The sequence below is a fragment of the Heyndrickxia coagulans DSM 1 = ATCC 7050 genome (genome assembly GCF_000290615.1).
GTDB lineage: Bacteria > Bacillota > Bacilli > Bacillales > Bacillaceae_C > Weizmannia > Weizmannia coagulans.
Window position 1 is genome coordinate 1 of record NZ_ALAS01000098.1, and the last position, 49887, is coordinate 49887.

The 49887-nt window shown below is 47.9% G+C and carries 63 protein-coding genes and 1 other annotated feature; of the genes, 60 read left to right on the forward strand and 3 right to left on the reverse strand.

What is annotated here, in order from left to right; genetic code table 11:
- Positions 1–329 precede the first annotated feature (329 nt).
- From sigH to salA, 58 genes are all read left to right on the forward strand, one after another.
- The gene (sigH, locus tag IC21_RS04275; RefSeq protein WP_050996493.1) at positions 330–935 is read left to right on the forward strand and encodes an RNA polymerase sporulation sigma factor SigH; all 606 of its coding nucleotides are present in this window, start codon (positions 330–332) and stop codon (positions 933–935) included.
- A gap of 312 nt (positions 936–1247) precedes the next feature.
- On the forward strand, positions 1248–1394 hold the full coding sequence (gene rpmG / locus IC21_RS04280; protein WP_017551231.1) for a 50S ribosomal protein L33: 147 nt from the start codon (positions 1248–1250) through the stop codon (positions 1392–1394).
- Positions 1395–1429: 35 nt separating this feature from the next.
- Complete coding sequence (secE, locus tag IC21_RS04285; protein WP_017551230.1) at positions 1430–1615, forward strand: preprotein translocase subunit SecE; 186 nt, start codon at positions 1430–1432, stop codon at positions 1613–1615.
- Positions 1616–1764: 149 nt separating this feature from the next.
- Complete coding sequence (gene nusG, locus IC21_RS04290; RefSeq protein ID WP_017551229.1) at positions 1765–2298, forward strand: transcription termination/antitermination protein NusG; 534 nt, start codon at positions 1765–1767, stop codon at positions 2296–2298.
- Between the two features lie 360 nt (positions 2299–2658).
- Positions 2659–3084, forward strand: coding sequence for a 50S ribosomal protein L11 (rplK, locus tag IC21_RS04295; RefSeq protein WP_014096513.1), 426 nt, complete (start codon positions 2659–2661; stop codon positions 3082–3084).
- 107 nt (positions 3085–3191) lie between these two features.
- On the forward strand, positions 3192–3893 hold the full coding sequence (gene rplA, locus IC21_RS04300) for a 50S ribosomal protein L1 (RefSeq protein WP_017551228.1): 702 nt from the start codon (positions 3192–3194) through the stop codon (positions 3891–3893).
- Positions 3894–3939: 46 nt separating this feature from the next.
- Positions 3940–4086 (forward strand) — a sequence feature (ribosomal protein L10 leader region).
- Positions 4087–4121: 35 nt separating this feature from the next.
- Entirely contained in the window at positions 4122–4622 is a 501-nt protein-coding gene (gene rplJ / locus IC21_RS04305; RefSeq protein WP_013858067.1) for a 50S ribosomal protein L10, read from the forward strand.
- A gap of 47 nt (positions 4623–4669) precedes the next feature.
- Positions 4670–5035: a 50S ribosomal protein L7/L12 gene (gene rplL / locus IC21_RS04310; protein WP_017551227.1), complete on the forward strand. Its 366-nt coding sequence runs from the start codon at positions 4670–4672 to the stop codon at positions 5033–5035.
- A gap of 88 nt (positions 5036–5123) precedes the next feature.
- Positions 5124–5726 (forward strand): class I SAM-dependent methyltransferase, encoded by a 603-nt coding sequence (locus IC21_RS04315; RefSeq protein ID WP_013858069.1) that lies wholly within the window; start codon positions 5124–5126, stop codon positions 5724–5726.
- A 236-nt stretch (positions 5727–5962) separates the two neighbouring features.
- Complete coding sequence (gene rpoB, locus IC21_RS04320; protein ID WP_019722056.1) at positions 5963–9523, forward strand: DNA-directed RNA polymerase subunit beta; 3561 nt, start codon at positions 5963–5965, stop codon at positions 9521–9523.
- Positions 9524–9655: 132 nt separating this feature from the next.
- Positions 9656–13249, forward strand: a complete 3594-nt coding sequence (gene rpoC / locus IC21_RS04325) for a DNA-directed RNA polymerase subunit beta' (RefSeq protein ID WP_017551224.1) — start codon at positions 9656–9658, stop codon at positions 13247–13249.
- Between the two features lie 161 nt (positions 13250–13410).
- On the forward strand, positions 13411–13659 hold the full coding sequence (locus IC21_RS04330) for a 50S ribosomal protein L7ae-like protein (protein WP_013858072.1): 249 nt from the start codon (positions 13411–13413) through the stop codon (positions 13657–13659).
- 96 nt (positions 13660–13755) lie between these two features.
- On the forward strand, positions 13756–14175 hold the full coding sequence (rpsL, locus tag IC21_RS04335; protein WP_014096504.1) for a 30S ribosomal protein S12: 420 nt from the start codon (positions 13756–13758) through the stop codon (positions 14173–14175).
- A gap of 36 nt (positions 14176–14211) precedes the next feature.
- Entirely contained in the window at positions 14212–14682 is a 471-nt protein-coding gene (rpsG, locus tag IC21_RS04340) for a 30S ribosomal protein S7 (protein WP_013858074.1), read from the forward strand.
- Positions 14683–14731: 49 nt separating this feature from the next.
- Positions 14732–16810 carry an elongation factor G gene (gene fusA / locus IC21_RS04345; RefSeq protein WP_017554004.1) on the forward strand — a complete coding sequence of 693 codons (2079 nt, stop codon included), beginning with the start codon at positions 14732–14734 and terminating at the stop codon, positions 16808–16810.
- A 124-nt stretch (positions 16811–16934) separates the two neighbouring features.
- Complete coding sequence (gene tuf, locus IC21_RS04350; RefSeq protein ID WP_029141997.1) at positions 16935–18122, forward strand: elongation factor Tu; 1188 nt, start codon at positions 16935–16937, stop codon at positions 18120–18122.
- Between the two features lie 320 nt (positions 18123–18442).
- Positions 18443–18751: a 30S ribosomal protein S10 gene (rpsJ, locus tag IC21_RS04355; RefSeq protein ID WP_013858078.1), complete on the forward strand. Its 309-nt coding sequence runs from the start codon at positions 18443–18445 to the stop codon at positions 18749–18751.
- A 40-nt stretch (positions 18752–18791) separates the two neighbouring features.
- The gene (rplC, locus tag IC21_RS04360) at positions 18792–19421 is read left to right on the forward strand and encodes a 50S ribosomal protein L3 (protein ID WP_013858079.1); all 630 of its coding nucleotides are present in this window, start codon (positions 18792–18794) and stop codon (positions 19419–19421) included.
- A 24-nt stretch (positions 19422–19445) separates the two neighbouring features.
- The gene (gene rplD / locus IC21_RS04365; RefSeq protein WP_013858080.1) at positions 19446–20069 is read left to right on the forward strand and encodes a 50S ribosomal protein L4; all 624 of its coding nucleotides are present in this window, start codon (positions 19446–19448) and stop codon (positions 20067–20069) included.
- Positions 20069–20353, forward strand: coding sequence for a 50S ribosomal protein L23 (gene rplW, locus IC21_RS04370; protein ID WP_017554006.1), 285 nt, complete (start codon positions 20069–20071; stop codon positions 20351–20353). The genes rplD and rplW overlap by 1 nt, the downstream gene beginning before the upstream one ends.
- A 35-nt stretch (positions 20354–20388) precedes the next feature.
- A complete protein-coding gene (gene rplB / locus IC21_RS04375) occupies positions 20389–21219 on the forward strand; it encodes a 50S ribosomal protein L2 (protein ID WP_013858082.1) in 831 nt (276 codons plus the stop codon).
- A 60-nt stretch (positions 21220–21279) separates the two neighbouring features.
- Positions 21280–21558, forward strand: a complete 279-nt coding sequence (gene rpsS, locus IC21_RS04380; protein ID WP_013858083.1) for a 30S ribosomal protein S19 — start codon at positions 21280–21282, stop codon at positions 21556–21558.
- Between the two features lie 17 nt (positions 21559–21575).
- Positions 21576–21917, forward strand: coding sequence for a 50S ribosomal protein L22 (rplV, locus tag IC21_RS04385; protein WP_013858084.1), 342 nt, complete (start codon positions 21576–21578; stop codon positions 21915–21917).
- 3 nt (positions 21918–21920) lie between these two features.
- The gene (gene rpsC / locus IC21_RS04390) at positions 21921–22577 is read left to right on the forward strand and encodes a 30S ribosomal protein S3 (RefSeq protein WP_026104594.1); all 657 of its coding nucleotides are present in this window, start codon (positions 21921–21923) and stop codon (positions 22575–22577) included.
- Between the two features lie 2 nt (positions 22578–22579).
- Entirely contained in the window at positions 22580–23014 is a 435-nt protein-coding gene (gene rplP / locus IC21_RS04395) for a 50S ribosomal protein L16 (RefSeq protein ID WP_013858086.1), read from the forward strand.
- Entirely contained in the window at positions 23004–23207 is a 204-nt protein-coding gene (rpmC, locus tag IC21_RS04400; RefSeq protein WP_013858087.1) for a 50S ribosomal protein L29, read from the forward strand. The genes rplP and rpmC overlap by 11 nt, the downstream gene beginning before the upstream one ends.
- Before the next feature lie 20 nt (positions 23208–23227).
- Entirely contained in the window at positions 23228–23491 is a 264-nt protein-coding gene (gene rpsQ / locus IC21_RS04405) for a 30S ribosomal protein S17 (RefSeq protein WP_017554009.1), read from the forward strand.
- Positions 23492–23538: 47 nt separating this feature from the next.
- Positions 23539–23907 carry a 50S ribosomal protein L14 gene (gene rplN / locus IC21_RS04410; RefSeq protein WP_013858089.1) on the forward strand — a complete coding sequence of 123 codons (369 nt, stop codon included), beginning with the start codon at positions 23539–23541 and terminating at the stop codon, positions 23905–23907.
- Between the two features lie 38 nt (positions 23908–23945).
- Positions 23946–24257: a 50S ribosomal protein L24 gene (gene rplX / locus IC21_RS04415; protein ID WP_013858090.1), complete on the forward strand. Its 312-nt coding sequence runs from the start codon at positions 23946–23948 to the stop codon at positions 24255–24257.
- Positions 24258–24282: 25 nt separating this feature from the next.
- Positions 24283–24822 (forward strand): 50S ribosomal protein L5, encoded by a 540-nt coding sequence (rplE, locus tag IC21_RS04420; RefSeq protein ID WP_013858091.1) that lies wholly within the window; start codon positions 24283–24285, stop codon positions 24820–24822.
- Positions 24823–24850: 28 nt separating this feature from the next.
- A complete protein-coding gene (locus tag IC21_RS04425) occupies positions 24851–25036 on the forward strand; it encodes a type Z 30S ribosomal protein S14 (protein ID WP_014096494.1) in 186 nt (61 codons plus the stop codon).
- A 29-nt stretch (positions 25037–25065) separates the two neighbouring features.
- Positions 25066–25464, forward strand: coding sequence for a 30S ribosomal protein S8 (gene rpsH / locus IC21_RS04430; RefSeq protein WP_013858092.1), 399 nt, complete (start codon positions 25066–25068; stop codon positions 25462–25464).
- A 29-nt stretch (positions 25465–25493) separates the two neighbouring features.
- Positions 25494–26030 (forward strand): 50S ribosomal protein L6, encoded by a 537-nt coding sequence (gene rplF, locus IC21_RS04435; protein WP_029141996.1) that lies wholly within the window; start codon positions 25494–25496, stop codon positions 26028–26030.
- 31 nt (positions 26031–26061) lie between these two features.
- Positions 26062–26424 carry a 50S ribosomal protein L18 gene (gene rplR / locus IC21_RS04440; RefSeq protein ID WP_029141995.1) on the forward strand — a complete coding sequence of 121 codons (363 nt, stop codon included), beginning with the start codon at positions 26062–26064 and terminating at the stop codon, positions 26422–26424.
- A 23-nt stretch (positions 26425–26447) separates the two neighbouring features.
- A complete protein-coding gene (rpsE, locus tag IC21_RS04445) occupies positions 26448–26948 on the forward strand; it encodes a 30S ribosomal protein S5 (RefSeq protein ID WP_013858095.1) in 501 nt (166 codons plus the stop codon).
- A gap of 13 nt (positions 26949–26961) precedes the next feature.
- Positions 26962–27141, forward strand: a complete 180-nt coding sequence (gene rpmD, locus IC21_RS04450) for a 50S ribosomal protein L30 (protein ID WP_013858096.1) — start codon at positions 26962–26964, stop codon at positions 27139–27141.
- A gap of 30 nt (positions 27142–27171) precedes the next feature.
- Positions 27172–27612, forward strand: coding sequence for a 50S ribosomal protein L15 (gene rplO, locus IC21_RS04455; protein WP_013858097.1), 441 nt, complete (start codon positions 27172–27174; stop codon positions 27610–27612).
- On the forward strand, positions 27612–28904 hold the full coding sequence (gene secY, locus IC21_RS04460) for a preprotein translocase subunit SecY (RefSeq protein WP_013858098.1): 1293 nt from the start codon (positions 27612–27614) through the stop codon (positions 28902–28904). The genes rplO and secY overlap by 1 nt, the downstream gene beginning before the upstream one ends.
- 47 nt (positions 28905–28951) lie before the next feature.
- On the forward strand, positions 28952–29602 hold the full coding sequence (locus tag IC21_RS04465) for an adenylate kinase (protein ID WP_013858099.1): 651 nt from the start codon (positions 28952–28954) through the stop codon (positions 29600–29602).
- A gap of 567 nt (positions 29603–30169) precedes the next feature.
- Positions 30170–30388 (forward strand): translation initiation factor IF-1, encoded by a 219-nt coding sequence (gene infA / locus IC21_RS04470; protein WP_013858101.1) that lies wholly within the window; start codon positions 30170–30172, stop codon positions 30386–30388.
- 102 nt (positions 30389–30490) lie between these two features.
- A complete protein-coding gene (gene rpmJ, locus IC21_RS04475) occupies positions 30491–30604 on the forward strand; it encodes a 50S ribosomal protein L36 (RefSeq protein WP_003156543.1) in 114 nt (37 codons plus the stop codon).
- 21 nt (positions 30605–30625) lie between these two features.
- Positions 30626–30991 carry a 30S ribosomal protein S13 gene (gene rpsM / locus IC21_RS04480; RefSeq protein ID WP_013858102.1) on the forward strand — a complete coding sequence of 122 codons (366 nt, stop codon included), beginning with the start codon at positions 30626–30628 and terminating at the stop codon, positions 30989–30991.
- A 21-nt stretch (positions 30992–31012) separates the two neighbouring features.
- On the forward strand, positions 31013–31402 hold the full coding sequence (rpsK, locus tag IC21_RS04485; RefSeq protein ID WP_017554013.1) for a 30S ribosomal protein S11: 390 nt from the start codon (positions 31013–31015) through the stop codon (positions 31400–31402).
- Between the two features lie 181 nt (positions 31403–31583).
- Entirely contained in the window at positions 31584–32528 is a 945-nt protein-coding gene (locus tag IC21_RS04490; protein ID WP_017554014.1) for a DNA-directed RNA polymerase subunit alpha, read from the forward strand.
- Positions 32529–32576: 48 nt separating this feature from the next.
- Positions 32577–32987, forward strand: coding sequence for a 50S ribosomal protein L17 (gene rplQ / locus IC21_RS04495; RefSeq protein WP_029141994.1), 411 nt, complete (start codon positions 32577–32579; stop codon positions 32985–32987).
- A 526-nt stretch (positions 32988–33513) separates the two neighbouring features.
- Positions 33514–34362: an energy-coupling factor ABC transporter ATP-binding protein gene (locus IC21_RS04500; RefSeq protein ID WP_029141993.1), complete on the forward strand. Its 849-nt coding sequence runs from the start codon at positions 33514–33516 to the stop codon at positions 34360–34362.
- Positions 34338–35207, forward strand: coding sequence for an energy-coupling factor ABC transporter ATP-binding protein (locus tag IC21_RS04505; protein WP_013858107.1), 870 nt, complete (start codon positions 34338–34340; stop codon positions 35205–35207). The genes IC21_RS04500 and IC21_RS04505 overlap by 25 nt, the downstream gene beginning before the upstream one ends.
- Positions 35204–36013: an energy-coupling factor transporter transmembrane component T family protein gene (locus IC21_RS04510; RefSeq protein ID WP_013858108.1), complete on the forward strand. Its 810-nt coding sequence runs from the start codon at positions 35204–35206 to the stop codon at positions 36011–36013. Before IC21_RS04505 ends, IC21_RS04510 begins: the two co-directional genes overlap by 4 nt.
- A complete protein-coding gene (gene truA, locus IC21_RS04515; RefSeq protein WP_029141992.1) occupies positions 36010–36747 on the forward strand; it encodes a tRNA pseudouridine(38-40) synthase TruA in 738 nt (245 codons plus the stop codon). The genes IC21_RS04510 and truA overlap by 4 nt, the downstream gene beginning before the upstream one ends.
- Before the next feature lie 200 nt (positions 36748–36947).
- Positions 36948–37385, forward strand: coding sequence for a 50S ribosomal protein L13 (gene rplM, locus IC21_RS04520; RefSeq protein ID WP_013858110.1), 438 nt, complete (start codon positions 36948–36950; stop codon positions 37383–37385).
- 21 nt (positions 37386–37406) lie between these two features.
- On the forward strand, positions 37407–37799 hold the full coding sequence (gene rpsI / locus IC21_RS04525; RefSeq protein ID WP_013858111.1) for a 30S ribosomal protein S9: 393 nt from the start codon (positions 37407–37409) through the stop codon (positions 37797–37799).
- Positions 37800–37881: 82 nt separating this feature from the next.
- Positions 37882–38130 carry a hypothetical protein gene (locus IC21_RS04530; protein WP_029141991.1) on the forward strand — a complete coding sequence of 83 codons (249 nt, stop codon included), beginning with the start codon at positions 37882–37884 and terminating at the stop codon, positions 38128–38130.
- 120 nt (positions 38131–38250) lie between these two features.
- Positions 38251–39405: a sulfate adenylyltransferase gene (sat, locus tag IC21_RS04535; RefSeq protein WP_029141990.1), complete on the forward strand. Its 1155-nt coding sequence runs from the start codon at positions 38251–38253 to the stop codon at positions 39403–39405.
- A gap of 33 nt (positions 39406–39438) precedes the next feature.
- Positions 39439–40056, forward strand: a complete 618-nt coding sequence (gene cysC / locus IC21_RS04540) for an adenylyl-sulfate kinase (RefSeq protein ID WP_029141989.1) — start codon at positions 39439–39441, stop codon at positions 40054–40056.
- Between the two features lie 187 nt (positions 40057–40243).
- Positions 40244–41725, forward strand: a complete 1482-nt coding sequence (locus tag IC21_RS04545) for an amino acid permease (protein WP_029141988.1) — start codon at positions 40244–40246, stop codon at positions 41723–41725.
- A 118-nt stretch (positions 41726–41843) separates the two neighbouring features.
- Positions 41844–42287, forward strand: a complete 444-nt coding sequence (locus IC21_RS04550) for a YbaK family protein (RefSeq protein ID WP_019722042.1) — start codon at positions 41844–41846, stop codon at positions 42285–42287.
- Positions 42288–42378: 91 nt separating this feature from the next.
- Positions 42379–43092: an N-acetylmuramoyl-L-alanine amidase CwlD gene (gene cwlD / locus IC21_RS04555; protein ID WP_017554024.1), complete on the forward strand. Its 714-nt coding sequence runs from the start codon at positions 42379–42381 to the stop codon at positions 43090–43092.
- Between the two features lie 95 nt (positions 43093–43187).
- Positions 43188–44240: an iron-sulfur carrier protein/transcriptional regulator SalA gene (gene salA, locus IC21_RS04560; protein ID WP_013858116.1), complete on the forward strand. Its 1053-nt coding sequence runs from the start codon at positions 43188–43190 to the stop codon at positions 44238–44240.
- Between the two features lie 879 nt (positions 44241–45119).
- Here salA and gerD read toward each other — a convergent pair.
- Entirely contained in the window at positions 45120–45674 is a 555-nt protein-coding gene (gerD, locus tag IC21_RS04570; RefSeq protein ID WP_013858117.1) for a spore germination lipoprotein GerD, read from the reverse strand.
- Between the two features lie 239 nt (positions 45675–45913).
- On the opposite strand from gerD, the gene IC21_RS04575 reads away from it, so the two are divergent.
- Positions 45914–46552 (forward strand): KinB-signaling pathway activation protein, encoded by a 639-nt coding sequence (locus IC21_RS04575; RefSeq protein WP_029143052.1) that lies wholly within the window; start codon positions 45914–45916, stop codon positions 46550–46552.
- Between the two features lie 260 nt (positions 46553–46812).
- On the opposite strand, the gene IC21_RS04585 is transcribed toward IC21_RS04575, so the two are convergent.
- Positions 46813–47877 (reverse strand): C45 family autoproteolytic acyltransferase/hydrolase, encoded by a 1065-nt coding sequence (locus IC21_RS04585; protein WP_029141382.1) that lies wholly within the window; start codon positions 47875–47877, stop codon positions 46813–46815.
- A 112-nt stretch (positions 47878–47989) separates the two neighbouring features.
- Positions 47990–48904: a helix-turn-helix domain-containing protein gene (locus IC21_RS04590; protein WP_019722038.1), complete on the reverse strand. Its 915-nt coding sequence runs from the start codon at positions 48902–48904 to the stop codon at positions 47990–47992.
- A 230-nt stretch (positions 48905–49134) separates the two neighbouring features.
- Here IC21_RS04590 and IC21_RS04595 point away from each other — a divergent pair, with 230 nt between their 5' ends.
- On the forward strand, positions 49135–49662 hold the full coding sequence (locus tag IC21_RS04595) for a cupin domain-containing protein (protein WP_230090533.1): 528 nt from the start codon (positions 49135–49137) through the stop codon (positions 49660–49662).
- Positions 49663–49887: the final 225 nt, after the last annotated feature.

Sequence of the window (49887 nt, forward strand, 5' to 3'; positions counted from 1 at the left end):
CAAGTGAAGCACGGTAGCCGAAAGTGTACAAAAAGAGTGTCTTGGAATACCCGATATTTAAACCTTGTCGAGAAAAACTTGACACATACGTGGAAGTGATTGAACAAAAGATTAAAAGAAATGTAAAATCAATTCAAGAGGAAAAGCCGGCAACAAGAATACCGTTAAGCCAGGAGGTCATGGAAATTTTCGAAAAATTACGCAGGGGGAAAAGATGAGCGGTTGACGATTGAAAATTCTGTACTGTATAATAGCTTTTATCGAATGCTCTTGGGGGGATACAGGTGAACCTGAACATTGAGGCAGCATATGAAGAAAGATATGGCACGATGCAGGACGAAGAGTTGGTTGAACGGATACACAACGGCGAAAGCGAAGCGCTGGATTACTTGATCCAAAAATACAGAAACTTTGTCAGGGCAAAAGCGCGTTCTTACTTTATCATCGGGGCCGACCGCGAGGATATTATCCAGGAAGGCATGATCGGTCTGTATAAGGCCATACGCGACTACAGAGAGGACAAGCTCACGTCTTTCAGGGCTTTTGCTGAATTATGCATCAACCGGCAAATGATTACCGCAATTAAGACTGCCACCCGCCAAAAGCACATACCGCTTAATTCTTACATTTCCCTGGACAAGCCAATTTATGATGAAGAATCCGACCGTACGTTGATGGATGTCATCACCGGCGCGAAAATTTCCAATCCTGAAGAATTGATTTTAATCCGCGAAAAATATGTCCGTATAGAAGTAAAAATATCCGAGCTGTTAAGCGATCTGGAAAGAAAAGTGCTCGCCCTTTACCTGGACGGGCAGTCCTACCAGGAAATTTCAGAAGAATTGAACCGCCATGTAAAATCAATTGATAACGCTTTACAACGCGTCAAAAAGAAGCTGGAGCGCCTGTTGGAAAGGAGGGAGCTGACATACTGAAAAGGTGTTGTAAGCCGTATTTCCGCCAGGCCGTTTTTCCCGGATGCAAGTGCGGCATTAAGGCGTACAAAAAGCTATCTTTCAATGCCTGGTATTCAATGCTTTCGGGAAAAACCCGGCACATCCCTTCTTCTGCTACTGATTGACACAAGCTTTCTGCCGTGTTATGTTGATTTGTAGGATTTTATGTTTTGATACGATACCGGTACGGAACCGGCGGCGCCCAAAAGACTCTCCCGGTTTTCCGGGAGAGGTTCTTTACAGCGGCAGGTTCCGTTAACGCCGTAAGACCATAAGACAGCTGGTGATGAGATGCAGAAAAAAATGGTACTTGCCTGTTCGGTTTGCGGTTCGCGCAATTACACGACCACAACGGGCAACGGAAAGGCTGAAAGAATGGAATTAAAGAAGTTTTGCAAGCACTGCAACGAACACACCATCCACCGCGGCACAAAATAACAACGAACATGAGCTTACTTGGAGGTCTTAAATACATGTCCATCACAAAATTTTTTCGTAATGTAGCTTCCGAAATGCGAAAAGTCAGCTGGCCGGGGCGCAAAGAGCTGGTCAAATACACGATTACAGTCCTTGTAACGGTTGCTTTCCTGACATTGTTCTTTATTGTCATCGATCTCGGCATTTCCGCAGTGATCCGGTGGGCTGAAAACTCATTGTAAAATGATCATTTTACACTTGAATATCCAATGATAAAACATGGTATAATGGGAGTATCATAAGCAACGACTCAAACCCGATTAGCGGGTTTTTTCATTTGCCCAAAAAATCAAAAGACCAACAGGGAGGGACGGACATCAAGTCCTATTAGATGGAAAAAAACTGGTATGTTGTCCATACGTATTCAGGCTATGAAAATAAAGTCAAAACCAATTTGGAAAAGCGCGTAGAATCGATGGGGATGCAGGATAAAATTTTCCGGGTAGTAGTGCCGGAAGAAGAAGAACTTGAAATGAAGAATGAGAAGAAAAAAGTGGTGAAACGAAAAGTTTTCCCGGGCTATGTCCTGGTGGAGATGGTGATGACGGATGATTCCTGGTATGTCGTCCGGAACACGCCGGGCGTCACCGGTTTTGTCGGGTCGTCGGGAGGCGGTTCCAAGCCGACGCCGCTTTTGCCTAAAGAAATTAATACCATCTTGAAACGGATGGGCATGGAAGAAAAACGGGCCGATGTTGACTTTGAAATCGGCGAGACGGTTACGGTAAAAGAAGGGCCGTTTGCAAACTTTGCGGGCAAGATTGTGGAAATGGACCGCGACAAAGGTAGGGCAAAAGTCATGGTCAATATGTTCGGGCGGGATACACCGGTAGAACTCGTTTTTGAACAAATTGATAAAATATAACGGGATAAAACTTGAAATCCATGTGCTGAGATGTTAATATGTTATAAGTCAGTATGTTCTTTGCGGATGGCCCGCCTAACCGGGCACCCGCATGAACAGACACAATGCAATCACATGATTCTTATGATACACTCGTGACACGGTCATGAGATGAATTGGCTTCGGATATGGCTTGCCTTTTTGTCTTGCCAATTGTCCGGCTAACCGCAGGAACTTGCGGGGATAGCCTGCGAAGACAACGAAGCATGTTTCGGTGTCTGCAGGAAGCTCGCGGCTTCAGCCGTGGGGGGTTCAATCAAATAGATGAGTGGGAGGGCTCAGCCCCTGTTACCACATCACGGACTTAAGGAGGTGTGTCTCGTGGCTAAAAAAGTAGTAAAAATTGTTAAATTGCAGATTCCTGCCGGTAAAGCAAATCCTGCACCGCCTGTTGGTCCTGCACTGGGCCAGGCCGGCGTCAATATTATGGGATTTTGTAAAGAATTCAACGCTCGTACTGCAGATCAGGCAGGCTTGATTATACCTGTTGAAATCACGGTATTTGAAGACCGTTCATTTACATTCATCACAAAAACCCCGCCAGCTGCAGTTCTGCTGAAAAAAGCAGCCGGCATTGAATCCGGTTCCGGCGAGCCGAACCGTACAAAAGTGGCAACTGTGAAGCGTGACAAAGTGCGTGAAATCGCAGAAACAAAAATGCCTGACTTAAATGCGGCAAGTGTTGAAGCGGCAATGCGCATGGTGGAAGGCACGGCGCGCAGCATGGGGATTACGATCGAAGACTGATCCATGCAGTACTGGTTATGTCCAACGGGGTTGCGATGCGATACTGGCTCGCAACCTTTTTCGTGGGAGGTTATTCCGTTAAAACCACATTCGAGGAGGAAATACAAATGGCGAAAAAAGGAAAAAAATATGTTGACGCTTTGAAACTCGTTGACCGTTCCAAAGCTTACCCGGTTCAGGAAGCCATTGAACTGGTGAAAAAAACAAGTTTTACAAAATTTGATGCAACAGTTGAAGCTGCATTCCGCCTCGGCGTTGACCCGAAAAAAGCGGACCAGCAAATCCGCGGTGCTGTCGTGCTTCCAAACGGAACAGGGAAAACCCAGCGCGTGCTTGTTTTTGCAAAAGGCGAAAAAGCAAAAGAAGCGGAAGCAGCCGGTGCGGATTATGTCGGCGATACTGACTACGTCAACAAAATCCAGCAGGGCTGGTTTGATTTTGATGTCATCGTGGCAACGCCGGATATGATGGGCGAAGTTGGTAAACTCGGGCGCATCCTTGGGCCTAGAGGATTAATGCCGAACCCGAAAACCGGCACGGTAACATTTGATGTGACAAAAGCGGTCCAGGACATTAAAGCCGGTAAAGTCGAATATCGTGTTGACAAAGCGGGCAATGTCCATGCCCCGATCGGGAAAGTCTCTTTTGAATCGGAAAAGTTGGTTGAAAACCTGTCAACCTTGTTTGACACATTGATGAAAGCAAAACCGTCAGCTGCAAAAGGCACTTACATGAAGAATGTTTCTGTCACATCGACCATGGGGCCTGGCATCAAAGTAGACCCGTCTTCTTTTGTGGCAGCAAAATAATGATTTGACATGCTGCCTGCGGGCTGCTATAATTAAGAACGGTTTTAAAAAGTAAACATTTGTACCGTAGACAGCAGGTGCCGGAGGGCTTAATTTCCTGCCGAGGTAATGCGTATAAATCCGGGGGCGCCTTAAGGCCTCCGCATGCATGAAACCTCCATGTCTCGGGATATGGAGGTTTTGTTTTGGTATAAATGTTCATCAAGAATATCTGTAGGAGGTGTCAAGATGGGCAGTGCAATTGAACAAAAGAAACAACTGGTGGATGAAATCACCGATAAATTCAAATCAAGTACAGCCGTTGTGGTTGTCGATTACCGCGGTTTAAACGTGGCTGAAGTAACTGAGCTGCGTAAACAGCTGCGCGAAGCGGGCGTTGAATTTAAAGTGTATAAAAACACGATGACGCGCCGTGCTGTAGAAGCAGCTGGGATGGACGGATTGAACAGCGCGCTGACCGGCCCGAATGCGATCGCATTCAGTACGGAAGACGTGGTTGCGCCTGCGAGAATCCTTAATGATTTCGCAAAAGACCACGAAGCTTTGGAAATCAAAGCAGGTGTCATTGAAGGCAATGTTGCAACCGTTGATGAAATCAAAGCACTCGCAACGCTTCCTTCACGGGAAGGCCTGCTTTCCATGCTTCTCAGCGTACTGCAGGCGCCAATCCGCAACTTTGCTCTTGCTGCAAAAGCAGTCGCAGATCAAAAAGAAGAACAAAGCGCATAAGTTTTACGGAATATACTTTAAAAAATATCTTGTAGGAGGATATGAAAATGACGAAAGAAGAAATCATCTCTGCTGTCAAAGAAATGACAGTGCTTGAATTGAACGATCTTGTGAAAGCCATTGAAGAAGAATTCGGCGTAACCGCTGCTGCACCGGTTGCTGTTGCTGGCGGCGCTGCAGGCGGGGAAGCTGCTGCAGAAAAAACGGAATTTGATGTTGTGCTGACTGAAGCCGGCGCACAAAAAATCAAAGTCATCAAAGTTGTCCGCGAAATCACAGGCCTTGGCCTTAAAGAAGCAAAAGAACTTGTTGACAATGCTCCAAAACCGCTTAAAGAAGGCGTAGCGAAAGAAGAAGCCGAAGAAATTAAAGCGAAACTTGAAGAAGTTGGAGCCGGCGTAGAAGTGAAGTAAGGCCCTTTTTAAAGAAAAAGCCCGCATTTGGCGGGCTTTTTTCAACATCTCTTCTTCCTGAATCCTCCAAGAAAGAGTGGGACTTTTCATGGCTGAACATTACTACTCGCAAAACCCAGAAGCAAAGCATCAACCGATAGATTTCACCTTTACATTGAGAGGGCATGCCTTTCATTTTCAAACAGACCAAGGGGTTTTTTCAAAAAAAGAAGTCGACTTCGGCTCCCGCGTTTTGCTCGATCTTGTGGCCATGCCCGAAACGGAAGGGCCGGTCCTTGATATGGGTTGCGGTTACGGACCGATCGGCCTCGCGCTTGCAAAATCTTTTCCCGGCCGCCATGTGCATATGGCGGATATTAATACAAGAGCGGTCGAGCTGGCAAAGAAAAATGCTGCCCGGAACCATATTTCAAATGTTTCCATATACGAAAGCAATCTTTTTGAAAATGTGAAAAGCGGCCCGTTTGCCTTGATTGCCACAAATCCCCCGATCCGCGCCGGAAAGCAGATTGTGCACCGGATTTTTGAAGAAAGTTACCAATATCTCGCAAACAACGGCGAACTTTGGGTGGTCATCCGGAAAAAGCAGGGAGCCCCTTCTGCCAGGAAAAAATTAGAAAGCATATTTGATGAGGTAAATTGTGTTGGAAAAGAAAAAGGATATTTTGTTTTTAAAGCCAAAAAAATTTGACTCCCGATTTCATATATGTTAAAATCATAAAATGCCAATAGATTAAGGTTCTTTATGCAATCTAAGCTATACTTGTCAAGTATATATTTTGGATGAATTGGAAAATACTTATAAAATCATAAGATTGTCATGCGATATGTGGTTTTTTCATAAAAAACCCTTTTTCTTTTTGCCTTAGCTTTATTGTTGTTTGACGAAAGATGCAAACAAAACGCTTGATTTGAGGGGTGAATCAGTTGTCACATCAACTAGTTCAGTATGGACGGCACCGCCAGCGCAGAAGTTACGCGCGCATCAAAGAAATTTTAGAGCTGCCAAACCTTATCGAAATCCAAACCGCATCTTACCAATGGTTCCTTGACGAAGGTTTGCGTGAAATGTTCCAGGACATCTCTCCGATCGAGGATTTTGCCGGAAACCTGTCGCTGGAGTTTATTGACTACAGCCTCGGCGAACCGAAATATTCCATCGACGAATGCAAAGAGCGCGACGTAACGTACGCTGCTCCGCTTCGTGTAAAGGTGCGCCTTGTCAATAAGGAAACCGGTGAAGTAAAAGACCAGGACGTATTCATGGGCGATTTCCCGTTAATGACCGAAACGGGGACTTTCATCATTAATGGCGCGGAACGTGTTATTGTATCCCAGCTTGTCCGTTCCCCTAGTGTTTATTTTAACAGCAAAATGGACAAAAACGGGAAATACGGCTACACCGCAACGGTAATTCCGAACCGCGGCGCCTGGCTTGAATATGAAACAGATGCGAAAGATGTGGCTTATGTCCGCATCGACCGCACAAGAAAACTGCCGATTACCGTTCTCCTCAGGGCGCTCGGCTTCGGCTCCGACCAGGAAATTATTGATCTGATCGGCGATAATGAGTACTTAAGAAATACGCTTGAAAAAGATAATACCGAAAGCACGGAAAAAGCGCTTCTTGAAATATATGAACGCCTCCGTCCGGGCGAACCCCCGACCGTTGAAAATGCAAAAAGCCTGCTGATTTCGCGTTTCTTTGACCCGAAACGCTATGATCTGGCCAATGTCGGGCGTTACAAAATGAATAAAAAGCTTCACCTGAAATTCCGCCTGTTCGGGCAACGGCTGGCTGAATCGATCGCAGACCCTGAAACCGGCGAAATCATCGCGGAGGAAGGAACCGTTTTAGACCGGCGTACGCTTGATAAAATTGTGCCTTTTCTCGAAAAAGGCCTGAAGTTTGAAACGTACAGCCAGGCTGGCGGCGTTGTTGATGATGATATCACATTGCAGTCCATCAAAATTTATGCCCCGATTGACGATAACGAAAAAGTCATCAATGTAATCGGAAATGCTTATGTCGATGAAAGCTATAAACATATTACACCTGCGGATATTGTGGCTTCCATCAGCTACTTCTTTAATTTGCTGCATGGCGTCGGCAATACAGATGATATCGACCACCTCGGCAACCGCCGTTTACGGTCTGTCGGCGAATTGCTGCAAAACCAGTTCCGCATCGGCCTTTCCCGGATGGAACGCGTTGTCCGAGAAAGAATGTCGATCCAGGACATTAATACTATCACGCCGCAGCAGCTGATCAATATTCGTCCGGTCATTGCGGCCATTAAGGAGTTTTTCGGCAGTTCACAGCTGTCCCAGTTTATGGACCAGACAAACCCGCTTGCGGAACTGACCCATAAACGCCGGTTGTCGGCGCTCGGCCCGGGCGGTTTGACCCGTGAGCGCGCCGGGATGGAAGTGCGTGACGTGCACTATTCCCACTACGGCCGCATGTGCCCGATTGAAACGCCTGAAGGCCCGAACATCGGGTTGATCAACTCTTTATCAACTTATGCAAAAGTAAACCGTTTTGGTTTTATCGAAACGCCTTACCGCAGGGTTGATCCGGATACAGGGCGTGTTACGGAGCATATTGATTATTTAACGGCTGATGAAGAAGACAATTACGTCGTCGCACAGGCGAACGCACAGCTGGATGAAAACGGCTTTTTCGTTGACGATGAAGTATATGCGCGTTTCCGCGGTGAAAACATTGTTGTAAAAACAGACCGCGTTGATTATATGGACGTTTCGCCGAAGCAGGTTGTATCGGCTGCAACGGCATGTATTCCGTTCCTTGAAAACGACGACTCGAACCGTGCGCTGATGGGTGCAAACATGCAGCGCCAGGCGGTTCCGCTTATGAAGCCGCAAGCGCCGATTGTCGGAACCGGGATGGAATATGTCAATGCGAAGGATTCCGGCGCGGCACTCATCTGCAAATATGACGGCATTGTTGAACATGTGGAAGCCCGGGAAATCTGGGTGCGCCGTGTGATCGATGTCGACGGACAGGAAGTAAAGGGCGACCTTGACAAATACCGCCTGCAAAAATTCAAACGTTCCAACAATGGCATGTGCATCAACCAGCGCCCGATTGTGAAAAAAGGCGACCGTGTGGTAAAAGGCGAAATTTTAGCGGACGGCCAGTCAATGGACCAAGGTGAACTTGCCCTTGGCCAGAACGTGCTCGTTGCCTTTATGACATGGGAAGGTTACAACTATGAAGATGCCATTATTATGAGTGAAAAACTTGTAAAAGAAGATGTGTATACTTCTATCCATATTGAAGAATACGAATCTGAAGCACGCGATACAAAACTCGGGCCGGAAGAAATGACCCGTGATATCCCGAACGTAGGGGAAGATGCTTTGAAAAACCTTGACGAACGCGGGATTATCCGGATTGGTGCTGAAGTAAAAGACGGCGATTTGCTTGTCGGAAAGGTCACCCCGAAAGGCGTTACGGAATTAACGGCGGAAGAACGTCTGCTCCATGCGATTTTCGGTGAAAAAGCGCGCGAAGTCAGGGATACATCACTCCGCGTTCCGCACGGCGGCGGCGGTATCGTGCTCGATGTCAAAGTGTTTACACGTGAAGCCGGGGATGAACTTCCGCCTGGCGTGAACCAGCTTGTCCGTGTCTATATTGTACAGAAAAGGAAAATCCACCAGGGCGACAAAATGGCCGGGCGCCACGGGAACAAAGGGGTTATCTCCCGGATTCTTCCGGAAGAAGATATGCCTTTCCTCCCGGATGGGACACCTGTCCAGATCATGTTGAATCCGCTCGGCGTGCCTTCACGGATGAATATCGGGCAGGTGCTTGAACTCCACCTCGGCATGGCAGCCAAAAAACTCGGCCTCCACGTTGCGACGCCTGTATTTGACGGCGCACGTGAAGAAGATGTATGGGAAACGATTGAAGAAGCCGGCATGGCGCGCGATGCAAAAACGGTCCTTTATGACGGCCGCACCGGTGAACCTTTCGACAACCGTGTATCAGTCGGGATTATGTATATGATCAAGCTCGCCCACATGGTTGATGATAAACTGCATGCCCGCTCAACAGGCCCTTACTCGCTTGTCACCCAGCAGCCGCTTGGCGGTAAAGCACAGTTTGGCGGCCAAAGGTTTGGCGAAATGGAAGTATGGGCGCTTGAAGCCTACGGCGCAGCCTATACGCTCCAGGAAATCCTGACTGTTAAATCGGACGATGTTGTCGGCCGTGTGAAAACTTATGAAGCGATCGTCAAAGGGGAAAATGTCCCTGAACCGGGTGTCCCGGAATCGTTCAAAGTGCTGATCAAAGAACTTCAAAGTTTGGGACTGGACGTGAAGATTCTTTCCGGCGACGACGAGGAAATTGAAATGCGCGATCTCGAAGACGACGATGACCTGAATCAGGCCGATACGCTGAATATTGCGCCCGAGACAAAAGAAGAACCGGAAGGAATCGGGGCATCCAAAGACTAATCGTTTATGTTGCTTGGAACAAACAGAGGCTTTTGCCCGGATTGTATGCATTCGTACAATCCGGCTTCTGTTTCTGTTTCTTCTGCGTGTGTTTTAAGGTACGAACCTAAAGACGAAAGGGAGGCTGGCCCCTTGCTGGATGTAAATAATTTTGAGTACATGAAAATCGGTCTTGCTTCACCGGATAAAATCCGATCCTGGTCATACGGTGAAGTAAAAAAACCGGAAACAATCAACTACCGGACGTTAAAACCTGAAAAAGACGGGCTTTTTTGCGAACGGATTTTCGGGCCGACGAAAGATTGGGAATGCCATTGTGGGAAATATAAACGCGTTCGTTACAAAGGCGTGGTTTGTGACCGCTGCGGCGTGGAAGTAACAAGATCAAAAGTGCGCCGGGAAAGAATGGGGCATATTGAACTTGCCGCCCCTGTTTCGCATATTTGGTACTTCAAAGGGATTCCAAGCCGCATGGGCCTTGTGCTTGACATGTCCCCGCGCGCCCTGGAAGAAGTCATTTACTTCGCATCTTACGTCGTAACGGAAGCAGGCGACACTTCTTTGGAAAAGAAACAGCTTCTTTCCGAAAAAGAATACCGTGCCTACCGTGAAAAATACGGCAACAAATTCCAGGCAGGCATGGGCGCGGAAGCCATTAAAAAGCTGCTGCAAGATGTAGATGTCAACAAGGAATGCGAAATGCTGAAAGAAGAGCTGAAAGTTGCCCAGGGGCAGCGCCGTACACGCGCCATCAAACGCCTTGAAGTACTGGAAGCTTTCCGTAATTCCGGCAATAAACCGGAATGGATGGTGCTGGATGTTCTCCCGGTCATTCCGCCCGAACTGCGGCCAATGGTACAACTGGAAGGCGGCCGCTTTGCAACATCCGACTTAAATGATTTGTACCGCCGTGTGATCAACCGGAACAACCGCCTGAAACGCCTGCTTGATCTTGGCGCACCAAGCATCATTGTCCAAAATGAAAAACGGATGCTGCAGGAAGCCGTTGACGCTCTGATTGACAACGGCCGCCGCGGACGTCCGGTAACCGGCCCGGGGAACCGCCCGTTAAAATCGCTTTCCCATATGCTGAAGGGGAAACAGGGCCGTTTCCGCCAAAACCTGCTCGGGAAGCGGGTTGACTATTCCGGCCGTTCCGTTATTGTTGTCGGCCCGAACCTGAAAATGTACCAATGCGGCCTGCCGCGCGAAATGGCGATTGAACTGTTCAAGCCGTTCGTGATGAAAGAACTGGTTGAAAAGGGCCTCGCCCATAATATTAAAAGCGCAAAACGGAAAATTGAACGTTTGCAGCCTGAAATTTGGGATGTCCTTGAAGAAGTCATTAAAGAACACCCTGTCCTGTTGAACCGTGCGCCTACTTTGCACAGGCTCGGGATCCAGGCGTTTGAACCGACGCTTGTGGAAGGCCGTGCGATCCGTCTTCATCCGCTCGTATGTACGGCATACAACGCGGACTTTGACGGCGACCAAATGGCGGTCCACGTTCCGTTATCCGCTGAGGCACAGGCGGAAGCGCGCATGCTGATGCTTGCCGCACAAAATATTTTGAATCCGAAAGACGGGAAACCGGTCGTTACCCCGTCCCAGGACATGGTACTTGGCAACTACTACTTAACGCTTGAACGTGAAGATGCAGTCGGTGAAGGATCTGTCTTCAAAGATGTAAATGAAGTGTACACGGCTTATTATAACGGCTACGTGCATTTCCATACGAGAATTGCCATTTATGCCGGGTCGCTGAACAACCCGACGTTCACGGAAGAGCAAAACAAGAAGCTGCTGATTACCACAGTCGGGAAAGTGATCTTCAATGAAATTTTGCCGGAGAGCTTCCCATATATTAATGAACCGACGAAAACAAATCTTGAAGAAAAAACGCCGGATAAATACTTTGTTGATCCTTCGATTGACGTAAAAGCGCATATTAAAGAACAGCCGTTAATCCGCCCGTTTGTAAAAGGCTTCCTTGGCAGCATCATTGCCGAAGTGTTCAAACGGTTCAAGATTACGGAAACATCCAAGATGCTCGACCGCTTAAAAGATCTTGGCTTCCATTATTCGACAAAAGCCGGGATTACCGTTGGTGTTGCGGATATCGTCGTTTTAGGCGAGAAGGAAAAAATTCTTTCGGATGCCCAGAAAAAAGTCGATACGGTCATGAAACAGTTCCGCCGCGGTTTAATTACCGAAGACGAACGCTATGACCGCGTTATTTCGATCTGGAGCGGGGCTAAAGACACGATCCAGGGCAAACTGATGGAATCGCTCGATAAACGGAACCCGATTTTTATGATGAGTGACTCGGGGGCCCGGGGTAACGCGTCGAACTTTACACAGCTTGCCGGCATGCGCGGTTTGATGGCCAACCCGGCCGGCCGGATTATTGAATTGCCGATTAAGTCCAGCTTCCGTGAAGGCTTAACCGTGCAAGAGTACTTTATTTCGACGCACGGTGCCCGTAAAGGCCTTGCCGATACTGCCCTTAAGACGGCAGACTCGGGTTATCTGACACGCCGGCTTGTTGATGTGGCGCAGGATGTCATCATTCGTGAAGACGACTGCGGCACAGACCGCGGGCTTTTGATCAGTGCGTTGAAAGAAGGCAATGAAATCATTGAATCGCTTGAAGAACGGTTAACCGGCCGTTATTCAAGAAAAACGATCAAACATCCTGAAACAGGCAAAGTGATCATTGAGGAAAACGGCTTTATCACGGAAGATATCGCGAAGGAAATTGTCGATGCCGGCTATGAAAAAGTCTGGATCCGTTCGGCCTTCACTTGCAATACCCGCCATGGCGTATGTAAAAAATGCTACGGCCGCAACCTTGCCACCGGCCAGGAAGTGGAAGTCGGCGAAGCAGTCGGGATTATTGCCGCCCAATCAATCGGCGAACCTGGCACACAGCTGACGATGCGTACATTCCATACAGGCGGTGTTGCCGGGGATGACATCACACAAGGTCTTCCGCGTATTCAGGAATTGTTTGAAGCCCGGAACCCGAAAGGCCAGGCTGTCATTTCCGAAGTGGAAGGCGTTGTTACTTCCATCAGCGAAGGGCGCGACCGCCAATATGAAATTGTCGTTCAGGGCGCTGTCGAAACGCGCACCTATACGGCCCCTTATACTTCCCGCTTGAAAGTGGCGGTAGATGACCACGTCGTGCGCGGGCAGGAGCTGACGGAAGGTTCCATTGACCCGAAAGACCTGTTGCGTGTCACGGATGTCACAACCGTACAGGAATACTTGCTTCGTGAAGTACAGAAAGTTTACCGGATGCAAGGAGTGGAAATTGGCGACAAACACATTGAAGTGATGGTCCGCCAAATGCTGAGAAAAGTAAGGGTGCTCGATGCCGGCGACACGGATGTCCTGCCGGGAACATTGCTTGATATCCATCAGTTCGGTGAAGCGAATGAAAAGGCGCTCAAGGAAGGCAACCGCCCTGCAACAGGCCGCCCTGTTCTGCTCGGGATTACAAAAGCTTCCTTGGAAACCGATTCGTTCTTATCGGCAGCCTCCTTCCAGGAAACGACCCGCGTATTAACCGATGCGGCGATCAAGGGGAAACGCGATGAACTGCTCGGCTTGAAAGAAAACGTCATTATCGGGAAACTGGTTCCTGCAGGGACGGGCATGACCCGCTACCGCAAAACGGTTCCTGAACTGGTGAAAAAGGAAGAAGAAGTGCCGGCTGAATAATGCGGCGGCAGCACCGGCAAAAACCGGTGCTGCACCTTTTTCTGTTTTTTAGCAAAAAAAAGCATGGCCTTTTTTACACGGGCTGTTGACTTTAGATTTTCAAAGTGATAATATATTCAAGGTGCTCCTATGAATACCTGTATACTTTGGAGGATATTGCGATGTCTTATGAAAAAGTAAATCAGGCGAAAAGAATCGTTGTAGGGACAAAACAAACAGCGAAAGCGATAAAGTCCGGAAATGTGGATGAACTGCTCGTTGCCAGAGATGCTGATCCGAATATTACGGGCAAAGTCATTTCCGTTGCCGAACAATTCAATGTGCCGATTACGTATACCGAGTCGAAAAAACAACTCGGAAAAGTATGCGGCATTGAAGTCGGAGCTGCAGCTGTTGCACTTATTTATTAAACACTTTTTGCGGGAGAATCCGCAAAAATTTGTTTTTGCCATTAAATGAACCACCTGGATGTGTGGACTTAAATTGTTCGAAGGGAGGAAAAACAGATGCCTACTATTAACCAATTGGTGCGCAAACCTCGTAAATCAAAAATCGAGAAATCCAAGTCACCTGCGCTGAATAAAGGCTATAACAGTTTCAAAAAAATCAATACCGATCTTTCTTCACCCCAAAAACGCGGTGTATGTACCCGTGTGGGGACGATGACTCCGAAGAAACCGAACTCGGCGCTCCGTAAATATGCCCGTGTCCGTTTAACAAACGGTATTGAAGTAACGGCTTATATCCCTGGGATCGGCCATAACCTGCAGGAACACAGCGTTGTTTTAATCCGTGGCGGACGTGTAAAAGACCTGCCTGGTGTACGTTACCACATCGTGCGCGGTGCGCTTGACACTGCCGGTGTTGACAACCGGAAACAAGGCCGTTCGAAATACGGGACGAAAAAACCGAAAGAAAAGAAATAATAAGAACGATAACCATACTTGAAAGGAGGATCATTTATGCCACGTAAAGGACCTGTCGCAAAACGCGACGTATTACCGGATCCGATTTACAATTCGAAACTGGTCACACGTTTAATCAACAAAATGATGATCGACGGCAAGAGAGGGAAAGCCCAGACTATCCTGTATTCTTCCTTCGATATTATCCGTGAACGCACTGGCAAAGATCCAATGGAAGTTTTTGACCAGGCATTGAAAAACATTATGCCTGTACTTGAAGTAAGAGCTCGCCGTGTCGGCGGCGCAAACTATCAGGTGCCGGTTGAGGTGCGCCCGGAACGCCGGACAACTTTAGGGCTTCGCTGGCTGGTCAATTATGCCCGCCTTCGCGGAGAAAAAACAATGGAAGAACGGCTGGCGAACGAAATCATGGATGCGGCCAACAATACAGGCGCTGCCGTGAAAAAACGCGAAGATACGCATAAAATGGCGGAAGCAAACAGAGCGTTTGCGCATTATCGCTGGTAATATTCCGATACTCCTACATTACACCTATTAAGGAAGGAGAAAGTACGAGATGCCAAGAGAGTTCTCCTTAGAAAAGACTCGTAACATCGGTATCATGGCGCATATCGATGCCGGTAAAACTACAACAACCGAGCGTATCCTTTATTATACCGGCCGTATTCATAAAATCGGCGAAACGCATGAAGGTGCGTCTCAAATGGACTGGATGGAGCAGGAACAGGAGCGCGGGATTACGATTACTTCCGCTGCTACAACAGCGCAATGGAAAGACCACCGTATCAACATCATTGACACCCCGGGACACGTGGACTTCACCGTTGAAGTTGAACGCTCCCTTCGTGTCCTTGACGGTGCGGTTGCTGTCCTCGATGCCCAGTCCGGCGTTGAGCCCCAGACTGAAACCGTTTGGCGCCAGGCAACGACTTACGGTGTACCGCGGATTGTATTTGTCAATAAGATGGATAAAATCGGGGCCGATTTCTTGTATTCTGTCAGCACCCTGCATGACCGCCTGCAGGCAAATGCACATCCGGTCCAATTGCCGATCGGTGCTGAAGACAACTTTGTAGGGATCATTGACCTTATTGAAATGAATGCAACTTTCTACGGCGATGATCTCGGCACGAAAATTGAAGTGCGCGAAATCCCGGATGAGTACCGTGATCAGGCGGAAGAATATCATGAAAAACTGCTTGAAGCAGTTGCTGAAGTTGATGAAGATATTATGGAAAAATATCTTGGCGGAGAAGAGATTTCAAAAGAAGAACTGAAAGCTGCCATCCGCAAAGCAACCTGTAATGTTGAATTCTTCCCGGTACTGTGCGGCTCGGCATTTAAAAACAAAGGTGTCCAATTAATGCTGGATGCGGTTGTTGACTATCTGCCTGCGCCGACGGATGTTCCTTCCATCAAGGGGACGCTTCCGGATACAGGGGAAGAAGTATTCAGGCATTCCAGCGATGATGAGCCATTCTCGGCTTTGGCCTTCAAAGTCATGACAGACCCGTTCGTTGGTAAACTGACATTCTTCCGTGTTTATTCAGGCACATTAAGCGCTGGTTCTTATGTCAAAAACTCGACAAAGAACAAACGCGAACGCATCGGGCGTATTTTGCAGATGCACGCAAACCACCGGAAAGAAATCGACATGGTTTATGCCGGCGATATTGCTGCTGCTGTCGGCTTAAAAGACACGACAACAGGCGATACGCTTTGCGACGATAATAATCCGGTCATCCTTGAATCGATGGAATTTCCGGAACCGGTTATCCAGTTGTCGGTTGAACCGAAATCGAAAGCCGACCAGGATAAAATGACGACGGCGCTGCAAAAACTGCAGGAAGAAGACCCGACTTTCCGTGCCCATACGGATCCGGAAACGGGACAAACGATCATCGAAGGTATGGGTGAGCTTCACCTCGACATTATCGTTGACCGCATGAAACGCGAATTCAAAGTTGAAGCCAATATCGGTGCGCCGCAAGTTGCGTACCGTGAAACATTCCGCAAATCCGCAAAAGTCCAAGGTAAGTTTGTACGCCAATCCGGCGGCCGCGGGCAATACGGGGATGTTTGGATTGAATTTTCACCAAACGAAGAAGGAAAAGGCTTTGAGTTTGAAAATGCGATTGTCGGCGGTGTCGTTCCGCGCGAATACATTCCGGCGATCCAGTCCGGCCTTGAAGATGCCATGCAGCGCGGTGTACTTGCCGGCTATCCGCTCGTTGACATTAAGGCAAAACTGTATGACGGTTCTTACCACGATGTGGACTCGAGTGAAATGGCATTTAAAGTGGCTGCCTCCCTTGCATTGAAGAATGCAGCATCCAAATGCGATCCGGTCCTGCTTGAACCTGTCATGAAAGTGGAAATTGTCATTCCGGAAGAATATCTCGGCGACATCATGGGACAAGTTACAGCCCGCCGCGGCCGTGTGGAAGGTATGGAAGCACGCGGAAATGCCCAGGTTGTCCGTGCCATGGTTCCGTTGTCCGAAATGTTCGGTTATGCTACAGCACTCCGATCCAGCACGCAAGGACGCGGTGTCTTCACGATGACATTTGATCATTATGAAGAAGTGCCGAAGTCCATTGCGGAAGAGATCATCAAAAAAAATAAAGGCGAATAATTGATTTATTGCCTTCAATGAAGTATAACTTTACTAGGTTGGTTCAAAGCGCTTTAAAGCTGTCCTTTCAGCTTTAAAGCATCCATATACTTACTCAATCCAAAATATTAAGGAGGATTTCCTGATGGCTAAACAAAAATTTGACCGTTCTAAAGAACACTGTAACATTGGAACAATCGGTCACGTTGACCATGGTAAAACGACTTTGACTGCTGCAATTACTGCTGTTCTTGCAAAACAAGGGAAAGCAGAAGCAAGAGCATATGACCAAATTGACGGTGCTCCGGAAGAACGCGAACGCGGTATTACCATCAACACTGCGCACGTTGAATATGAAACGGAAAAACGCCACTACGCACACGTTGACTGCCCTGGACACGCTGACTATGTGAAAAACATGATTACTGGTGCTGCCCAAATGGACGGCGCGATCCTGGTTGTATCCGCTGCTGACGGCCCAATGCCGCAAACGCGCGAACACATCCTTTTGTCCCGCCAAGTTGGCGTGCCTTACATCGTTGTGTTCCTGAACAAATGCGACATGGTGGACGACGAAGAATTGCTTGAACTTGTTGAAATGGAAGTTCGTGACCTTCTTTCCGAATACGACTTCCCTGGCGATGAAGTGCCGGTTATCAAAGGCTCTGCTTTGAAAGCTCTTGAAGGCGACCCTGAATACGAAGCAAAAATCCTTGAATTGATGGATGCTGTTGACGAATACATCCCGACTCCGCAACGTGACACGGATAAACCGTTCATGATGCCAGTTGAAGACGTATTTTCCATCACAGGCCGTGGTACAGTTGCAACCGGCCGTGTAGAACGCGGGCAATTGAAAGTCGGCGATGTTGTTGAAATCATCGGTTTGAACGACGAACCGAAACAAACAACGGTTACCGGCGTTGAAATGTTCCGCAAACTGCTCGACTATGCTGAAGCAGGCGACAACATCGGTGCGCTTCTCCGCGGTATTGCACGTGAAGAAGTCCAACGCGGCCAAGTTTTGGCGAAACCGGGTTCTATTACACCGCATACCAAATTTAAAGCACAAGTTTATGTATTAACGAAAGAAGAAGGTGGACGCCACACTCCTTTCTTCTCTAACTACCGTCCGCAATTCTACTTCCGTACAACGGACGTAACCGGCATTATTACTCTGCCAGAAGGCGTTGAAATGGTTATGCCTGGTGATAACGTTGAAATGAGCGTTGAATTGATTGCCCCGATCGCGATCGAAGAAGGAACAAAATTCTCGATCCGTGAAGGCGGCCGTACAGTTGGCGCCGGTTCTGTTTCTTCCATCGAAGCTTAATCGGCTATTTAAAAAAAGCCCGGCCAGGTCATCCCGGCCGGGCTTTTTCCATGCTTACGCGCCCGGGTTGCAGCAATGTTTTCCAAAACTTGATGTTGCGCCACAGGGCCAGTATAATAAAAAAGTCACTGAAATCAGCAGCATATCAAAGTTTATGTTGCATTACACTCGGCTTTTGTGTATAATGTTTGATGTTGGTCTTTGACTGCGATGAAGTGGGAGGTTGCTGGCACACCCGGCCGCTTTGCCATGGCGCGTGGGCCAGGAAAATTTCCATGGAGAATGTCTATTAGCAAATAGGCGATAAAGGAGGGAAAATAATGGCAAAACAAAAAATTCGCATTCGTTTAAAAGCATACGATCACAGAATTCTGGATCAGTCTGCAGAAAAAATTGTAGAAACAGCAAAACGATCAGGTGCAAACGTCTCCGGTCCGATTCCGCTTCCGACTGAGAAATCCGTTTACACCATTCTGCGTGCTGTCCACAAGTACAAAGATTCTCGTGAACAATTTGAAATGCGTACACACAAACGTTTGATTGATATCGTAAATCCGACCCCGCAAACGGTTGATTCGCTGATGCGGTTGGATCTGCCATCCGGCGTTGACATTGAAATTAAACTTTAATGATAAAAAAACATGACATATTTAACAGGAGGTGTGACTGATGACCAAAGGAATCTTAGGAAGAAAAATCGGTATGACCCAAGTTTTTGCCGAGAACGGCGATCTTATTCCTGTCACTGTAATTGAAGCAACACCAAACGTTGTGCTGCAAAAGAAAACAGTTGAAACGGACGGTTATGAAGCGATTCAGCTCGGATTTGCAGACAAACCGGAACGCCTGGCAAACAAACCGGAAAAGGGTCATGTTTCAAAAGCCAATACGGCACCTAAGCGCTTCATCCGCGAATTCAGCGGCGTAAACACAAGTGATTTTGAAGTTGGTCAAGAAGTCAAAGTAGATATTTTTGCAGAAGGTGACATTGTAGATGTTACCGGCATTACAAAAGGGAAAGGATTCCAAGGCGTCATTAAACGCCACGGACAATCCCGCGGCCCTATGGCTCACGGTTCGCGTTACCACCGCCGTCCGGGTTCAATGGGCCCGATTGCGCCAAACCGCGTCTTTAAACAAAAAGCACTCCCTGGACGCATGGGAGGAGAACGGGTTACCGTTCAAAATCTGCAAATCGTCAAAGTGGATGCAGAACGCAATCTGCTTTTGATTAAAGGTAACGTTCCTGGTCCGAGAAAAGCTTTGGTTACAGTTAAAGCAGCTGTAAAAGCAAAATAATTGCAAAGAAAGGAGGAAACAGGAATGCCAAAAGTAGCTCTATACAACCAAAACGGTTCGCAAGTCGGTGAAGTGGAATTAAACGACGCTGTATTCGGCATCGAACCGAATGAACATGTTTTATTTGAAGCGATCATCATGCAGAGGGCTTCGCTCCGCCAAGGTACCCACAAAGTAAAAGGCCGTTCTGAAGTACGCGGCGGCGGACGCAAACCATGGCGACAAAAAGGCACAGGCCGCGCACGCCAAGGATCGATCCGTTCCCCGCAATGGCGCGGAGGCGGTACGGTTTTCGGGCCTGTTCCACGCAGCTACAGCTACAAACTGCCGAAAAAAGTACGCCGTCTTGCGATTAAATCCGCTCTATCGTCAAAAGTAAAGGAAAACAATATTTTGGTTCTGGACGCATTAAGTTTTGATGCGCCAAAAACAAAAGATTTTATTGCCGTCCTGAAAAATTTGTCAGTGGATAAAAAAGCACTTGTTGTCACAGACGGATTGAACGAAAATGTGGTACTGTCCGCACGCAACATTCCGGGTGTTACGGTTGTTGAAGCAACAGGCGTAAATGTTTTGGATGTTGTAAACCATGATCAATTGATTATGACAAAATCCGCTGTTGAAAAAGTAGAGGAGGTGCTTGGTTAATGGATGCACGTGATGTTCTGAAGCGCCCCGTGATTACTGAACGTTCAATGGAATTGACGGCAGATAAGAAATATACATTTGAAGTTGATGTTAAAGCGAATAAAACAGAAATCAAAGATGCTGTGGAAGAGATTTTCGGCGTCAAAGTTGCGAAAGTGAACGTTGCGAACTATAAAGGCAAGTTCAAACGCATGGGCCGTTATACCGGCTATACAAACAAGCGCCGCAAAGCAGTTGTTACGTTAACAGCTGACAGCAAGGAAATTGAAATCTTTGAGGTTTAAATACGATCCATCAAACTTGAAGAGGAGGGAAAAAAATGGCGATCAAAAAATACAAACCAACCTCTAACGGGCGTCGCGGCATGACGGCTTTGGATTTTGCGGAGATCACGACGGATAAGCCTGAAAAAACACTGCTTGCTCCGCTTTCGAAAAAAGCAGGCCGCAACAACCAGGGGAAATTAACTGTTCGTCATCAGGGCGGCGGCCATAAGCGCCAATACCGGATTATCGACTTCAAACGCGATAAAGATGGTATACCAGGGCGCGTTGCCACAATCGAGTATGACCCGAACCGCTCATCTAATATTGCTTTGATTCACTATGCAGATGGTGAAAAACGGTACATCCTTGCACCAAAAAATTTAACTGTCGGCATGGAAGTGATGTCCGGGCCGGATGCAGACATTAAAGTCGGAAATGCACTTCCGCTTTCTGAAATTCCTGTTGGTACGGTTATCCATAACATTGAATTGAAACCAGGCAAAGGCGGCCAATTGATCCGTTCTGCTGGTACTTCAGCACAAGTGCTTGGTAAAGAAGGCAAATATGTGCTTGTCCGCCTGAATTCCGGCGAAGTGCGCATGATTCTTGCAACTTGCCGCGCAACGGTCGGCCAGGTTGGCAACGAACAGCACGAACTGGTCAACATCGGTAAAGCAGGCCGCAAACGCTGGATGGGTGTACGCCCGACTGTCCGCGGATCTGTTATGAACCCGAATGATCACCCGCACGGCGGTGGTGAAGGCCGCGCTCCGATCGGCCGTAAATCGCCAATGTCACCATGGGGCAAGCCGACACTTGGTTACAAAACGCGCAAGAAGAAAAATACTTCAGATAAATTTATTGTACGGCGCCGTAAAAAATAATGCTGTTGAACTACGGTTCGCAGCTTGAACCGTAGCTCTAATCAGGAAGGAGGACTATTCATGGGTCGCAGTCTGAAAAAAGGGCCTTTCGTTGACGATCACTTAATGGTGAAAGTGGAAAAATTGAACGAATCCAACAAGAAGCAAGTGATCAAAACGTGGTCACGCCGTTCGACGATTTTCCCTGCATTTGTCGGCCACACAATCGCTGTGTATGACGGCCGTAAACATGTTCCGGTATATATCACGGAAGATATGGTCGGCCATAAGCTCGGTGAGTTTGCTCCGACACGTACATTCAAAGGTCACGCCGGTGACGATAAGAAGACAAGACGCTAACGGGAGGAGGTATTCCAATGCAAGCAAAAGCTGTCGCGAAAACAGTCCGTATTGCTCCTCGTAAGGCACGCCTGGTAATTGATTTAATTCGAGGAAAGCAAGTAGGAGAAGCGCTTTCGATTTTGAAATTTACGCCAAAGGCTGCTTCGCCGGTTATTGAAAAAGTACTCAACTCTGCGATTGCGAACGCAGAGCACAACTACGATATGGACGCAAACGACCTTGTTGTGGAAAAGGCTTATGTCGATGAAGGGCCTACACTGAAACGTTTCCGGCCGCGTGCAATGGGGCGCGCAAGCCAGATCAACAAACGCACGAGCCATATTACGATCGTAGTATCAGATCAAAAGGAGGGATAATTGGTGGGTCAAAAAGTAAATCCTATCGGTTTGCGAATCGGAGTGATTCGTGACTGGGAATCGAAATGGTACGCAGAAAAAGATTATGCCGATCTATTGCACGAAGACATTAAAATTCGTGAATATATCGCAAAGCGCCTCGCGGATGCTTCTGTTTCCGGCGTGGAAATTGAACGTGCTGCAAACCGTGTCAACATTACAATCCGCACGGCAAAACCGGGCATGGTGATTGGTAAAGGCGGTTCGGAAGTAGAAGCATTGCGTAAAGCACTGAATGCTTTAACAGGAAAAAGAGTCCACATTAACATTGTCGAAGTTAAAAAGGCAGATATTGATGCAAAACTTGTTGCGGAAAACATTGCCCGCCAGCTGGAGAACCGTGTTTCTTTCCGCCGTGCGCAAAAACAGGCGATCCAACGTGCGATGCGTGCCGGTGCAAAAGGAATCCGGACGCAGGTTTCAGGACGCCTGGGTGGTGCGGATATTGCCCGTGCAGAACATTACAGCGAAGGTACAGTTCCGCTTCATACGCTTCGTGCGGATATTGACTATGCCCATGCCGAAGCAGATACGACTTACGGAAAACTGGGCGTAAAAGTTTGGATTTACCGCGGGGAAATCCTTCCTGCCAAGAAAAAAACCGAGGAAGGGGGAAACTGATCATGTTGATGCCTAAACGTGTAAAATACCGCCGTGAACACCGCGGAAAAATGCGCGGCCGTGCAAAAGGCGGCACTGAAGTTGCATTTGGCGAATATGGTTTGCAGGCTTTGGAAGCTTCCTGGATTACAAACCGCCAAATTGAAGCTGCCCGTATTGCGATGACACGTTATATGAAGCGTGGCGGTAAAGTATGGATAAAAATTTTCCCTCATAAACCATATACAGCAAAACCGCTTGAAGTCCGGATGGGTTCCGGTAAAGGTGCGCCTGAAGGCTGGGTGGCTGTTGTGAAACCGGGCAAGATTTTGTTTGAAATTGCCGGTGTTCCTGAAGAAGTCGCACGCGAAGCTTTGCGCCTTGCGTCCCACAAGCTGCCGATTAAATGCAAGTTCGTAAAACGTGAAGAAATTGGTGGTGAATCTAATGAAAGCTAAAGAAATTCGTGACTTAACCACTGCCGAAATTGAACAAAAAGTAAAGTCGCTGAAGGAAGAGCTGTTCAACCTTCGCTTCCAGCTTGCGACCGGACAATTAGAGAACACTGCCCGCATTCGTGAAGTTCGTAAATCGATTGCCCGCATGAAAACCGTCATTCGTGAAAGAGAAATTGGAATTAACAACCGATAATGGGAGGAGGTTCGCGATACATGAGTGAACGCAACCAACGCAAAGTATACACCGGCCGTGTCGTATCAGACAAAATGGATAAAACTGTTACTGTTCTTGTAGAAACTTACAAAAAACATGCTCTGTACGGCAAACGCGTAAAATACTCGAAAAAATTCAAGGCACATGATGAAAACAACGAAGCCAAAGTCGGCGATATCGTAAGAATCATGGAAACACGCCCGTTATCTGCTACAAAACGTTTCCGCCTGGTGGAAATCGTTGAAAAAGCAGTCATTATCTAATTTGTATCAGTTCGGATACGGTTGATTCCGAAGGGAGGTAAACGAGGATGATCCAACAAGAAACCCGTTTAAAAGTAGCTGACAACTCAGGTGCACGTGAAGTTTTGACGATTAAAGTATTGGGCGGATCCGGCCGGAAAACCGCGAATATCGGAGATGTCATCGTTGCTACGGTAAAACAAGCAACACCTGGAGGCGTTGTTAAAAAAGGTGATGTAGTGAAAGCTGTTGTGGTCCGTACAAAGAGCGGAGTGCGCCGCAGCGACGGTTCTTATATTCGTTTCGATGAAAATGCATGCGTCATTATCCGTGACGACAAGAGCCCTCGCGGCACGCGTATTTTCGGGCCTGTTGCACGTGAACTGCGCAACAACAATTTCATGAAAATCGTATCACTGGCTCCGGAAGTGCTTTAATCGATACAGTTTGTGACAATCAAGGAGGTGCGACTGTAATGCATGTCAAAAAAGGTGACAAGGTAATGGTGATCTCCGGCAAAGATAAAGGCAAAACCGGTACGATCCTTGCGGCATATCCGAAAAAAGACCGTGTGATTGTGGAAGGCGTGAACATTGTCAAAAAACACGCGAAACCTTCCCAGGCAAATCCACAGGGCGGTATTTTCGATATGGAAGCGCCCATTCACGTGTCCAATGTGATGCCGATTGATCCGAAAACAAATGAGCCGACACGTGTCGGATATGAAATAAGGGACGGCAAAAAAGTGCGTGTAGCAAAAAAATCCGGTGAAGTTTTAGATAAATAGTTGAACATGAAGGGAGGTACACGACATGAACCGCCTAAAAGAAAAATATGAAAAAGAAGTTATTCCTGCTTTAACAAGCAAGTTTCACTATACATCCGTTATGCAAGTGCCTAAAGTTGAAAAGATCGTGATCAACATGGGTGTTGGCGATGCTGTCCAAAACGCAAAAATGCTCGACAATGCAGTAGAAGAATTAACGTTGATTTCCGGCCAAAAACCGGTTGTGACAAGAGCGAAAAAATCGATCGCAGGTTTCCGCCTTCGTGAAGGGATGCCGATTGGCGCGAAAGTAACCCTCCGCGGCGAGCGCATGTACGAATTCCTCGATAAACTGATTTCAGTTTCGCTTCCGCGTGTGCGCGACTTCCACGGCGTATCGAAAAAATCATTTGACGGCCGCGGAAACTATACACTCGGCATTAAAGAGCAACTGATCTTCCCTGAAATTGATTACGATAAAGTCAGCAAAGTGCGTGGGATGGACATCGTCATTGTCACCACTGCGAACACGGACGAAGAATCACGTGAACTGTTAGGCCTGCTCGGAATGCCATTCCAAAAATAAAGCGGGCGCTAAAAAGGGAGGCGAAAACGTGGCTAAAAAATCAATGATTGCGAAACAAAAACGTGAACCGAAGTATAAAGTTCAGGCTTATACCCGGTGCGAACGATGCGGCCGGCCGCATTCCGTCATTCGCAAATTTAAACTTTGCCGTATTTGTTTCCGCGAACTTGCATATAAAGGTCAAATTCCTGGCGTGAAAAAAGCCAGCTGGTAAAACCCGAATTTGGGAAGGAGGTAAAAGAAATGGTCATGACTGATCCGATTGCAGATTTGCTTACGCGTATCCGTAATGCAAATACAGTGCGTCATGAAAAATTGGAAGTCCCGGCTTCCAAGATTAAGAGAGAGATCGCCGAGATTTTGAAACGTGAAGGTTTCGTGCGTGATGTTGAATATATCGAGGATAACAAACAAGGGATTATCCGGATCTTCCTGAAATACGGCGCAAACAACGAACGCGTCATTACAGGGATCAAGCGTATCAGCAAACCGGGCCTGCGCGTATACGCAAAAGCAGGTGAAGTGCCGAAAGTGCTGAACGGGCTTGGCATCGCAATTGTTTCTACTTCTCAGGGCGTTTTAACCGACAAAGAAGCACGGAAAAACAATGTCGGCGGAGAAATTTTAGCATACGTTTGGTAATCATTTGACGTTGAACGGAGGTGTAAATTATGTCACGTATAGGAAAAAAACCGGTTGAAATTCCATCCGGCGTTACGGTAACCATTAACGGAGATACAGTTACGGTTAAAGGGCCTAAAGGTGAGCTGACCCGCAGCTTCAACCCTGATATTAACATTGCCGTAGAAGACAATATCATTCACGTAACACGCCCTTCAGACAGCAAAATCCACCGCGCTTTGCACGGAACGACCCGCGCACTGCTCGCAAACATGGTGGAAGGGGTGTCGAAAGGCTTTGAAAAATCTTTGGAACTGGTTGGGGTTGGATACCGCGCCCAAAAACAAGGCAAAAAACTCGTATTGAACGTCGGCTACTCCCATCCTGTTGAATTTGAACCGGAAGAAGGCCTGGAAGTCGAAGTGCCTTCCAATACAAAAATTGTCGTAAAAGGCGTAAGCAAAGAACGCGTCGGCGCATTTGCCGCCAACATCCGCGACGTCCGCCCGCCTGAACCTTATAAAGGCAAAGGGATTCGTTACGAAGGCGAATATGTACGCAGAAAAGAAGGTAAAACCGGTAAATAATGCCGCCTAGGATGAGAAAGGAGTGAATTCGATGATCACGAAGCCGGATAAAAATCAAGTACGCAAAAAAAGGCATGCACGCGTCCGCGCAAAATTAAGCGGAACGGCTGAACGTCCGCGCCTGAATATCTATCGTTCCAACAAAAACATTTATGCCCAATTGATTGATGATGTAAAGGGCGTCACACTGGCCAGCGCTTCCACGCTCGATAAAGAGTTGAGCCTTGAGTCAACCGGAAATGTGGAAGCTGCACAAAAGGTGGGCGAATTGATTGCAAAGCGCGCAGTGGAAAAAGGTATCAAAGAAGTTGTTTTTGACCGCGGCGGATATCTCTATCATGGCCGTATCAAAGCGCTTGCCGATGCAGCCCGTGAGAACGGATTACAATTTTAATCAAAAAGGAGGGGAAATTTTACATGCTACGTATTGACCCAAACAAACTTGAGTTAGAGGAACGTGTTGTTACGATTAACCGCGTTGCCAAAGTGGTAAAAGGAGGGCGCCGTTTCCGCTTTTCCGCACTTGTCGTTGTTGGCGACCGGAACGGACATGTCGGATTTGGAACCGGAAAAGCGCAGGAAGTGCCGGATGCGATCCGCAAAGCTGTTGAAGATGCGAAGAAAAATCTTGTAGAGGTACCGATTGCGGGCACAACGATTCCGCACGAAGTTGTTGGCCACTTCGGTGCAGGCAAAATCCTGCTGAAACCGGGTTCCCCTGGTACCGGTGTTATCGCCGGCGGCCCTGTCCGTGCGATCCTTGAGCTTGCGGGTATTGCGGATATTACGTCCAAATCGCTTGGTTCAAACACACCGATTAACATGATCCGTGCCACAATGGACGGCATTAAACAATTGAAGCGTGCGGATGAAGTTGCGAAACTGCGCAATAAATCTGTCGAAGAATTATTAGGTTAAGGAGGGAACGCTCATGGCAAAATTGAAAATCACCCTCACCCGCAGTGTCATCGGCCGCCCGCAGGATCAGCGCGATACGGTAAAAGCGCTCGGCCTGCGCAAAGTCAACCAGACTGTTGAGAAAGAAGACAATGCTGCAATTCGCGGCATGATCAATAAAGTGTCCCATCTTGTTTCTGTATCGGAACAATAATTTTTGATTTTAAGATAAGGAGGTGCAACCATGAAACTTCATGAATTAAAACCTGCAGAAGGATCCCGTAAAAAACGCAACCGTGTCGGCCGCGGTATTGGTTCCGGCAACGGAAAAACAGCCGGCAAAGGGCACAAAGGCCAAAACGCCCGTTCCGGCGGCGGTGTACGCCTCGGTTTTGAAGGCGGCCAAACCCCGTTGTTCCGCCGTTTGCCGAAACGCGGTTTTACGAACATCAACCGTAAAGAGTATGCCATTGTGAACCTGGACGTTTTAAACCGTTTTGAAGACGGCACGGAAGTAACGCCTGCCCTTTTATTGGAAACAGGTGTGATCAGCAAGGAAAAATCGGGCGTAAAAGTGCTTGCAAACGGCAAACTCGAGAAAAAATTGACCGTAAAAGCACATAAATTCTCCTCTGCTGCCAAAGAAGCCATAGAAGCTGCTGGCGGTACAGCTGAGGTGATTTAATGTTCAAGACAATCGCCAATTTGATGCGTGTGGGTGAGATAAGAAATAAAATTATTTTCACCCTCCTCATGCTGGTTGTATTCCGCATAGGAGCCTTTATTCCTGTTCCTTATGTGGATGCTTCCGTATTGGAAGCCTCCACCCAAAACGGTTTAGTCGGCTTTCTAAACACTTTTGGGGGCGGTGCGCTGAAGAACTTTTCCATTTTTGCAATGGGCATTATGCCATATATCACATCTTCCATTATTGTGCAGCTCTTGCAAATGGATGTTGTGCCGAAGTTTGCCGAGTGGGCAAAACAGGGTGAAGTGGGGCGTCGTAAGCTGAGTGAGTTTACACGCTATTTTACGGTTATCCTGGCTTTAATTGAAGGCTTCGGCATGTCATATGGCTTTAATAATTTGGCGCAGGGGGCACTGATTACGAAGTCCGGTTTCTGGACGTATTTGATCATCGCACTGACGCTGACAGCCGGTACCACATTTTTGATGTGGCTCGGCGAACAAATTACGGCCAAAGGCGTAGGAAACGGGATTTCCATTTTGATTATGGCCGGCATTATTGCCGGGATTCCGACAGCCATCAACCAGATTTACGCACAGCAAATTGAAAATGCCGGTTCCCAGCTGTTTTTGAAGATTGTTTTGCTGGCTTTTCTTGCATTGATCATTCTGGCCATTGTGGTCGGAGTCATCTATTTCCAGCAGGCATCGAGAAAGATACCGGTCCAGTATGCCCAGCACATTTCCGGCAGGGCAACAACCGGCAGGCAGTCAACGCATTTGCCTTTAAAGGTCAATGCTGCCGGGGTCATTCCGGTTATCTTTGCGATTTCGTTCATTATTGCGCCGCAGACGATTGCTTCGTTTTTCGGTTCCAGCAGTGTGGCAAGCACCATCCAGTATATTTTTGACTATACAAAACCGGTCGGAGCTTTGATTTATGTGGCGTTGATTATCGCTTTTTCGTACTTTTATGCATTCGTACAAGTCAATCCGGAGCAGCTTGCCGACAATTTAAAGAAACAAGGCGGCTATATTCCGGGGATCCGCCCGGGCAAAAACACACAGCAATATGTCACTTCGGTTTTATACCGGCTGACATTCGTCGGTTCAATCTTTCTTGCTGTGATTGCCATTCTGCCTGTCATTTTCACGAATGTCATCGGGCTCCCGACTTCCGCCAGAATCGGCGGCACAAGCCTGCTCGTTGTGATCGGGGTTGCGCTTGAAACGATGCTGCAACTGGAAGCACAGCTTGTTAAACGCCATTACAGAGGCTTTATCAAATAAAAATGGTTTTGCACTTGAAACCATGTCAGGAATAAGGGGGCTGTACGATGAATTTAGTGTTAATGGGCCTTCCCGGAGCCGGTAAAGGGACTCAAGCCGAAAAAATCATTGATAAGTATGCCATTCCTCACATTTCCACCGGAGACATGTTCCGGGCGGCGATAAAGGAAGAAACGGAGCTGGGGCTTAAAGCCAAATCCTTTATGGACAAAGGCGAACTGGTCCCTGATGAAGTAACGATCGGGATCGTGCGCGAACGGTTAAGCAAGGATGACTGCAAAAATGGCTTCCTGCTTGACGGTTTCCCGCGGACGGTTGCCCAGGCAGAAGCTTTGGAAAATATTTTAAGCAGCCTTGGCAAACGGCTTGATTATGTTATCAACATAGAGGTGGACCGGGAGATTCTGACAGAGCGGCTGACCGGTCGGAGAATTTGTGAAAATTGCGGTGCGACTTACCATCTCGTGTTTAATCCGCCAAAAACGGAGGGCGTTTGCGACAAATGCGGCGGCCCGCTGTATCAACGGCCGGATGACAACGCAGAAACTGTCGGGAACCGGCTCGATGTCAATATGAAGCAAACCCGGCCGCTGCTGGACTTTTATGAGGAAAAAGGCTATTTGCGGAATGTAAACGGCCAGCAGGATATTCATCAAGTTTTTGCGGATATCGATCAATTGCTGGGCCAACTGGGTTAAACGTGAACGACTTGGTGAATTCATGAGAGCCGCAATCACGTTGGATGGAAACCACCTTTGGAAGTTTTATCCGGACGGCTTTTCGGCTGTGTCCGGACGGTAAAAAACTTTTCAAGTTTGATGCAATTTCCGCTTAAAAAGGTTATAATGGTTTTCGTGGCATTTTCACCGCTGGATATTTCACGGGTGAAATGACGGCTCTGTTTTATTGGCGATTTGCTTCATCAGTTAACTTGTAATCAATAGATGAGGAAGGCGGCTTCCGTTGTCAGGATTGCCAGTAAGCGTCATTCGAACGTCTCTCATGCAATTCAATTCTGTGCAAATGGCTTTCGTTCGTTCACATGTATGCCGGACATGGGATTGGTCAAGACTGACATGAAAGAACCATGTAACCTTGGGAACGTTTATCAGCTCCTGCCGGCCCCCCGGATCAGCCGGTTTACGTGAATATGCAGCAGGCCGGCCGCTTCCTGAAGCGGGAGTTTTGGCGAGCCTAATCGTTTTAAGGTTTTGGAAAAGTATCATTGCCAGGTCCTAAATGTTAGGAGGAGGGAGAATAGTTCGATGGCGAAAGATGACGTTATTGAAGTTGAGGGCATTGTAAGCGAAACTTTGCCGAATGCCATGTTTAAGGTAGAATTAGAAAATGGTCACACTGTTCTTGCGCATGTGTCGGGTAAAATCCGGATGAACTTTATCCGCATTTTACCGGGCGATAAAGTAACAGTTGAACTGTCCCCATATGATTTGACCCGCGGTAGAATTACGTACCGGTTTAAATAATGTAGATACACGGCTTTTTCGGTGAAACGGAAAGTCTGCCCGGGGAATCTGTCTGGATAAAGGGTACCGGGCCTGTACTCCGTATATTAAGGAGGGTAAACCATGAAAGTTAGACCATCTGTGAAGCCGATCTGCGAAAAATGCAAGGTTATCCGCAGAAAAGGCAAAGTAATGGTAATCTGTGAAAATCCGAAACACAAACAAAAACAAGGATAAATCTGAAGGAGGTGCACCTGTATGGCTCGTATTGCCGGTGTTGACATTCCACGTGATAAACGTGTTGTTATTTCTTTAACATACATTTACGGAATCGGTAAATCAACTGCACAAAAAATTCTTGCTGAGGCCGGAATTTCTGAAGATACACGCGTCCGCGACTTAACAGAGGATGAAGTAAACAAAATCCGTGATATCGTGGACAGGCTGAAAGTAGAAGGGGATCTTCGCCGCGAAGTTTCCTTGAACATTAAACGCCTGATGGAAATCGGATCCTACAGAGGTCTCCGCCACCGCCGCGGTCTTCCTGTTCGCGGGCAAAACACGAAAAACAATGCCCGTACACGCAAAGGCCCGCGTAAAACGGTTGCCGGTAAGAAGAAATAATAAGCAAAGGAGGTTGTTCATATGGCACGCAGAACAAATACGCGCAAACGCCGCGTAAGAAAGAATATTGAATCAGGTGTCGCTCATATTCGTTCCACTTTTAACAATACAATCGTTACGATCACGGATGTGCATGGGAATGCTGTTGCATGGTCCAGTGCCGGTGCGCTCGGCTTCAAAGGTTCTCGTAAATCAACGCCGTTTGCTGCACAAATGGCTGCTGAAACAGCCGCGAAAGCATCGATGGAACATGGGATGAAGTCTTTGGAAGTAAATGTAAAAGGACCTGGCGCAGGCCGTGAAGCCGCTATCCGTGCCCTGCAGGCTGCCGGGCTTGAAGTTACAGCCATTAAAGACGTAACACCTGTGCCGCATAATGGTTGCCGCCCGCCAAAACGTCGTCGTGTCTGATTTTTTTTGTATAGATTTTGTATCCTTGTCTATAATGGGATATGATGCATAATCTGCAAAAAAATGATTTGAATGATCCAGTTGTTATGCATAATAGGGAATTTTGCATGGGGAATTTCGAATAGGGCTCTTTCTGGGGTGCTATACGGGGTTTCGACGTTTTGAAGGAGGGTTAATTTGAATGATTGAAATTGAAAAGCCAAAAATTGAAACGGTTGAGGTCAGCGATGACGCTACTTATGGCAAGTTCGTCGTAGAACCGCTTGAGCGTGGATATGGTACTACTTTGGGTAACTCCTTACGTCGTATCCTATTATCTTCACTCCCGGGTGCCGCTGTCACATCCATCCAAATCGATGGCGTGATGCACGAATTCTCGACAGTCGAAGGCGTTGTTGAAGATGTGACCAGCATTATTTTGAACCTCAAAAAGCTGGCTTTGAAAATCTACTCCGATGAGGAAAAAACGCTTGAGATTGATGTACAGGGAGAAGGCGCTGTGACAGCAGCCGATATTACGCATGACAGCGATGTGGAGATTTTAAATCCGGATCTCTATATTGCGACGGTTGCCGAAAACGGGCATTTGCGTATGCGCATGACTGCCAACCAAGGCCGCGGCTATGTTCCTGCTGATCAAAATAAGCGGGAAGACCATCCAATTGGTGTCATTCCAATAGATTCTATTTATACCCCGGTTCAACGCGTGAGCTACCAGGTCGAAAATACCCGGGTAGGGCAAGTCAGCAATTATGATAAGCTCTCACTGGATGTCACGACTGACGGCAGCATCGGCCCGAAAGAAGCAATTGCTTTAGGCGCCAAAATTTTAACCGAGCATTTGAACATCTTCGTCGGACTGACGGATGAAGCACAAAATGCAGAAATTATGGTGGAAAAAGAAGAAGACCAGAAAGAAAAAGTGCTTGAAATGACAATTGAGGAACTTGATCTTTCAGTCCGTTCTTATAACTGCCTGAAACGTGCCGGCATCAATACCGTTCAGGAACTGGCCAACAAAACGGAAGAAGATATGATGAAAGTCCGGAATCTTGGCCGCAAGTCCCTTGAAGAAGTCAAAGCAAAGCTCGAAGATTTGGGCTTGGGTTTGCGCAAAGACGACTGAGCCGGTTAGAAGGCAAAGCGATTAATCCAACATAAGGGAGGGAACTTCATGCCTTACAGAAAGTTAGGACGCACAAGCGCCCAACGTAAAGCATTACTGCGCGATTTGGCAACAGACCTTATCATTAATGAACGCATCGAAACAACTGAAGCACGCGCAAAAGAATTACGCTCGGTTGTTGAAAAATTAGTTACGCTTGGAAAGCGCGGTGATCTTCATGCCCGCCGCCAGGCTGCTGCATATGTACGCCATGAAACAGCTGACGCAGAAACAAAACAGGATGCTGTTCAAAAATTATTCTCGGTCATTGCAGAACGTTACGCGGATCGCCAGGGCGGTTACACCCGCATCTTGAAAGTAGGCCCGCGCCGCGGGGATGGTGCGCCGGTTGCGATTATTGAATTCGTTGAAAAGAAAGAGCAAGAGCAAGAGCAAGACCAAGAGCAAGTAAACGAATGATTTTCTCAAGGGCTGGACAGTTGAAAGAATATTAACTGCTTCTTTGCCCTTTTTCTATCTTTTTTCGGTTCGTCATCGCAGGCTTGCAGCTAGAGGGCAGCCTGTGTTTATGAAACCTTTTCTTTTATGCGTGATGCAACAAACTGTGAGTGTTACGATGGGCGCATTTTGTGGCCCGTCTAGCTCTTGCACCCCTTTTTATTTCTGTGCGCCGGATTGTTAACGTCTACACTGAAGAGGGGTGCAGGCTTTTTTATTATGGGGATATTTTACCCGCCAAACTGCACGACAATACGGTAGAATATAAATACAAGCAAACGGGCGAAACATTGGCATCGTCGTTCGTGAGATAAACCGTTTTTAAACGGGCTGTTGCCGGCGCAGGGGCAGGCGCATGAAGGCTGCCCCTGCTGCAACTTTAAGGCGCCGCCATCAGGATGAAAATGATGCTGAAGAGGATGAAGAAGGATTGCTTGGCATGTTTGAACCGTGCAAAGAAAGCAGGTTACAGAGGAGGAATCCGGCATTGGCAGACAGCGCGAACGTGATCATTGACATCGACCAGGTTTCCTTCCGTTACCCGGAACAGGAAACATATGCACTAACAAATATTTCTTTTCAAGTTTATAAAGGCGAGTGGCTGGCCATTGTCGGGCATAACGGATCCGGAAAGTCTACGCTGGCGAGGCTCCTGAACGGCTTGCAGTTTCCCGGAAAAGGCGCGATAACGGTTTCCGGCCTCAAGTTGTCGGATGAAAATGTCTGGGAGATTAGAAGGCGCGTCGGCATGGTGTTTCAAAATCCCGATAACCAGTTTGTCGGCACAACCGTTCAGGATGATGTCGCATTTGGGCTGGAAAACCACGGTGTGCCGCGTGAGGAAATGGTGAAACGCGTCCATGATGCTTTAAAGCGGGTTCGGATGTCGGACTTTCTGGACCGCGAACCGCACCATCTATCAGGCGGGCAAAAACAACGGGTGGCGATTGCCGGGATCATCGCGCTTAAGCCGGAAGTGATCATTTTGGATGAAGCTACATCCATGCTCGATCCGGTCGGCCGCAAAGAAGTGCTGGAGACGATCCGCCAGTTGAAACAAGAAGCGGGGCTGACCGTCATCTCGATTACCCATGATCTTGAAGAAGCCGCCCAGGCGGAACGGATGATCGTGATGAACCGCGGGGAGGTCTACCAGGAAGGCACACCGCGTGACATTTTTCAAATGGATGAGACATTGACCGCGCTTGGCCTCGATATTCCGTTCCCGGTCAAAATGGCAAAAGCGCTTAAAGCAAGGGGCCTGGACTTACCGGAAATTTATTTAACAGATGAAGAATTGGTGGATGCACTATGGACATTGCATTTGAACAAGTAGAATACCGGTATCAGCCGAATACGCCGTTTGAAAGGCTTGCGCTCTATGACATTTCCCTCGCCATCCCGTCCGGCCGCTATATCGCCGTGATCGGGCATACCGGTTCAGGCAAATCGACGCTGCTGCAGCATTTGAATGCCCTGCTCCAGCCGACAAAAGGAAAAGTAACGATCGGCGGCCGGGTGATTGAAGGCGGAAAAAAGGAAAAAAACTTGAAGGCGATCCGGCAAAAAGTCGGGATTGTGTTCCAGTTTCCTGAACACCAGCTGTTTGAAGAAACGGTGGAAAAAGACATCTGTTTCGGCCCGAAAAATTTCGGCGTTCCGGATGAAGAAGCGAAACAGCGGGCAAGGGAACTCATCCGGCTTGTCGGGCTTTCAGAAGAGATTCTTGCAAAATCGCCGTTTGACCTGTCAGGCGGGCAAATGCGGCGGGTTGCCATCGCCGGTGTGCTTGCGATGGAACCGGATGTGCTTGTGCTGGACGAGCCGACTGCCGGCCTTGATCCGCGCGGGCGCCACGAGATGATGGGCATGTTTTACGAATTGCACCGGAAGAAGCATTTAACGACTGTGCTTGTTACCCACAGCATGGAAGATGCCGCCCTGTATGCCGATGAGCTCGTCATTTTGCACCAGGGGAAATTGATGAAAAAAGGTGCACCCCGTGACATCTTTTCCGATCCCGGGTTGCTTGAAAAATGGGGATTAAGCGTGCCGGAGATTGTCCGCTTCCAGACCATGCTCGAGAAAAAAACCGGTATGAAGTTCAAAAAGACATGCCTGACAGTAGAAGAACTTGCGGAAGCATTGCAATCGGTTTTGAAACGGGGTGGGCGCGCATGATGGAAAAAATGATTTTCGGGCGTTATATTCCGGGCGATTCCGTCATTCACCGGATGGATCCGCGTTCGAAATTGATTTTTGTATTCGTCTTTATTTGTATTGTATTTTTGGCCAATAATGCGGCCACCTACGGGATTCTCGTAATCTTTACCTTGCTTGTTATGCTGGTTTCAAAAGTTCCTGTCCGTTTTTTTATTAAAGGGTTAATGCCGATTTTATGGCTGGTCATTTTTACCTTTTTTCTGCAGCTGTTTTTCAATCGTGAGGGCAGCCTTGTTTTCCGTTATGCATTTATTCATATTTATAGTGAAGGGATCCGGCAGGGCGTGTTTATTTCGCTCAGGTTTATGCTGTTGATCTTTTTAACATCGCTTTTGACGCTGACGACAACGCCAATCTCGCTGACAGACGGGATTGAAATGCTACTTGCGCCGCTCCGGAAAGTAAAATTTCCGGTCCATGAACTGGCGTTAATGATGTCCATTTCACTGCGGTTCATTCCGACATTAATGGACGAAACGGAAAAAATCATGAAGGCGCAGATGGCCCGGGGTGTCGATTTTTCCGGCGGGAGTATAAAAGACCGGGTGAAAGCCATTATTCCTTTATTAATTCCGCTGTTTGTCAGTTCGTTCAAACGTGCGGAAGAGCTGGCAACGGCAATGGAAGCCCGCGGCTACCAGGGCGGGGAGGGGCGGACAAAATACCGCTTGCTCATCTGGCGCACGGCTGATACGCTGTCCATTTGCGCCCTGGCCGCCGTTATCATCCTGCTCGTGCTGTTCCGTGACGGGGGGATTTTATGAAGCGCGTAAAATGTACGGTCAGTTACGACGGTTCCCGGTTCGCGGGGTACCAGGTCCAGCCGGGGCAGCGGACGGTCCAGCAGGAAATCGAAAAGGCGCTGGCCGCTCTTCATAAAGGCCGCCCCGTGAAAACGGCGGCTTCCGGAAGGACGGATGCCGGCGTGCACGCGATGGGGCAGGTGGTCCATTTCGATACGGATCTTTCTATTCCGGAAACAAGCTGGCCGGCCGCTTTAAACAGCCTGCTTCCCGGCGATATTTCAGTTTCGGCAGCGGCGTATGTGGGCCCCGGTTTTCACGCGCGCTACTCGGTAAAAGAGAAGGAATACCGCTACCGGATCTATTTTTCCCATGTCCGCAGCCCGTTTAAGCACCGTTACGCGTTAAGGGTCTGGTTTCCGCTTGATACCGGGGCAATGGAAGCGGCGGCAAACGCCGTGCTTGGCACCCATGATTTTACGAGTTTTTGCTCGGCAAAAACGGAGGCGGAAGACAGGGTCCGCACGTTGAAAGAGATCCGGTTTTTGCGGCAGGACGATGAATTGGTGATCTGTTTTAAAGGAAACGGCTTTTTATACAATATGGTGCGGATCTTAACCGGCACTTTGCTTGAAATCGGCAGCGGCAAGCGCGAGCCCGGTGAAATGCGCGAAATCCTTGAAAAACGCAACCGGATCTATGCGGGCAAAACCGCGCCGCCGGAAGGATTGTATTTATGGAAAGTAACTTATTGACGGGGCATGGACCCGCATGATAAAAAGAAGACAAAAACAACCGGACCAGGCGTAACATTTGCTTGACATTCTTGCCCCAAAACGATATTATAACCTATGGTATTGTTTTTTTAACTCCACGATAAGCCCCGGAAACTTATTGTGATAATGCAAATAGATCATGACTGTGTTTTTGTGAATATTTTTTAGGAGGGTAACTCATGCGTACGACTTATATGGCAAAAGCAAACGAAGTTGAACGTAAATGGTACGTAGTGGATGCTGAAGGCAAGACCCTTGGGCGCCTCGCTTCTGAAGTGGCATCCATTTTACGCGGCAAACATAAACCGGTTTTCACACCGCACGTGGATACGGGCGACCATGTGATCATCCTGAATGCTTCTAAAGTAGAATTGACAGGCAAAAAACTGGAAGACAAAATTTACTACCGCCACAGCCAGTTTGCAGGCGGTTTGAAACAGCGCACAGCAGGCGAAATGCGTGCGAACTATCCAGAAAAAATGCTGGAACTTGCTATTAAAGGCATGCTTCCGAAAGGTTCCCTTGGACGCCAGATGTTTAAAAAGTTGCATGTGTATGCTGGCGCAGAGCATCCGCATGAAGCACAAAAACCGGAAGTTTACGAACTTCGCGGATAATTTTAAAAGGAGGGCATTATTTTGGCACAAGTACAATACGCCGGGACCGGACGCCGCAAAAGTTCTGTTGCACGTGTCCGCTTAGTTCCTGGAAACGGCAATATTACGGTTAACGGGCGCGATGTAAAAGATTACATTCCGTTCGAAGCTTTAGTTGAAGTGATTAAACAACCATTGAATATAACAGAAACAAACGGCAGCTACGATGTTCTCGTAAACGTAAGAGGCGGCGGTTTCACAGGCCAAGCTGGCGCAATCCGCCACGGTATTGCCCGCGCATTGCTGCAGGCTGATCCTGAATATCGTGCAGTGTTAAAACGCGCAGGCCTTCTGACACGTGACGCCCGTATGAAAGAACGGAAGAAATACGGTCTCAAAGGCGCTCGTCGTGCACCTCAGTTCTCGAAACGTTAAATTATTGGCATTTCAAAGGCTCTCTTCACTTATGTGGGGAGGGTCTTTTTTATGTCCAAAAAAACCCGCTAGCACCCTTCATTTGCTGTTGCAGGAAGACGAAACGGAGCTGAGGCAGAAAATCGAATCGTTTATTGACCCGGCACTGCAAACGAGCCACAACCATACAAGCCTTGATGATTTTATGCAGCGTGAAGACATCGCTGAGGATGTAAAGGCATTATACTTGCTTGCCCTTGAAGGAACAACATCGCAGGAAGTCTTTCAGTCCGGAGCCTATCATGAGCGTGTCGAGAAGCGATTTGAAAGAGGACAGCGCGCTCACCCGTGATCCGTCAAAATTTGCAAAAAATAAATGCAAAAATAATCTGTTTAATGCTAAAATAAATATTACGGAAGTATTCCAATTGTTTTTATAGGAAAAATGTAAACGAGTGGAGGAAATTGGAACATGGCTTTTTCAACGAGCATCCCGCACGGCGGTATATTGGTAAACCGGGAAAACCACAGTGCGGAAGCTTTAAAACAGGCAGAACAATTACCGGCATTAACCGTTTCCGACTGGAGCATCTCCGACTTGGAGCTGATCGGCATCGGCGGATTCAGCCCGCTGACCGGGTTTATGGGGAAGCAGGATTATGAAACGGTTGTGGAAAATATGCGGCTTTCAAACGGCCTTATCTGGAGTATTCCGATCACGCTTCCCGTAACAGAAGAGGAAGCGGAAAGGTTTGAAACCGGAGAAATGCTCGCATTAAAAGGCGCAGACGGCGTGATCTACGGCACGCTCACACTGGAAGAAAAGTATACAGTGGAAAAAGAACGGGAAGCAAGGCTCGTGTACGGGACAACCGACCCGGCGCACCCCGGTGTTAAACGCTTATATGAAAACGGGGATGTGTATCTTGCAGGGCCGGTTACGCTTTTAAACCGCCCGAATCATGACGAGTTTGCCGCTTATTATAAAGATCCGAAAGAAACAAGGGCATTGTTCGCATCCCTCGGCTGGAAAACGATTGTCGGCTTCCAGACGCGCAACCCGGTCCACCGCGCCCATGAATACATTCAGAAAAGCGCGCTTGAAATCGTTGACGGGCTGCTTTTAAACCCGCTTGTCGGCGAGACAAAAAGCGATGATATTCCGGCGGATATCCGGATGGAAAGTTACGAAGTGATTTTGAAACATTATTATCCAAAAGACCGTGTGCGCCTTGTTATTTACCCTGCCGCCATGCGCTATGCAGGCCCGCGGGAAGCAATCCTGCATGCGCTCGTCCGTAAAAATTACGGCTGCACCCATTTCATTGTTGGCCGGGACCATGCCGGCGTCGGCGATTATTATGGGACGTATGAAGCACAGGAACTGATCAGCACTGTGGAGCAGGAACTGGGCATCACCATTTTAAAATTTGAGCATGCGTTTTACTGCACGAAATGCGGCAATATGGCCACAACGAAAACCTGTCCGCACGGAAAAGAAGACCATATTCATTTGAGCGGGACAAAAGTGCGCGAAATGCTGCGCGCCGGCCAAAAACCGCCGAAAGAATTTTCCCGGCCGGAAGTGGCAGAAGTGCTGATCAAAGGGATGAAAGTGCACAATTAAACGTCCGCAAATCATAAGGAGGGAACCGGCCGCATGGCGAAAGCAACCAATATCACATGGCATGAAACCCAAATTAAAAAAGAAGACCGCCGGAGGTTAAACGGGCACTCTAGCGCAGTCCTCTGGTTTACCGGGTTATCCGGTGCGGGGAAATCAACGCTGTCCGTCGCCGTTGAACAGGAACTCCACAGGCGGGGGATCCGCACGTATATCCTCGATGGCGATAATATCCGCCACGGGTTGAATAAAAATCTCGGGTTTTCCCCGGAAGACCGGAAAGAAAATATCCGCCGCATCGGAGAGGTGTCAAAACTGTTCGTGGATGCCGGCGTAATGGTGCTGACGGCGTTCATTTCACCGTACCGTGCTGACAGGGACATGGTGCGCGAACTGGTCGAAGATAATGAATTCGTAGAGATTTACGTGCATTGCCCGTTGGAAGCATGTGAACAGCGGGACCCGAAAGGCTTATACAAAAAAGCCCGCAATGGGGAAATACAAAATTTTACCGGTATAGATGCCCCTTATGAAGCCCCGGAACATCCGGAACTTGTCGTGGAAACCGACAAACAGCCGCTGGAACAGGCTGTCGGGCAGGTGATCCGCTTTTTGGAAGAAAAAGGGTACATCGAAAAGCAGCCGGTTTTATAAACGGCAAACGTGCAGCAGGTGCAAAACCTTGCTGCACGTTTTTCTACATAGGTATGTAAGATTATGCAACAAAATGCTGGAAATATGCAAAATCCTGTTTTCATCCGGAATTTTTTGTGCTATGGTATGGACGTTGTGATTTATTTTAACCAGATGCGTATGATAGATAAATGGAGATGAACATACGATGGCAACACAAAAATCCGGCCTGAAACGGCGTTTAAAGGCACGACATCTGACCATGATATCACTCGGCGGCTCGATCGGGACCGGGCTTTTTCTCGGAAGCGGCGCCGCGATTTACCAGGCGGGCCCGGGGGGAGCGCTGCTTGCCTATTTGGTTATCGGTGTGATGGTCTATTTTATTATGACAAGCCTCGGGGAACTGGCTTCATTCATGCCGACAAGCGGGGCATTCAGTACGTATGCAACCCGCTTTATTGATCCGGCGCTCGGTTTTGCGCTCGGCTGGAATTACTGGTACAGCTGGGCCATTTGTCTTGCAGCGGAACTGTCGGCATCGACGCTGGTCATGAAATTTTGGTTTCCGCACAGCCCCAGCTGGTTGTGGAGCGGCCTGTTTTTGCTCGTGATTTTTCTTTTGAACATTTTGTCCGTGAGAGGCTATGGCGAAGGAGAGTACTGGTTTTCCTTTGTCAAAGTGGCGACCATTATCCTTTTTATTGTTACCGGCTTATGCATGATATTTGGCATATTGGGCGGGGCACCGGCCGGCTTTAAAAACTTTACAATCGGGGATGCGCCTTTCCACGGTGGTGCGCTTGCCGTACTTGGCGTGTTCATTACAGCCGGATTTTCATTCCAGGGGACGGAAATTGTCGGCGTTGCAGCTGGAGAAAGCGAGAATCCGCGCAAAAACGTCCCGAAAGCAATCAAAAGCATTTTCTGGCGCATTTTGTTATTTTATGTCCTTGCAATTCTTGTCATCGGGCTGATTATCCCTTATACGACAAAAAGTTTGCAAAGTACGGATGTAATGGTGAGCCCGTTTACACTTGTCTTTAAAAAAGCGGGGCTTGCGTTTGCTGCATCCCTAATGAATGCGGTCATTTTAACGGCTGTGCTGTCGGCGGGAAACTCGAGCCTGTATGCTTCAACAAGGATTTTGTATGCAATGGCCCATGAAGGCCAGGCGCCGAAGTTTTTCGGCAAACTGAACAAACGCGGCGTGCCGGTCGCAGCCCTTGTTGCCACGACCATTGTCGGCGCGCTTGCATTTCTCGCATCCGCATTCGGGGACGGCGCCATTTATATCTGGCTGTTGAATGCAGCGGGCGTCACGGGCTTTATTTTCTGGCTCGGGATTGCCGCCAGCCATTACCGTTTCCGGAAAGCGTATCTCGCACAGGGACGTTCACTTGACGACCTCCCTTACCATGCGAAATGGTACCCGTTCGGCCCAATTTTTGCGCTGATTGTCGGCGTGATCGTCATTCTTGCGCAGGATTATCAGGCATTCCTCGGCGGTCGTATCGACTGGATGAGCGCCATTGCCGCGTATCTCGGCATCCCGCTTTTTGCCATCATGTGGCTCGGCTACAAGCTCGTAAAGCGGACAAAAGTCATCCCGCTTGAGGCATGCCGGATTGATGACCGGGGATTTGACCAGAAGCCGGAGCATACTGAAAAAAAGGATGCGTGCCCCTGAGCGGTGTGTTGGCTTAAAGCGCGCGCCCATGTTGCGATATCGGTTCCTTGTTTGGAAATCATTATAAAGTATCGACGCCTCTACACCCGCGTACAATACCGGTAAGGAGTGGGTAGAGATGAATGAAGTCATTACCACCCTGTCTGCGAAAAGACGGGAGAGGCAAATGAAAGCGGAACGCAATTTGCTCCGCGAACTGCCGGTTGAAGTGCTGAAGAAAAGCTTCCAGTCCCATTTCGGTTCGTTCCGGATCAACGGGGGAGCGTGGATGGAGCAGGGGATCGAAGAAGGGTGTTACGATGTCGCCATTGAGGCCTATTTATTAGGCGGCCATTACAGCCGGTTCGGGTATTACGGAGAGCCAGCCGAGCAGGCAAAGAAACGGTGCGAAACCGAATTAAAGCATATTACAGATACGCTGTATAATTTTTGGCTTTATTGGACATTCGGCAATGATACGATGCAGGAGTCCATTTACTATACATGCGAGCAGTTTGCCGACTACTTTTGGTCTTACGGCTTTAAAAAAGGCGAACAAAGGCGGAAACTGCGGCTTCGTTAGGGGATGCCCGTTTGCGGCTCCCTTTTTTCCAGTTCTATTTTCCTCCCTTGTCCCATAACTTTTCAGTAAGGACAGGGAGAGGGAGATTGTGATGAAACGGAAAATCAAAATTGCGGGGTTTCTGCTTGGTGTCACCCTTTTATTTTTACTTGTGCAGTTTGAGTTTTTCCAAAAAGATACGTGGCGCCCGTGGAATCTGCCGCTTTCCGGGAAAATCATCTATTTGGATCCGGGGCACGGGGGGCCGGATGGCGGGGCAACGGGAGATGAAGTGCTGGAAAAAGATGTTGCCTTGAGTGTGGCGAGCAAAATCAAAGACTATCTTCAGCAGCAGGGGGCGCTTGTTATTATGACGCGCGAAACGGACACAGACCTTGCTGATAACGAGACAAAGGGCTACAGCCGCCGCAAAGTGGAGGATTTAAGAAAAAGGCTTTCCCTGATCAACGCGTCGGAAGCGGACCTTTTTATCAGCATCCATCTGAACGCTATTCCGCAATCGCAGTGGCACGGCGCCCAGACTTTTTACGCCCCGACCATGATTGAAAATAAAAGGATCGCCACGTTTATCCAGGCGGAGCTGGTCCGGAATCTCGAAAATACAAACCGGGCTTCCAAAACATTATCCAATGTGTATTTGCTGAAGCATGCGAAAAAACCGGGCTGCCTTGTGGAAATCGGGTTTTTGTCCAATCCCGGGGAGCGGGAGCAATTAAAATCCGATGCGTACCAGACAAAGGTGGCGGCTTCTATTTATGAAGGGATTATGCGCTACTTTACAAAAGAAAAGGACTTAAAGAACTGACAAGCATCCGGAGCCGTTCCAGCGCAAAACACTGCCATTGTATGGTATACTGGAATCAAGCTGGAAACGACTTCATTTTAAGGATGGTGTAGAAAATGTTGACGGAACAACAGGTTTACGACGTGTTAAAAGGGTTTGAAGATCCTTTTTTACATAAAACGCTGGAAGAAACAAAAGGGATCCTCGAAATCAAAATCAAAGAAGAGATCCAGCATGTCAGTGTCAAAGTGGCGATTGCCAAAACCGGCACAAGCGAACAGCTGCAGCTGCAGATGGCCATTGTGAAAGCATTGAAGGGGATCGGCGCGAACACAGTCGGCATCCGCTTCGGCGAACTGCCGAAAGAGACGCTCGGCCGGTTCCGCGATTTGTTGCAGGAAGACAACAAAAATCCGCTCGGCTCCGCCAAAACGGAATTCATCGCCATTGCAAGCGGCAAGGGCGGCGTTGGGAAATCGACCGTTTCCGTCAATTTGGCGGTTGCACTCGCCCGCCTCGGGAAAAAGGTCGGCCTGATTGATGCCGATATTTACGGGTTCAGCGTGCCGGACATGATGGGCATTATGCAGCGTCCAGTTGTCCGCGGCGAAAGAATTATCCCGGTGGAACGGTTCGGGGTCAAGGTCATTTCGATGGGTTTTTTTGTAGAAGACAATGCGCCGGTTATCTGGCGCGGGCCGATGCTTGGCAAAATGCTGAACAATTTCTTCCATGAAGTAGAATGGGGCGACCTCGATTATTTGCTGCTGGACTTGCCGCCGGGCACCGGGGATGTGGCGCTCGATATCCATTCGATGCTGCCGCGCTGCAATGAGATTATCGTGACGACCCCGCATCCGACTGCGGCTTTTGTTGCGGCAAGGGCCGGCGCGATGGCACTCCGGACGGAACACAATTTGCTCGGTGTCATTGAAAATATGGCTTATTTTGAAAGCAAGGTGACCGGCGAACGCGAGTATGTATTTGGCCGCGGCGGCGGGGAAAAACTTGCCGAAGAATTGCGGACCGAAGTGCTCGGCCAGCTCCCGCTCCAGCAGCCGGACTGGAATGAACATGATTTCGCGCCGTCCATTTATGCCGAAGACCACCGGCTCGGGCAGATTTACAGGGAGATTGCCCAAAAGATTGTGGACAAATTGAAAAAGTGAAGCTTTCCTTTCGCGAAAAACCCGCAGTTTTGAAGCAGCCGGAAACAGAGGAGGAATTTTCGGCGGAGCATCCACTTCGTGAAAAGCCCGCCCCTCCGCAAGGCTGCCGAAAAAAGACGGCAAGACACTTCTCTTGTGAGTGCCTTGCCGTCTTTTTCATAATGAAAGGAAAACAGGCGGCCTCTGTCCCCATAGGAATGGAAGCGGCATTTGGAAAGGTGTGTCCAATTGGGCTGGCCGTGTGTTTTGTCTCAATAGGGGATCCAATGAACGCCCATGCCGCAGAACAGCGGCACCAGCAGAAGAATGAAAACCAGCCGGCGTATATTTTCAGGATAGACAAAAGATCGGTGTCGGCGGTGTGTTTTGTCCCGATAGGATGGCTAATTGGACAAAAGAGCAGGCGGGGCAGGTTGAGATGTCCGTCATAACCGGGATGAAGGACAAAAGGCAGCGAGCTGCAGGTTGAAATGCCCTTCATAAGCGGGATGAAGGACAAAAGGTGGCGAGCCGCAGGTTGAAATGTCCGTCATAACCGGGATGAAGGACAAAAGGTGGCGAGCCGCAGGTTGAAATGTCCTTCATAACCGGGATGAAGGACAAAAGGCAGCGAGCTGCAGGTTGAAATGTCCTTCATAAGCGGGATGAAGGACAAAAGGCAGCGAGCCGCAGGTTGAAATGTCCTTCATAAGCGGGATGAAGGACAAAAGGTTGCGAGTTGCAGGTTGAAATGTCCTTCATAAGCGGGATGAAGGACAAAAGAGCAGGCAGGGCGGGTTGAAATGTCCAATTAGGCCCTGCTAAATGGACAAACGGCCGCCACTGGTTTCAACTTTATTTTTTCCATGATAAGAAAATGCGGCGGAACCCGCCCCGCCGCTACTTTTTCTCATTCATTGCTTTGGCTGCCTTCAGTAAACTGTCTTCCATTTTCGCTTTAAAAGCCGGGTCATTAAACGTATCAATGACAACACCCTGCATGGTTTTCCGCATTTCTTTGCTTTTTAGCATCGTTTGTACTTCTTTTTCGTAAGCCGGGTCTTTTAAAATATCGATCATCATCGCCTGGTAATCCGGATCCTTCATCAAACTTTTCAACAGCGCTTTGTTTTCGGTTTTCATGCTGTCTGCAACCGCGGCGGCAAATTTCGGATCCTGCATGGCCTCTCTCCAAAAAGCCTTGCCTTTATCGGAAGTTAATGTTTGTTCGATCGCTTCTTTCATGTACGCCTTGTCAATGACCAAATTCTTTTTCATTCCATCGCTTGTGATCACGTCCTGCAGCGCTTTTTTTCCTTCATCGGTTTTCAATATGTCAATGACCATTTTTTTCGTCTGGTTATAATCCGCTTGCCCGCCTGTTGAAGCCTCGCCCGAGCAGGCTGTAAGGGCAGCGCAAAGGCTGATCAGGAGCAAAACGGTTCTTGGTTTCATGCTTTTGGCTCCCTTCTTCATTCTATCTTTAATATGTGAAGTTCTTTTCGGATTATGCGCCCGGCGGGGAGGCTTAAAAGCAGTGGAAGTTTTTCCCGCTAAGGCAGGTCTGCAAAAACCGGCTTCATCGTGCGTATTGGTAAAACGGTACATTTGGGAAAAGCCGGCGTGATGTGCTGGATTTTTCTAATTATTCTCTGTTACAATAGAGGTACTTTAATGGCAAAGGGGGATGGGGATTGACAAGCCGGAACTGGGTTCGTTTCTTTTTTGCCGCTCTTGCAATCGGAGGGGTGTCAGCCGAGATTCTCGGGTTTTTCGTACGCTGGCCGGAAATGGCACCTTATTTTGCGCGGGCGGATCTTTTATCCATCGCCGGCGCGTTTTTCTGGTTTGCGGGGTTGGGCTTGATTTTCAGTCTTGTCAGCCAGGTCGGTTTCTTCGCCTGGTTAACCGTGCACCAGCTCGGGCTTGATATTTTCCGTTCGCGGCTTGTTTGGCAGGCCGTTCAGCTCGTAGCAGCCTGTTATGTACTGTTCGATTTTGTGTACTTCCGCGCGGATACCCGCCAGTCCTTGCTGTTTGCGGCACTGATCCTTGTGTCCGCGCTCGCGGCGGCAGCTGCTAAGACAAAGCAGGCGAAAAGTGCAAGGACTTTTATTCCTGCCTTCTTTTTCATGGTGGCAGTGACCATTCTCGAATGGGTGCCGTCTTTGCGTGCCAATAGCATAACCTCGCTTTATCTTATGCTTTTCCCGCTTCTCATCTGCAATGCTTATCAGCTGCTTGCGCTTCCGTATTTTTTAAAGCGCTCCCAAAGGGAAAAGGAGGAAAAGGTAGCATTGCGCAAGATCTCAGAAGAAAAGACGGCAAATTAAAACCGGAACCTGATTGGGTATCCGGTTTTTGCCGTGCTTTCTCGTTCCTCTGCCAATTGGACAGTAAACGCATAAATAAAATTTTCCCAGCTGGAGTACAATATACACGATACAGTGGGAACGCTTCCAATGCTGGCGGCCCATGAAAAAAAGAGTCCATGGTTTTTGCTCCATACGACCCAGGGCGCCTGATGATTCCATTTTCGCAGCCGGAGCGATTTTTCCGGCAAGGATTCCTGCTGCCATGGCCGCTATTTTGATTATTTTCGAAACCAGTCGGCCCCTTTGTCCATATGGAGGAAGGGAATATCCGTATCCACTTCGCCGGTGATCTTTTCAATGGGCAAGTCTTCTCCTGACAGCCATTTATCAAAGTCGATTTTCACCGGCTCGCAGTCCCCGCCTAAAGCGAACCAGGCTTCCATTTGCTTCGGCAGGTAAGCGGAAGTATGAATCGTGCCTGCCCAGCTGCTGTATAATTCTGAAAAAACGCCTTTTTCCCGGCTGTTTAATAATTGAAACGCATCCCGGGCGCTGGACAGATGCCCTTTTTCCTGTTCCAAAATGGCGGTTCTGCGCATCGAATCGTTGAGATGATGCCGGTTTTCTTTGCCGAGGGTTTCAAAATGATTGGTGCAAGTGTTTCCGTTCCGCACGGCGACCGCGCGCGGAGATGCTTCGACAATCCGGTTTTCCCCGCTTTTATCGTAAACTACATAGCTGAATGAATGGCGGTGCGGAATTTCTTTTAATAGGGCAACGGCTTCGTCAATATTTGCGCATGATTCCAATAGCAGCCTGCCAATCATGCAGCAAATAAACCCGTCGCCGGGACTTTTTCGATGGATAAACGTATAGCCGATGGCGAGCCCTTTTTCATTCATGCCGTCCATCCGCCCGGTGACGCGCTGGCTCGGCCCGGCAATCGCGTATCCCTGATCGCTTGGCTGGTACAGGACATAGCGGCCTTCATAGGTTTTTGGATGGTAATCATAGTTGCGGATAAGATAGCCATCGCCTGTTAAAATCGAGCAGCCTGATTTTGCACAGTCCACCCGGTAGCCGCCAAATTCCTGCAAAACTTTTTCCATCGGCCATTCCAGCGCTTCTTGCAATCCGCGCAACTCTTCCCAGATTCCGGGTGCAAAGCGGGTGATGGCGTCTTTCGTTTCGTTCAGGTCGATGACAAACCGCGGTTTTCTGACTTTCCATTGATTGTCGCGGTTTTGGACAGAAAGTGATTCTTTTAATGCAAGCCCCTGCATATAACCGAATTTTTCATGTGATCCGCGAAATTGGACCACCGTGCTGAAAATTTGCTTCATCTTTCAATTCACCTGCAAACCCATTGGGATCATATTCACACCATTCATTTTAACACATTCTGTTTCTTTCCTTCCCCAAGCGGGTCAGCCGCAACGATTTTCAGTTCCATTATCATATTTTCCTGCATGGCATTTGAAAATCAAGAATGACCTGTTTGGCGCCGTTTTCAAGCGGGTTGCAGAAACGGCTGACCGTGTAAAATTCCACCCAGTAGAAATGTTCATAGTCAAGTGTATAGCCGTTTTTTTGTACCATGTCGGAAATGAGGATAAATGCGTTGCTGATGATATCGTCAAGGTTCTTTGCGCCAATCTGTGCTTTTGCAATGGTTCCGCCTTTGATGATTTTCCCCGTCATGCCTTCAGGGACCGGGGTTCCTGTTTTAAAATACTTGCCGATGATATACGTTTCGCCAAGCCCGGAGTCGTTTGCAAAATCGGTCATATAACCGAGGCCGATGCAGTCTTCCATGCCTACGCTGTATTCATGAAGTTCATGAAGCTTTTTGTCAAATCCCCGTTCCCAAAAAACTTCCCACAGGTCGCTGGTGGTGACGCCAAAATCTTGATTGCTGATGCCGATCAGGAGCACGTCTTCTGCCGTCATGTATTCGATTTTTACCAGTTCTGCCATCATTCTTCTTCCTTTCATCACGTAATAGGTGTCATTGTCTTTAAAGGAAAGCGGCGGAAAAGCTTTTTCTTGATAAATGTCACCGGTAATCATGGCAGGCGGCACTGAAAATTGTTCCTTGAACGCCCTTGAAAAGGCGGAACTGCTCTCATAGCCGCACTCCATTGCTGTTTCTGTTACATTTTTCCTTTTAGAAAGCAGCATCTCAGCCGCCAGCGTGAGTTTTCGTTTGCGTACATATCCAGCCAATGAAATATTGCAGATATACGTAAAAATGCGTTGGTAAAGCCCCAAAGGAATCCCCGTAATTTTTGCGATTTTTTCATAATCTGGATGCATGATATCTGCTTCAAGCATATCAATGACCTGCTGTGTTTTATCCAGAATTTCCATTGTAACGCCCCCTTCCCCTTTCATTATGCAATACAATCGCGCAAACCCGCTTTACATTTTTTGTACAACTTTTGTTGGCCCGTATGGAACCAGATTGGCTACAATTGCTTCTAACATATCATCTTCAAAGGAATTCCAGGAAATTACTATATATTTAAATGATTCTGTGATTTAAGGAGAGAACGGCGCATCAGTAATGATAAAGGTTGAAGTGAAAAGCGGGCTTTCTAATATTCCCAATTTCACTGGAAATCTGTACATGGTGGTGTAACGACTGGAATCCCCATTATTATAACTGGAACAATAATTTGGGCGATAATGAAAATCCTTATAATAGAGGCAATATATTAAAGGATTTCGGGCCGCAGCCATTTGTAATTAATATTGAACAGGCCGCCAAGAAGAATAACAATTTCCGCATAGCTTTATGGACGGGAAATCATTTGCAGGTTACTTTAATGAATATTGGTGTTGGAGAAGATATCGGATTGGAAATCCACCCAACATTGGATCAGTTCCTCCGTATTGAAGATGGTCAAGGACTTGTTCAAATGGGGAAAAATAAAGGAATATACGATTTTCAAGCCAATGTATATGACGACTATGTAATCGTGATACCCGCAGGAACATGGCATAATCTAACGAACACAGGTAATAAACCAATAAAATTATACTCCATTTATGCACCACCTCAACATCCATATGGTACTGTTCATGAGACAAAGGCAATTGCCATGGCTTCAGAAAATCACTATTAATAATTTTTGACTGATAACCCTAATACAAATTAGTAATCCCCATATTTTATGGGGAATCACTCCTGTAACGAAGGTATTCAAACGCTGGACAAAATTCATTTTCCGTATAATAAATAGCAAAATATTATAGCCTACTGTGTATGGCAAAATAAAAGTGCAGAGCTTTGCAAAGGAAAAATGCAGAGTCCTGCACTAAATTTTTGTGCATAAACAAAAAAAGACTTG

Excerpts from the sequence above, each read along its gene's own strand:
- sigH (WP_050996493.1), top strand. The coding sequence starts at position 330 with ATGCAGGACGAAGAGTTGGTTGAACGGATACACAACGGCGAAAGCGAA.
- rpmG (WP_017551231.1), top strand. The coding sequence starts at position 1,248 with ATGCAGAAAAAAATGGTACTTGCCTGTTCGGTTTGCGGTTCGCGCAAT.
- secE (WP_017551230.1), top strand. The coding sequence starts at position 1,430 with ATGTCCATCACAAAATTTTTTCGTAATGTAGCTTCCGAAATGCGAAAA.
- nusG (WP_017551229.1), top strand. The coding sequence starts at position 1,765 with ATGGAAAAAAACTGGTATGTTGTCCATACGTATTCAGGCTATGAAAAT.
- rplA (WP_017551228.1), top strand. The coding sequence starts at position 3,192 with ATGGCGAAAAAAGGAAAAAAATATGTTGACGCTTTGAAACTCGTTGAC.
- rplJ (WP_013858067.1), top strand. The coding sequence starts at position 4,122 with ATGGGCAGTGCAATTGAACAAAAGAAACAACTGGTGGATGAAATCACC.
- rplL (WP_017551227.1), top strand. The coding sequence starts at position 4,670 with ATGACGAAAGAAGAAATCATCTCTGCTGTCAAAGAAATGACAGTGCTT.
- IC21_RS04315 (WP_013858069.1), top strand. The coding sequence starts at position 5,124 with ATGGCTGAACATTACTACTCGCAAAACCCAGAAGCAAAGCATCAACCG.
- IC21_RS04330 (WP_013858072.1), top strand. The coding sequence starts at position 13,411 with ATGTCTTATGAAAAAGTAAATCAGGCGAAAAGAATCGTTGTAGGGACA.
- rpsL (WP_014096504.1), top strand. The coding sequence starts at position 13,756 with ATGCCTACTATTAACCAATTGGTGCGCAAACCTCGTAAATCAAAAATC.
- rpsG (WP_013858074.1), top strand. The coding sequence starts at position 14,212 with ATGCCACGTAAAGGACCTGTCGCAAAACGCGACGTATTACCGGATCCG.
- fusA (WP_017554004.1), top strand. The coding sequence starts at position 14,732 with ATGCCAAGAGAGTTCTCCTTAGAAAAGACTCGTAACATCGGTATCATG.
- tuf (WP_029141997.1), top strand. The coding sequence starts at position 16,935 with ATGGCTAAACAAAAATTTGACCGTTCTAAAGAACACTGTAACATTGGA.
- rpsJ (WP_013858078.1), top strand. The coding sequence starts at position 18,443 with ATGGCAAAACAAAAAATTCGCATTCGTTTAAAAGCATACGATCACAGA.
- rplC (WP_013858079.1), top strand. The coding sequence starts at position 18,792 with ATGACCAAAGGAATCTTAGGAAGAAAAATCGGTATGACCCAAGTTTTT.
- rplD (WP_013858080.1), top strand. The coding sequence starts at position 19,446 with ATGCCAAAAGTAGCTCTATACAACCAAAACGGTTCGCAAGTCGGTGAA.
- rplW (WP_017554006.1), top strand. The coding sequence starts at position 20,069 with ATGGATGCACGTGATGTTCTGAAGCGCCCCGTGATTACTGAACGTTCA.
- rplB (WP_013858082.1), top strand. The coding sequence starts at position 20,389 with ATGGCGATCAAAAAATACAAACCAACCTCTAACGGGCGTCGCGGCATG.
- rpsS (WP_013858083.1), top strand. The coding sequence starts at position 21,280 with ATGGGTCGCAGTCTGAAAAAAGGGCCTTTCGTTGACGATCACTTAATG.
- rplV (WP_013858084.1), top strand. The coding sequence starts at position 21,576 with ATGCAAGCAAAAGCTGTCGCGAAAACAGTCCGTATTGCTCCTCGTAAG.
- rplP (WP_013858086.1), top strand. The coding sequence starts at position 22,580 with ATGTTGATGCCTAAACGTGTAAAATACCGCCGTGAACACCGCGGAAAA.
- rpmC (WP_013858087.1), top strand. The coding sequence starts at position 23,004 with ATGAAAGCTAAAGAAATTCGTGACTTAACCACTGCCGAAATTGAACAA.
- rpsQ (WP_017554009.1), top strand. The coding sequence starts at position 23,228 with ATGAGTGAACGCAACCAACGCAAAGTATACACCGGCCGTGTCGTATCA.
- rplN (WP_013858089.1), top strand. The coding sequence starts at position 23,539 with ATGATCCAACAAGAAACCCGTTTAAAAGTAGCTGACAACTCAGGTGCA.
- rplX (WP_013858090.1), top strand. The coding sequence starts at position 23,946 with ATGCATGTCAAAAAAGGTGACAAGGTAATGGTGATCTCCGGCAAAGAT.
- rplE (WP_013858091.1), top strand. The coding sequence starts at position 24,283 with ATGAACCGCCTAAAAGAAAAATATGAAAAAGAAGTTATTCCTGCTTTA.
- rpsH (WP_013858092.1), top strand. The coding sequence starts at position 25,066 with ATGGTCATGACTGATCCGATTGCAGATTTGCTTACGCGTATCCGTAAT.
- rplF (WP_029141996.1), top strand. The coding sequence starts at position 25,494 with ATGTCACGTATAGGAAAAAAACCGGTTGAAATTCCATCCGGCGTTACG.
- rplR (WP_029141995.1), top strand. The coding sequence starts at position 26,062 with ATGATCACGAAGCCGGATAAAAATCAAGTACGCAAAAAAAGGCATGCA.
- rpsE (WP_013858095.1), top strand. The coding sequence starts at position 26,448 with ATGCTACGTATTGACCCAAACAAACTTGAGTTAGAGGAACGTGTTGTT.
- rpmD (WP_013858096.1), top strand. The coding sequence starts at position 26,962 with ATGGCAAAATTGAAAATCACCCTCACCCGCAGTGTCATCGGCCGCCCG.
- rplO (WP_013858097.1), top strand. The coding sequence starts at position 27,172 with ATGAAACTTCATGAATTAAAACCTGCAGAAGGATCCCGTAAAAAACGC.
- secY (WP_013858098.1), top strand. The coding sequence starts at position 27,612 with ATGTTCAAGACAATCGCCAATTTGATGCGTGTGGGTGAGATAAGAAAT.
- IC21_RS04465 (WP_013858099.1), top strand. The coding sequence starts at position 28,952 with ATGAATTTAGTGTTAATGGGCCTTCCCGGAGCCGGTAAAGGGACTCAA.
- infA (WP_013858101.1), top strand. The coding sequence starts at position 30,170 with ATGGCGAAAGATGACGTTATTGAAGTTGAGGGCATTGTAAGCGAAACT.
- rpmJ (WP_003156543.1), top strand. The coding sequence starts at position 30,491 with ATGAAAGTTAGACCATCTGTGAAGCCGATCTGCGAAAAATGCAAGGTT.
- rpsM (WP_013858102.1), top strand. The coding sequence starts at position 30,626 with ATGGCTCGTATTGCCGGTGTTGACATTCCACGTGATAAACGTGTTGTT.
- rpsK (WP_017554013.1), top strand. The coding sequence starts at position 31,013 with ATGGCACGCAGAACAAATACGCGCAAACGCCGCGTAAGAAAGAATATT.
- IC21_RS04490 (WP_017554014.1), top strand. The coding sequence starts at position 31,584 with ATGATTGAAATTGAAAAGCCAAAAATTGAAACGGTTGAGGTCAGCGAT.
- rplQ (WP_029141994.1), top strand. The coding sequence starts at position 32,577 with ATGCCTTACAGAAAGTTAGGACGCACAAGCGCCCAACGTAAAGCATTA.
- IC21_RS04505 (WP_013858107.1), top strand. The coding sequence starts at position 34,338 with ATGGACATTGCATTTGAACAAGTAGAATACCGGTATCAGCCGAATACG.
- IC21_RS04510 (WP_013858108.1), top strand. The coding sequence starts at position 35,204 with ATGATGGAAAAAATGATTTTCGGGCGTTATATTCCGGGCGATTCCGTC.
- truA (WP_029141992.1), top strand. The coding sequence starts at position 36,010 with ATGAAGCGCGTAAAATGTACGGTCAGTTACGACGGTTCCCGGTTCGCG.
- rplM (WP_013858110.1), top strand. The coding sequence starts at position 36,948 with ATGCGTACGACTTATATGGCAAAAGCAAACGAAGTTGAACGTAAATGG.
- sat (WP_029141990.1), top strand. The coding sequence starts at position 38,251 with ATGGCTTTTTCAACGAGCATCCCGCACGGCGGTATATTGGTAAACCGG.
- cysC (WP_029141989.1), top strand. The coding sequence starts at position 39,439 with ATGGCGAAAGCAACCAATATCACATGGCATGAAACCCAAATTAAAAAA.
- IC21_RS04545 (WP_029141988.1), top strand. The coding sequence starts at position 40,244 with ATGGCAACACAAAAATCCGGCCTGAAACGGCGTTTAAAGGCACGACAT.
- IC21_RS04550 (WP_019722042.1), top strand. The coding sequence starts at position 41,844 with ATGAATGAAGTCATTACCACCCTGTCTGCGAAAAGACGGGAGAGGCAA.
- cwlD (WP_017554024.1), top strand. The coding sequence starts at position 42,379 with ATGAAACGGAAAATCAAAATTGCGGGGTTTCTGCTTGGTGTCACCCTT.
- salA (WP_013858116.1), top strand. The coding sequence starts at position 43,188 with ATGTTGACGGAACAACAGGTTTACGACGTGTTAAAAGGGTTTGAAGAT.
- gerD (WP_013858117.1), bottom strand. The coding sequence starts at position 45,674 with ATGAAACCAAGAACCGTTTTGCTCCTGATCAGCCTTTGCGCTGCCCTT.
- IC21_RS04585 (WP_029141382.1), bottom strand. The coding sequence starts at position 47,877 with ATGAAGCAAATTTTCAGCACGGTGGTCCAATTTCGCGGATCACATGAA.
- IC21_RS04590 (WP_019722038.1), bottom strand. The coding sequence starts at position 48,904 with ATGGAAATTCTGGATAAAACACAGCAGGTCATTGATATGCTTGAAGCA.